51 protein-coding genes and 1 pseudogene (2 of these 52 cut by a window edge) are annotated in these 57,671 nt (G+C 36.7%); 31 read left to right on the top strand and 21 right to left on the bottom strand.

Annotation, left to right across the window (positions count from 1 at the left end; all coding sequences use genetic code 11):
• Positions 1-302, top strand: partial view of a class II fumarate hydratase gene (gene fumC / locus PFY09_RS11970; protein WP_271159853.1) — the 3' portion only. Its footprint begins 1,093 nt before the window's first position; only the last 302 of its 1,395 coding nucleotides appear in the window; its start codon lies beyond the left edge, outside the window; the stop codon is at positions 300-302.
• A gap of 87 nt (positions 303-389) precedes the next feature.
• Here the strand turns inward: fumC and PFY09_RS11975 are convergent, their stop codons facing one another.
• From PFY09_RS11975 to PFY09_RS11985, 3 genes are read right to left on the bottom strand one after another with little or no spacing between them, the layout of a single operon-like run.
• Positions 390-1,427: an outer membrane beta-barrel protein gene (locus tag PFY09_RS11975; RefSeq protein ID WP_271159854.1), complete on the bottom strand. Its 1,038-nt coding sequence runs from the start codon at positions 1,425-1,427 to the stop codon at positions 390-392.
• Positions 1,428-1,460: 33 nt separating this feature from the next.
• Positions 1,461-2,075 carry a hypothetical protein gene (locus PFY09_RS11980; RefSeq protein ID WP_271159855.1) on the bottom strand — a complete coding sequence of 205 codons (615 nt, stop codon included), beginning with the start codon at positions 2,073-2,075 and terminating at the stop codon, positions 1,461-1,463.
• Entirely contained in the window at positions 2,062-2,622 is a 561-nt protein-coding gene (locus PFY09_RS11985; RefSeq protein WP_076393870.1) for an RNA polymerase sigma factor, read from the bottom strand. The genes PFY09_RS11980 and PFY09_RS11985 overlap by 14 nt, the downstream gene beginning before the upstream one ends.
• Before the next feature lie 146 nt (positions 2,623-2,768).
• Here PFY09_RS11985 and PFY09_RS11990 point away from each other — a divergent pair, with 146 nt between their 5' ends.
• Positions 2,769-2,960, top strand: a complete 192-nt coding sequence (locus PFY09_RS11990) for a bacteriocin-like protein (protein ID WP_076393872.1) — start codon at positions 2,769-2,771, stop codon at positions 2,958-2,960.
• Between the two features lie 67 nt (positions 2,961-3,027).
• Here the strand turns inward: PFY09_RS11990 and PFY09_RS11995 are convergent, their stop codons facing one another.
• From PFY09_RS11995 to PFY09_RS12015, 5 genes are all read right to left on the bottom strand, one after another.
• Positions 3,028-4,248, bottom strand: a complete 1,221-nt coding sequence (locus PFY09_RS11995) for an aminotransferase class V-fold PLP-dependent enzyme (RefSeq protein ID WP_271159856.1) — start codon at positions 4,246-4,248, stop codon at positions 3,028-3,030.
• A 206-nt stretch (positions 4,249-4,454) separates the two neighbouring features.
• Positions 4,455-5,099 (bottom strand): 50S ribosomal protein L25/general stress protein Ctc, encoded by a 645-nt coding sequence (locus PFY09_RS12000; protein ID WP_076393876.1) that lies wholly within the window; start codon positions 5,097-5,099, stop codon positions 4,455-4,457.
• A gap of 56 nt (positions 5,100-5,155) precedes the next feature.
• On the bottom strand, positions 5,156-6,094 hold the full coding sequence (locus PFY09_RS12005; RefSeq protein ID WP_076393878.1) for a ribose-phosphate pyrophosphokinase: 939 nt from the start codon (positions 6,092-6,094) through the stop codon (positions 5,156-5,158).
• A gap of 84 nt (positions 6,095-6,178) precedes the next feature.
• A complete protein-coding gene (locus PFY09_RS12010) occupies positions 6,179-7,705 on the bottom strand; it encodes an SGNH/GDSL hydrolase family protein (protein WP_256040304.1) in 1,527 nt (508 codons plus the stop codon).
• A gap of 16 nt (positions 7,706-7,721) precedes the next feature.
• Positions 7,722-8,957, bottom strand: a complete 1,236-nt coding sequence (locus PFY09_RS12015) for an OmpP1/FadL family transporter (protein WP_076393882.1) — start codon at positions 8,955-8,957, stop codon at positions 7,722-7,724.
• Positions 8,958-9,230: 273 nt separating this feature from the next.
• Between PFY09_RS12015 and PFY09_RS12020 the strand changes: the two genes are divergently transcribed.
• The 5 genes from PFY09_RS12020 to PFY09_RS12040 all read left to right on the top strand — a co-directional run bounded on the left by PFY09_RS12020 (position 9,231) and on the right by PFY09_RS12040 (position 16,475).
• Positions 9,231-10,661, top strand: coding sequence for a PSP1 domain-containing protein (locus tag PFY09_RS12020; protein ID WP_271159857.1), 1,431 nt, complete (start codon positions 9,231-9,233; stop codon positions 10,659-10,661).
• Positions 10,654-11,118 carry a gliding motility lipoprotein GldH gene (locus tag PFY09_RS12025; protein ID WP_271159858.1) on the top strand — a complete coding sequence of 155 codons (465 nt, stop codon included), beginning with the start codon at positions 10,654-10,656 and terminating at the stop codon, positions 11,116-11,118. Before PFY09_RS12020 ends, PFY09_RS12025 begins: the two co-directional genes overlap by 8 nt.
• Positions 11,119-11,124: 6 nt before the next feature.
• Positions 11,125-13,503, top strand: a complete 2,379-nt coding sequence (locus tag PFY09_RS12030) for a penicillin-binding protein 1A (RefSeq protein ID WP_271159859.1) — start codon at positions 11,125-11,127, stop codon at positions 13,501-13,503.
• A gap of 74 nt (positions 13,504-13,577) precedes the next feature.
• Positions 13,578-15,119 carry a protein adenylyltransferase SelO gene (locus tag PFY09_RS12035; RefSeq protein ID WP_271159860.1) on the top strand — a complete coding sequence of 514 codons (1,542 nt, stop codon included), beginning with the start codon at positions 13,578-13,580 and terminating at the stop codon, positions 15,117-15,119.
• Between the two features lie 81 nt (positions 15,120-15,200).
• Positions 15,201-16,475, top strand: a complete 1,275-nt coding sequence (locus PFY09_RS12040; RefSeq protein ID WP_271159861.1) for a DUF6080 domain-containing protein — start codon at positions 15,201-15,203, stop codon at positions 16,473-16,475.
• A gap of 101 nt (positions 16,476-16,576) precedes the next feature.
• On the opposite strand, the gene PFY09_RS12045 is transcribed toward PFY09_RS12040, so the two are convergent.
• Positions 16,577-17,116 carry a sporulation protein gene (locus tag PFY09_RS12045; RefSeq protein WP_076393892.1) on the bottom strand — a complete coding sequence of 180 codons (540 nt, stop codon included), beginning with the start codon at positions 17,114-17,116 and terminating at the stop codon, positions 16,577-16,579.
• 184 nt (positions 17,117-17,300) lie between these two features.
• Here PFY09_RS12045 and PFY09_RS12050 point away from each other — a divergent pair, with 184 nt between their 5' ends.
• From PFY09_RS12050 to ypfJ, 13 genes are all read left to right on the top strand, one after another.
• Complete coding sequence (locus tag PFY09_RS12050) at positions 17,301-18,665, top strand: c-type cytochrome (RefSeq protein WP_268052171.1); 1,365 nt, start codon at positions 17,301-17,303, stop codon at positions 18,663-18,665.
• Between the two features lie 23 nt (positions 18,666-18,688).
• Positions 18,689-21,748: a TAT-variant-translocated molybdopterin oxidoreductase gene (locus tag PFY09_RS12055; RefSeq protein ID WP_271159862.1), complete on the top strand. Its 3,060-nt coding sequence runs from the start codon at positions 18,689-18,691 to the stop codon at positions 21,746-21,748.
• A gap of 25 nt (positions 21,749-21,773) precedes the next feature.
• A complete protein-coding gene (gene nrfD, locus PFY09_RS12060) occupies positions 21,774-23,171 on the top strand; it encodes an NrfD/PsrC family molybdoenzyme membrane anchor subunit (protein ID WP_027381049.1) in 1,398 nt (465 codons plus the stop codon).
• Positions 23,158-23,679 (top strand): DUF3341 domain-containing protein, encoded by a 522-nt coding sequence (locus PFY09_RS12065; RefSeq protein ID WP_108410844.1) that lies wholly within the window; start codon positions 23,158-23,160, stop codon positions 23,677-23,679. The genes nrfD and PFY09_RS12065 overlap by 14 nt, the downstream gene beginning before the upstream one ends.
• Positions 23,672-24,391: a c-type cytochrome gene (locus PFY09_RS12070; protein WP_268052173.1), complete on the top strand. Its 720-nt coding sequence runs from the start codon at positions 23,672-23,674 to the stop codon at positions 24,389-24,391. Before PFY09_RS12065 ends, PFY09_RS12070 begins: the two co-directional genes overlap by 8 nt.
• 8 nt (positions 24,392-24,399) lie before the next feature.
• Complete coding sequence (locus PFY09_RS12075; protein WP_271159863.1) at positions 24,400-25,731, top strand: quinol:cytochrome C oxidoreductase; 1,332 nt, start codon at positions 24,400-24,402, stop codon at positions 25,729-25,731.
• A 161-nt stretch (positions 25,732-25,892) separates the two neighbouring features.
• Positions 25,893-26,906 (top strand): hypothetical protein, encoded by a 1,014-nt coding sequence (locus tag PFY09_RS12080; protein ID WP_271159864.1) that lies wholly within the window; start codon positions 25,893-25,895, stop codon positions 26,904-26,906.
• A gap of 50 nt (positions 26,907-26,956) precedes the next feature.
• Positions 26,957-28,156 carry a hypothetical protein gene (locus tag PFY09_RS12085; protein ID WP_271159865.1) on the top strand — a complete coding sequence of 400 codons (1,200 nt, stop codon included), beginning with the start codon at positions 26,957-26,959 and terminating at the stop codon, positions 28,154-28,156.
• Between the two features lie 3 nt (positions 28,157-28,159).
• The gene (locus PFY09_RS12090) at positions 28,160-28,696 is read left to right on the top strand and encodes an adenine phosphoribosyltransferase (RefSeq protein WP_271159866.1); all 537 of its coding nucleotides are present in this window, start codon (positions 28,160-28,162) and stop codon (positions 28,694-28,696) included.
• 241 nt (positions 28,697-28,937) lie between these two features.
• Complete coding sequence (locus PFY09_RS12095) at positions 28,938-29,633, top strand: YfgM family protein (RefSeq protein ID WP_076393910.1); 696 nt, start codon at positions 28,938-28,940, stop codon at positions 29,631-29,633.
• Between the two features lie 3 nt (positions 29,634-29,636).
• Positions 29,637-30,155, top strand: coding sequence for a 6,7-dimethyl-8-ribityllumazine synthase (gene ribH, locus PFY09_RS12100; RefSeq protein ID WP_108411667.1), 519 nt, complete (start codon positions 29,637-29,639; stop codon positions 30,153-30,155).
• 202 nt (positions 30,156-30,357) lie between these two features.
• On the top strand, positions 30,358-32,442 hold the full coding sequence (locus tag PFY09_RS12105) for an LTA synthase family protein (RefSeq protein ID WP_271159867.1): 2,085 nt from the start codon (positions 30,358-30,360) through the stop codon (positions 32,440-32,442).
• Between the two features lie 81 nt (positions 32,443-32,523).
• The gene (ypfJ, locus tag PFY09_RS12110) at positions 32,524-33,375 is read left to right on the top strand and encodes a KPN_02809 family neutral zinc metallopeptidase (RefSeq protein WP_076393916.1); all 852 of its coding nucleotides are present in this window, start codon (positions 32,524-32,526) and stop codon (positions 33,373-33,375) included.
• Positions 33,376-33,430: 55 nt separating this feature from the next.
• Here the strand turns inward: ypfJ and PFY09_RS12115 are convergent, their stop codons facing one another.
• The gene (locus PFY09_RS12115) at positions 33,431-34,285 is read right to left on the bottom strand and encodes a GLPGLI family protein (RefSeq protein WP_271159868.1); all 855 of its coding nucleotides are present in this window, start codon (positions 34,283-34,285) and stop codon (positions 33,431-33,433) included.
• A gap of 273 nt (positions 34,286-34,558) precedes the next feature.
• Between PFY09_RS12115 and PFY09_RS12120 the strand changes: the two genes are divergently transcribed.
• The 4 genes from PFY09_RS12120 to sufD all read left to right on the top strand — a co-directional run bounded on the left by PFY09_RS12120 (position 34,559) and on the right by sufD (position 38,823).
• On the top strand, positions 34,559-34,888 hold the full coding sequence (locus PFY09_RS12120) for a HesB/IscA family protein (protein WP_076393920.1): 330 nt from the start codon (positions 34,559-34,561) through the stop codon (positions 34,886-34,888).
• Between the two features lie 81 nt (positions 34,889-34,969).
• Entirely contained in the window at positions 34,970-36,418 is a 1,449-nt protein-coding gene (sufB, locus tag PFY09_RS12125) for a Fe-S cluster assembly protein SufB (RefSeq protein WP_271159869.1), read from the top strand.
• Positions 36,419-36,666: 248 nt separating this feature from the next.
• The gene (gene sufC, locus PFY09_RS12130) at positions 36,667-37,413 is read left to right on the top strand and encodes a Fe-S cluster assembly ATPase SufC (RefSeq protein ID WP_087711759.1); all 747 of its coding nucleotides are present in this window, start codon (positions 36,667-36,669) and stop codon (positions 37,411-37,413) included.
• 102 nt (positions 37,414-37,515) lie between these two features.
• Positions 37,516-38,823 carry a Fe-S cluster assembly protein SufD gene (gene sufD, locus PFY09_RS12135; RefSeq protein WP_268055485.1) on the top strand — a complete coding sequence of 436 codons (1,308 nt, stop codon included), beginning with the start codon at positions 37,516-37,518 and terminating at the stop codon, positions 38,821-38,823.
• Positions 38,824-38,923: 100 nt separating this feature from the next.
• Here sufD and PFY09_RS12140 read toward each other — a convergent pair whose 3' ends face one another.
• The 8 genes and pseudogenes from PFY09_RS12140 to PFY09_RS12170 form a co-directional block, all read right to left on the bottom strand.
• On the bottom strand, positions 38,924-39,235 hold the full coding sequence (locus tag PFY09_RS12140) for a hypothetical protein (protein ID WP_271159870.1): 312 nt from the start codon (positions 39,233-39,235) through the stop codon (positions 38,924-38,926).
• Positions 39,236-39,594: 359 nt separating this feature from the next.
• Positions 39,595-39,990: an SMI1/KNR4 family protein gene (locus PFY09_RS12145; protein ID WP_408640189.1), complete on the bottom strand. Its 396-nt coding sequence runs from the start codon at positions 39,988-39,990 to the stop codon at positions 39,595-39,597.
• A gap of 76 nt (positions 39,991-40,066) precedes the next feature.
• Positions 40,067-40,243 (bottom strand): annotated as a pseudogene (locus PFY09_RS20860) (SMI1/KNR4 family protein); the annotation flags it as partial.
• A 149-nt stretch (positions 40,244-40,392) separates the two neighbouring features.
• Entirely contained in the window at positions 40,393-40,863 is a 471-nt protein-coding gene (locus tag PFY09_RS12150; protein ID WP_271159872.1) for an SUKH-3 domain-containing protein, read from the bottom strand.
• 43 nt (positions 40,864-40,906) lie between these two features.
• Positions 40,907-41,365 carry an SUKH-3 domain-containing protein gene (locus PFY09_RS12155; protein WP_271159873.1) on the bottom strand — a complete coding sequence of 153 codons (459 nt, stop codon included), beginning with the start codon at positions 41,363-41,365 and terminating at the stop codon, positions 40,907-40,909.
• A 7-nt stretch (positions 41,366-41,372) separates the two neighbouring features.
• On the bottom strand, positions 41,373-43,601 hold the full coding sequence (locus tag PFY09_RS12160; RefSeq protein WP_271159874.1) for a YwqJ-related putative deaminase: 2,229 nt from the start codon (positions 43,599-43,601) through the stop codon (positions 41,373-41,375).
• A complete protein-coding gene (locus PFY09_RS12165; protein ID WP_271159875.1) occupies positions 43,588-43,956 on the bottom strand; it encodes a hypothetical protein in 369 nt (122 codons plus the stop codon). Before PFY09_RS12165 ends, PFY09_RS12160 begins: the two co-directional genes overlap by 14 nt.
• 16 nt (positions 43,957-43,972) lie before the next feature.
• A complete protein-coding gene (locus PFY09_RS12170; RefSeq protein WP_271159876.1) occupies positions 43,973-48,043 on the bottom strand; it encodes a hypothetical protein in 4,071 nt (1,356 codons plus the stop codon).
• Between the two features lie 644 nt (positions 48,044-48,687).
• Between PFY09_RS12170 and PFY09_RS12175 the strand changes: the two genes are divergently transcribed.
• Entirely contained in the window at positions 48,688-50,223 is a 1,536-nt protein-coding gene (locus PFY09_RS12175; protein WP_271159877.1) for a YifB family Mg chelatase-like AAA ATPase, read from the top strand.
• Positions 50,224-50,379: 156 nt separating this feature from the next.
• On the top strand, positions 50,380-50,718 hold the full coding sequence (locus tag PFY09_RS12180) for a hypothetical protein (protein ID WP_271159878.1): 339 nt from the start codon (positions 50,380-50,382) through the stop codon (positions 50,716-50,718).
• A 93-nt stretch (positions 50,719-50,811) separates the two neighbouring features.
• On the opposite strand, the gene PFY09_RS12185 is transcribed toward PFY09_RS12180, so the two are convergent.
• The 3 genes from PFY09_RS12185 to PFY09_RS12195 all read right to left on the bottom strand — a co-directional run bounded on the left by PFY09_RS12185 (position 50,812) and on the right by PFY09_RS12195 (position 54,273).
• Positions 50,812-51,288 carry a YdeI/OmpD-associated family protein gene (locus PFY09_RS12185; RefSeq protein WP_271159879.1) on the bottom strand — a complete coding sequence of 159 codons (477 nt, stop codon included), beginning with the start codon at positions 51,286-51,288 and terminating at the stop codon, positions 50,812-50,814.
• Between the two features lie 10 nt (positions 51,289-51,298).
• On the bottom strand, positions 51,299-51,973 hold the full coding sequence (locus PFY09_RS12190; protein WP_271159880.1) for a hypothetical protein: 675 nt from the start codon (positions 51,971-51,973) through the stop codon (positions 51,299-51,301).
• Between the two features lie 98 nt (positions 51,974-52,071).
• Positions 52,072-54,273, bottom strand: coding sequence for a S46 family peptidase (locus PFY09_RS12195; protein WP_271159881.1), 2,202 nt, complete (start codon positions 54,271-54,273; stop codon positions 52,072-52,074).
• An 88-nt stretch (positions 54,274-54,361) separates the two neighbouring features.
• Here PFY09_RS12195 and PFY09_RS12200 point away from each other — a divergent pair, with 88 nt between their 5' ends.
• From PFY09_RS12200 to PFY09_RS12220, 5 genes are all read left to right on the top strand, one after another.
• Positions 54,362-54,796 (top strand): META domain-containing protein, encoded by a 435-nt coding sequence (locus PFY09_RS12200; RefSeq protein WP_271159882.1) that lies wholly within the window; start codon positions 54,362-54,364, stop codon positions 54,794-54,796.
• 506 nt (positions 54,797-55,302) lie between these two features.
• The gene (hflX, locus tag PFY09_RS12205) at positions 55,303-56,544 is read left to right on the top strand and encodes a GTPase HflX (protein WP_108410217.1); all 1,242 of its coding nucleotides are present in this window, start codon (positions 55,303-55,305) and stop codon (positions 56,542-56,544) included.
• 3 nt (positions 56,545-56,547) lie between these two features.
• Entirely contained in the window at positions 56,548-56,934 is a 387-nt protein-coding gene (locus tag PFY09_RS12210; protein ID WP_271159883.1) for a hypothetical protein, read from the top strand.
• Positions 56,931-57,560 (top strand): DUF4919 domain-containing protein, encoded by a 630-nt coding sequence (locus PFY09_RS12215; RefSeq protein ID WP_271159884.1) that lies wholly within the window; start codon positions 56,931-56,933, stop codon positions 57,558-57,560. Before PFY09_RS12210 ends, PFY09_RS12215 begins: the two co-directional genes overlap by 4 nt.
• Positions 57,561-57,587: 27 nt before the next feature.
• On the top strand, positions 57,588-57,671 hold the start of the coding sequence (locus tag PFY09_RS12220) for a cation:proton antiporter (protein ID WP_271159885.1). The gene runs 1,203 nt beyond the window's last position; only the first 84 of its 1,287 coding nucleotides appear in the window; it begins with the start codon at positions 57,588-57,590; the stop codon falls past the right edge of the window.

A 57,671-nucleotide genomic window follows, 5' to 3' on the forward strand; every position in this document is an offset into this window, starting at 1 on the left:
TGGCTTATAATTTTTTACAGTCTGCCCAACTGATTGCCGATGCCTGTATTTCCTTTAACGATCATTGTGCAGTAGGAATTGAACCGAACTATGAAAGAATTAAAGAACTGGTTGATAAATCTCTGATGCTGGTAACGGCTTTGAACACGCACATCGGCTATGAAAATGCTGCAAAAATTGCCAAAACCGCCCATAAAAACGGAACCACATTAAAAGAAGAAGCGGTGAATCTGGGACTTTTAACCGCCGAACAATTTGACGAGTGGGTAAAACCTGAAGATATGGTGGGAAGCCTGAAATAAACTAAGAATTAAATTGTTAAATATTGTAAAAAACCGCAGGACAAATTTGTCCTGCGGTTTCCTGTTATATATAAATGTTACGTGTTTTTACCATTTGTAAGCAAGACCTATAACCAGAGCTTTATCATTTTCAAATTGATTATCCTTGAAAAAATTACCGAAATCTTTCTTCACGAAAATGCTGAAATCGCTGTATGAAACGGTAAACTGCGCTCCATAAATGAAAGGATTTACCTGATAATTTCCTCTTTCTCTCTGGCTGATTTCTTCGCCTTTAATAATGTTGTTTGTCGACATTCTTACTCCTCCATAAACATTTGCGCCTACTTTAAAGCCTTTCTGATAATCTCTGTACTGGATATCCATTCCTGCACTTTTCAGTTTAGAAAAATTGTACTGCAAACCTAAAGGAACGATGACATAGCCTGTTCGCAATTTGCTTTTGCTTAAATTTTTATCATACGCCGAAAGGTAAATATCCGAATTCATGTCTTTGGCAAAAAACCGGTTATTATCAATATTTAAGGTTCTCCATGAAAATCCAAGCCCGGAAATTAATCCCCAATGACTGGTTCTGCTGAACTGATAATTGAATTTCAGCCCAAATTCAAGATTTCCCGCGTATCCTAAATTTTTATCCAGATCATTATCTGCTTTATTATTGGTGAGAATCATGGCTCCGTAAGAAAAATAGGCGGTGAAGTTCTTGGTCGGACGGAATTTCTTTAGAAGTTTTTCTTTAATTTCTTCGTTGGAAGTTACATCAGAATTCAGAAGAGAATATCTTACCTGCTTTTGAATCACAGAATCCAGATCAAAACCGAGCTCTTCAATTCTCTGATCAATTTTTTCCGAAAAGCGGTCGGCAACAAGCGCCTTTTGTTTGTCGAATTCAGCTTTATCAAGATTCTTAGCCTGAAGAATCAGCAGTTCTGCTTCCATCTGCTTTTTTTCTTCCTGAATAATCGAATCAATTTTTCGGGCATATTCATCTACTTTTTCTTTTACAATCGGGCTTACTTCTGTATCTTCTTTAGACTGAAGATTTAAGGTAAGATTTTTCTGAGAATAGGCTGTACCTGATAAAAGGCACAATAGTCCCATCATGATCATTTTTTTAATCATAGTATTATTTTTTATTTGTTAAAATTTGAAGTATTATTTTCCGTTCAGATCAATGGTTGCCACGTTGCTTTCTTTGGTTTTCATGATAACATCTTTATGCTCTACCGAGAACAGTAATGTAGAAGGATCAACATATCTTTTTCTTTTCCCCTGAGTTTTTGCAGAATCTGACTTTGCCATGATTTTTTCAGGCTCGATTTTAGAAATAGTGCCGATAATTTCCGGAGCATTTTCTTTTGTTAAAGGCATATGTTTTTGCTCAATCATGATCTGCGACTCTATCGCTTCATTCTTTTTCTCACTCGGAATATTTACTATAGCAACAGATTCTGTTTGTTTCTGCTTTACAATTTCAGGAGATGGTACTGTTAGTTCCTGCTCTTTATTTTGAATAACCTGCTTTTTAACCTCAGCAACAATTTCAGATTTTTCAGTTTCCTTATTTTCTTTATTAAAAAACAAAACTGCTCCCAAACTGAACGTTAAAACCAGACAAGCCGCCACCAAATACCAATTTATTTTTGTTTTTGAGTTTTTTCTTTCCGACTGGGTTTCAATTTCAGACCACAAATTTCTAGAAGGAGTAATTTCTCTTTCTGAAATCTGCTTTTTGATATGATGTTCTATATTATTTTTAGTAGTGTTCATTTTTCAGTGCTTTTTGTTGTTGAAAGTAAATTTTTCTCATTTTTTCCTTTGCCCGAAACAGTTGTGTCTTACTTACGGCAACAGAAATCTGCAAAGTATCTGCAATTTCCTGATGCGAATAATCTTCGAGAACATAGAGGTTAAAAACCATCCTGTAAGCATCCGGAAGCTGATCCAAAAGTTCCTGTGCATTGAAATCAAAAGCAATATCCTCTTCATAAATTTCTTCCAGATAAGACTGGTTGATGTCGTCCAGATAAAAAACGGTTTTGCGGCTTTTAATAAAGTTCAGACATTCGTTCACCACAATTCTTCTTGCCCAGCCTTCAAAACTTCCGTCATTTCTAAAGGTCTCAATACTTTTAAAAATTTTACAGAACGCTTTTATTACACAATCTTCAGCCTGATACAAATCTGTAACGTAACTTCTGCCGATGCTCAGAAATTTCTTTACATTCTGATCATAAAAAACTTTCTGCGCTGCCGGTTCCTGCCTTTTGAGGCGGCTCAGCAAATCATCTTTTTTATTTCCAAACAGAAGCTTCATAATTATTTGTTTCTATTAGTAAGACAATTAAAAACGGAAAAGGTTACACCGAAGGAAATTATTTTTTGAAATTTATTAAAAAATATCATTTTAAATATTTTTCATACCTTAGGGACTTATTACAAACTACTATAAAACAAAACATTATGAAAAATCTAAAAAAAATCCAAAGAGAGAACTTAAAACAGGTTTTAGGCGGTCATACCTGTCCTGCCAATACGTACCACATCACATATAACGGATATCATGCGTGCTGTCTTCAGATTCCGAGCGGAAACCCATGTCTTTCTACAAAATGTCTGGTTCCGATGGAAATGTGCGATTCAGAATTAAATTAATAGTACATACAAAAAGAAAACGGTCAGAAATTTCTCTGACCGTTTTGTATTATAAAAAAATCTAAGTCTAACTTAGCATTTTCTGTGCTTTTTTTACGCCTTCTGTCAAAGCATCAATTTCACTGAATGTATTGTACACCGCAAAACTGGCTCTTACGGTTCCTGCAATATTGAAGAAATCCATAATCGGCTGTGTACAATGATGCCCCGTTCTTACGGCGATCCCAAGTTTATCCAGAATCATTCCTACGTCCGAAGCAATTCCGACTCCTTCAAGATTGAAAGAAACAACGCCGGTTCTGTTGGCTTTTTCACCATAAATTTTAATGCCTTCCAATTCCAGAAGCTGTCTCTGCGCATATTCCAGCAAAGCATTTTCATGGTTCTGAATATTTTCCTGCCCTACTTTCAGAATAAAATCCACGGCAGCTCCCAAAGCAATGTTTCCACCTACATTTGGTGTTCCTGCTTCATATTTAAAAGGAAGACCTGCGTAAGTGGTTCCGTCAAAAGAACAGGTGGCAATCATTTCTCCGCCTCCGTGAAATGGTGGCAAGTCTTCAAGAATCTGCTGTTTTCCGTACAAAATTCCCGTTCCCATCGGAGCGTACATTTTGTGTCCCGAGAAAACAAAAAAGTCGCAATCCATTTTCTGAACATCAAGGGTAAAATGAGGCGCAGACTGAGCTCCGTCGATAACGATATAAGCATTGGTATTCTTTCTTGTTTTTGCAATGATTTCTTCAATCGGATTAATAATTCCTAAAGCATTGGAAACCTGATTAACAGAAACAACTTTCGTTTTTTCATTTAAAAATTTTTCAAACTGATCGAGTTGAAGAATTCCGTTTTCATCCATAGGAATGACTTTCAGCTTCGCTCCTGTTCTTTCACAAAGCATCTGCCACGGAACAATATTGGAATGGTGTTCCAGATAAGAGATAATAATTTCATCGTCTTTTTTTAATTTTTGGGTTAAAATATAGGCGATCAAATTGATTCCTTCGGTAGTTCCTTTGGTGAAAATAACCTCAAAATCATGTTCAGCATTGATGAATTTCTGGATTTTTCTTCTGGAAAGCTCCATTTCTTCAGTTGCCAACTGGCTCAGTGTGTGAATTCCACGATGTACATTCGCATTGATTTCTGTGTAATATTTGTTCCAGACCTCCAAAACGGAATCCGGTTTTTGAGAGGTGGCTGCATTATCGAGATAAACCAGTGGTTTACCGTTCACTTTCTGATCTAATATAGAAAACTGACTTCTGATTTCCTGAATGTCAAACATTTATTAAATTTTTAATTAAAACGTTCTTATTTAGAACTCTTCAAATTTACGGCTTTTTTTCTAAAGCAAAGATGATGGATGTCGTCTTGTTGGGCAACAGGCAATAGAAAGATTCAATTACTCAGACAAAGAAAGTTTTATCGGATAGAATAATAAAAAAACCTGCCAAAAAATTGACAGGTTTTCTATATCTCAATAAGAAATTCTTATTCTGCTGCTGCTTCAGTCGCTTCAGGAGCTGCTCCTTCTTCAGTTGCAACTTCTTCTTCATCTTCATCGTCCATTGCTGCTGCACCACCTTTCATTGCATTTCTAGACATCTTAACAGCTACTACCACTGCGTTGTCAGGGTGCATGAAAGAGTATCCTTCAGTTTTGATACTTCCTACATAAAGTTTGTTACCAATTCTTAATGGAGTAACGTCTACAACGATCTCATCCGGTAAGTTTGCAGGGATTGCTTTTACTTTCAGCTTTCTGAAAGACTGACGAAGAACACCACCAGCTACAACACCTTTAGAACGACCAGTGATTCTTACAGGAACTTCCATGATAACTGGCTTATCATCAGATAACTGATAGAAATCTGCGTGAAGAATTTTGTCTGTAATCGGGTGAAACTGAATATCCTGAAGAACAGCCGGAATTGTTTGACCATCAACCTCAATAGATACCGTGTGTGCTTCAGGAGTGTATACTAACCCTTTGAAAGATTTCTCAGTAGCAGAGAAATTCAAAGGAGCTTCACCTCCGTAAACAACACAAGGAACTAATTCAGCATCACGTAAAGCTTTTGTAGACTTTTTGCCCACGCTTTCTCTTTTTGTACCTTGAATTGTAATAGATTTCATTTATAAAAAATTTAAAAAATTGTTTCAAATTAAATTTGCAAACTTCTAAAAATCAGTTAAATAACAAACTTACTGCTAATTGACTGATGCTCATGAACCATCTTCATAACATCCGCAAATAATGGGGCGCAAGATAGCACTTTTATTTTAGATGACAAATTATTTTTAACAGGAATTGAGTCAGTTACAATAACTTCCAATAATTTTGATTTCTCAATATTCTCGTAAGCCTTTCCTGAAAGCACTCCGTGAGTTGCCATTGCTCTTACAGATTTCGCTCCTTTCTCCATTAAGATGTCTGCCGCTTTACAAAGTGTTCCGGCGGTATCGATCATATCATCAATAAGGATAACATTCTTCCCGTCCACATCTCCGATAAGGAACATTTCTTCTACAACGTTTGCTTTTTTTCTTTCCTTATAAGCAATTACTACATCTGCACCCAAGTGACCTGCATAGTTTTTCGCTCTTTTTGCACCTCCCATATCCGGAGAGGCAATCGTAAGATTTTCCAGATTGAGATCTCTGATGTAATCTACGAAAATAGTAGAAGCATACAGATGATCTACCGGAATTTCGAAGAATCCCTGAATCTGATCTGCGTGAAGATCCATTGTCATGATTCTTGTAGCTCCTGCTGCTGTTAAAAGGTTTGCCACCAACTTAGCACCGATTGGCGCTCTGGGCTGGTCTTTTCTGTCCTGCCTTGCAAGTCCGAAATATGGAAGCACTACGGTAATGCTCTTAGCAGAAGCTCTTTTGGCAGCATCAATCATCAGAAGAAGCTCTAATAAATTGTCTGCCGGCGGAAACGTAGATCCAATCAGGAAAACTCTTCCCCCTCTTACGGATTCGTCTAAAACAGGTTCGAATTCTCCGTCGCTGAATGTCTGAAAGTTGATTTTTCCTAATTCTTTCCCATAATTTTGGGCAATTTTCTCTGCCAAGTCCTTACTCGTCCTTGTAGAAAATAGATAACTTAACTGATCGGCCATTTTTACTTTTTAAAGATTTTGCAAATTTAAAAAAAAACCACAAGAATTACTCTTGTGGTTTCTAAGTTTTTATTTATCCAGTTATTATGGGAATTTTACTCCGGAATAATTATTTGGATTTACCTGTGGTAAGGTAGATTTATATTTAGCATTGATTGCTTTAATAAATTCATTGGCAATAATTGCATAGCCTCTTCCTGTAAGGTGAACCCCGTCCAGAGAGAAAGCTCCCCCGGTTACGAATTTTGCAGTGTATCTTATCCCATCATACAAAATTCCGGATTGAGAATTAAGTTCTACCATTTTAGCATTTGCATCTACAAATGCAAGTCCTTTAGCATCTGCAATAGACTTAATTGAAGTATTATAGGCAGTCATAGCTGTTGTGACATTTGCTGCTTCAGTTTTTGAAAGCACATGCTGGTTTTCTAATGGATAAGAAATACCGTATACATTAATGGAAGCCGGAGCATTCGGATTAGTAGATCCGATTACCGCTCTGGTCGTAAGAAGGATATAATCTTCTGCGGTTGCCTGTCTCGCCTGTCCGTAAATCTGTCCGAAAGCAGCAGCTGTAGCAGCTCCTAAAGACGGCGTAAGTGCCGCAGTAAGCTGTGCTGATAAATTCGTTAAAGAAACATCTCTGATCAAAACAGGATTTGAGGCAGTAGAAGATAAAAGATTGATTCTATCCCCCGCTCCAAAAGCTGTAAGCGCCTGTTTAAGCGGACCGTACAGACTTGTGTTTAGCGTATTAAGATTAGCACCTAAAGCAGCCGGAGTTAACGGATTGTAAGGAACCGTTGTAAAGAAAGGAATTGCTGTTACGCTTGGAATATTAGCAATTACTCCTTTCGCACCGTTCGCTGTAAGCGCTGTTACATAAGAATTGATACTTGACGCTACCACGTTAGGATCAGAAATATCATTAGATCCATAAGTTGCAGGATTAATATTTCCTGTCTGAACTACAGCAGGTGTATATGTTGTAACGCCTCCTGTTGTTGTAGAATTTGTTCCTCCACTGGTTGCGTAGCTTAAAATATCGTTATTTCCGATCCATAGAGAGAAGAAAGTAGGATTTTGAGCTACTGCCGCCGCTACAGGACTTACCCCTGTAGAAAATCTTGCATAAAACGGATTAAGAGATCCATAGCTTGCAATACCCAAATGGAAAGATTTCGCTCCCGGAATCCCTAAATTCTGATAAGGTGCACCTGAAGAAATGTTATCTAACGCCGCTGCAGGAGCAGATGGGACCGGTGTAAGTGACCCATTTACTACACTAAGAACCAGCTTTCCTGAAAATCCCGGAAGATTATTAAATCCACCAACGTTATTTGGCATTAAAGGCTGTTTAAAATCACCCCCTCCTGCAAGCTTCATCTGCATTGCAATCATTGAAGGATAAGATTCGTTTTGTCCATCCAAATAAAGAGCTCCGTCTCTATATCCCGAAGTAAGAGAATTTCCTAAAGATACATATTTGGAAAAATTGGCTTCTCCGGAAGTTACTACCACATCCTTTACATCAGTATCGAAGTCTGTATCACAACTTACATTTAACAACAACGCTGAAATAGCGAATGTAGAAATTAATATTTTTTTCATAATTCTTGATTAAAAATTAAAATGCGTTATAAGACAAACCTAACCCAAAGTAAAATGCTTGTGCTTTAGCCTGCCCATAAAGGTTATAAAATGCATTGTTTATATTTCTTGACTTCTGGAAGTTGTAAGCTCCTGAAAGGTCTACTCCTAATTTATTGAGTTTAAATCCAATCCCTCCGGTAATTACATTAGCATCAAAAGATGGTGTTTCCGGACTGAAGTGTGCGTCGTCATAAGGTGATTCGTCATGATAATATCCTAATCTTCCTGCAACTTTATCTGTAATCATATATTGCGTTCCGATTCTGAAAGCTTTAGAATTGTGGAAGTTTTTCGGCGTTACATTTTTGGTAGGATCATCTGCCTGATTTCCTGCCAATGCGTTTTCAAAATCCAATGTAAGTTTATTATACTTCTCCCATCCGTAGTAATTGAAATCTCCGGACACCTGCCATTTCGGTGTTATTTTATAGGTAACCCCAATTGTATATTCATCCACCAAAGGAAGAACAGCCTTAAAATTATCCTGTCCGTTAGCATCTAATCTTACTGAAGAATATAATGCCTGAGAAATATTAAATGTAGCTTTTCCTTTATCTGCATTCATATAAACCGGAGATCTGTAAGCAATACTTACATCCAGTTTTTCTTCAGGTCTGAAATAGAAACCTAAACCAAAACCGTGTCCTGAAGCCTTATCATCTTTTAGATTTAAATTTCCTCCTAATTGAGTAACCGCTTTCGTCCAGTCTACACTTCCTTTAGCATAAATATAGCTCGCTCCGAAAGAGACCCAAGGTGATAATTTCACAGAAACCATCGGCTGAAAATAAAACGCCTTCAGTTCTATATTCTCTACAATTTCTTTTCCAGCCCAGTTATCTGGCCATTCTACCGTACTTCCGTAAGGCGTTGAAAAATTAAAACCTAAAGAAAGATTATCTAAAACTTTGTAAGCTACCGCAGCATAAATAGGAGTTCCCATAGGATTATCCGTAGAATAAGATTCCAAAGTAGTAAGATTCTGATAGGTTACTTTAGAACTTATCCCGAATCCACCCGCAGCAACACTAAGTTTTGAAGGAATGAAAGACATTCCCGCAGGGTTAAAGAACGTAACACTCGCATCTTCAGCATGTGCACTGGTATGCGCCATTGCCAATTGTTTCACCCCTTGCAGAGAAACCCTGAAGCCTCCTGCATAAGATAATACACCTGCCAATAAAGCTGTTGATATCAATATTTTTTTCATAGACTATTATTATATAATCCAAATATAAAATTATTTTAGATACATCTGTTAATAAATCATAAAATTTTAAACATCAACGCAAAAGAAAACTATGTTTAAAATAGCACTTTAAGTAAAATAAGCTTTAAAAACATCATTATTAAATGATTAATTCAAACTATCTTCATAAAATAACATTTTGTTTAGTCTTAAACAAAACGATTCCCGAATATTTGATTATTTTAGACCTCATAAAGATAAAAATCATAAATTTGCAAATTAAATATATAATATATGAGTTGTGGATGTAAAACATCCGGCGATTCTGCACATTCTTGCGGACCCAAGAAGACCGCGAATGGCTGTGAAAATGTAAATACCTGTGGTAATAGTTATAAATTAAGTGTTTTTGACTGGCTTTCTAACATCAACAATCCCGCACCAAACCGATGTGATTTTGTAGAAGTTAGATTTAAAAATGACAGAAAATCGTTTTATAAAAATGTAAACAATATCCCCTTACACATAGGTAGTGTAGTAACAGTAGAATCGAGTCCCGGACACGATGTAGGTGTGGTAAGTCTCACCGGAGAATTGGTAAAGATTCAGATGAAAAAGAAAAAATGTTCTGAAGAATCGGCACTAAAAATATACAGACAGGCCAATCAGAAAGATCTTGAAGTTTGGCAGGAAGCAAGAAAAAAAGAAGACAGCGTAAAAATAGACGCCCGAAAAATAGCACACAGATTAGGTCTTGAAATGAAGATCACCGATGTGGAATATCAGGGAGACGCCTCTAAAGTCACTTTTTATTATACGGCAGATAACCGTGTAGATTTCAGACAGTTGATTAAAGAATACGCCGGAGCTTTCCGTACAAAAATCGATATGAAACAGATCGGTTTCAGACAGGAAGCCGCAAAAGTAGGCGGAATTGGATCTTGCGGAAGAGAGCTTTGCTGTTCAACTTGGTTAACGGATTTCAGATCTGTAAACACCAACGTGGCAAGATATCAGCAACTGAGTATCAATCCTCAGAAACTTGCCGGGCAATGTGGTAAACTTAAATGTTGTCTTAATTATGAATTAGACAGTTATCTGGATGCTTTAAGCAATTTTCCGTCTTCTTCCACCACTCTGGATACCGAGAAAGGAAGAGCTTTCTGCATTAAAATCGACGTTTTCAAAAAGAAAATGTGGTTTGCTTATGTAGAAAATTCAATTGCGTGGTACGATTTTGATATTGATCTGGTTAAAAAACTGATCTCCAAGAATAAACGCGGAGAAAAAACACTTCCACTGGAAGAGCTGAAACAGCCGGAAACACCTTTTGCAAGCATCGACCTGATTCAGGAGAACAACGTAGACCGTTTCGAAAAGAAAAACAGAGGCAACAGAAATAAAAACCAAAACAGACCGAATAGCAACAATCAGAACAGCCAGAATCAGCAGGGTCAGAAGAAAAACAACAACCGACCTGAGAGACAGGAACGTCCTGAAAGAAATGAAAAATCTGTTGAAAAGCCTCAAAGACAGGAAAAACAGCAGCAAAATCCAAAAGCCAATTCTAATAACAACCAACCGAGACCGCAAAAGCCTCAACAGCCAAAACCTCAGTTGGAAAAAGCAGAAGCTGCTGCAGGTACTGAAACTGATAAAAAACCAAGTCCAAACAAAAAGAAATTTAAAAAGAAGTTTCCTCCAAAAAAAGATAACAATGCGTAAAATTTTAGGATTATTTACTCTTATTCTTTTCTTTAGCTGTAATTCTTCCACCGAAGAAGAAGTTTTTATGAATTCCGTTGATAACAAATGGAATAAGAAAAGTGAACAAAAATTTAATCTTGAAATTTCAGATCCGCAAAATCCTAAAAATATTATATTTGTTGTAAGAAATAATAACAATTATCCTTACAGCAATATAAGGTTTATTGTCAATTTTACCGACCTTCAAAGTAAGAAAAAGCAAACGGATACGTTGAATTATGTATTGGCAAAACCTAACGGAGAATGGCTCGGAACAGGATTTGGAGATACGAAGGAAACTTTGTTTCAATATAAACTGAATTATAAATTTCCCGCAAAAGGAAAATATGAAATCGGTCTTACTCAGGCGATGAGAAACGACAACCTTCCGGGAATTGAAGACATTGGAGTAAAAATAGAAACGGCTAAACCGTAATCATCAATGGAAGTGAACAAACAAAATACTGGGAACAAAGGGAAAACCTTCCCTCTTCCTCCTAAAAAGAAAGACACTGCCTGGAAAAGGTGGGTTAAATTTATCTGGATCGGATTCTTTGCTTTGGTTTTAGGAATTTCAGGGCTATTCTTTGCCGTATCGCAAGGTTTCGTAGGAGAAATGCCGGATGTAAAAGAGCTTGAAAATCCAAATATCTATGTTGCCTCACAAATCTACTCTTCAGATGGGGTACTATTAGGTAAATTCGAGAAAGAGAAAACACAACCTATATTGTATAAGGACTTGCCGCCGTATTTAATTTACGCATTGCAAGCGAAAGAAGATGAGCGTTTTAAAGAACACTCTGGAATTGATTTAAAATCAATACTTAGAGCAGTAAGATATGGTGGAGATAGAGGCGGAGGCTCTACAATTACACAGCAGCTGGCTAAGCTTTTATTCACAAAACAGCCATCAAGAAATCCAATAACAAGAACCATTCAAAAATTAAAAGAATGGGTTGTTGCTGTAAGTCTTGAAAAAAGATATACGAAAGAAGAAATTGTTACATTATACTTTAACAAGTTTGACTTTTTGTATAATGCTAACGGAATTGAAATGGCTTCGAAGATTTATTTTAATAAAAAAACTTCTGATCTTACTCTTCCTGAAGCCGCAGTTTTTGTTGCTATGTTGGAAGCTCCAAAAGCTAACAATCCTTTAAGAAACCCTGAAAGAGCAAAAAGAAGAAGAGATGTTGTTCTTTCACAAATGCTAGAAACTGGGTATATTGATCAATCTACTCACGACAAAGCAGTAGCGACACCTATCACAGTTGACTTTCACCCCATCAAGGATATCACAGAAGGCTATTCTGCTTATTATAAGTTTTATCTGAAAAAAGAAATCGACAAATATCTTGACGATTACGAAAAAGAAACCGGTAAAAAATTAAATCTTTACAAAGACGGTTTAAAAATATATGTTACTCTTGATTCCAGAATGCAGAAATATGCAGAAGATGCCATCAGAGAGCATTTAACGGATCTTCAGAAAAGATTTGATGCTGAACAGAGAGGAAGAAAAAACTGGCCATTCTATTATCTGAATGATAAGCAGGTTAACAATTTGATGCTTCAGGCAATGAAAAGAACTGGACGTTATAAACTTCTTAAAGAGGATGGAAAATCTGAAGATGAAATTTTAGCAGAATTCAAAAAACCTGTTAAAACCTCACGATTTACTTGGGCTGGAGAAGAAGAAGTAGAAATGTCTCCTTGGGACTCTATCAGATGGCACAAGAAAGTTGCTCAGGCAGGATTGATGTCTGTAAATCCGGGAACAGGAGAAATTAAAGCCTGGGTTGGAGGAATCGATTGGCAGCATTTCCAATATGACCACATTAAGCAGGGTAAAAGACAGGTAGGTTCAACATTTAAGCCTTTCGTTTACGCAACTGCGATTATGAAACTAGGTTTAACACCTTGTTCTACTATTTCTAATGCAACATTTACAAAAGGAAACTATCGTGTTCCGGGAAGAGGCGGAATGCTTACTTTAAAAGATGCATTGGCACACTCACAAAACCCTGTTGCACTTCGTCTTGCCGAAATGACGGGAACACAAAGCGTAATACAAACCGCGAGAGATTTGGGAGTAACAGAAGAAATCTCCACAAGCTTACCAATGGCTTTAGGAGCTTCGGATATTACCATCTACGAAATGGTAGGAGCTTACAGTACTTTTGCAAACTACGGAAACTACAACAAACCGGAAATGATCTGGAGAATTGAAGATGCCAACAGCCGCGTAATTAAGGAAGTAAATGTAGAACCTAAAGAAGTGATGAATCCGCTGTACGCTTATACCATGATTGAACTGATGAAAGGTGTGGCACAATACGGAACCGCTTCTGGAGAACTGGGAAGAAAAGGAATTTCAAAAGATATCGAAATTGCAGGTAAAACAGGAACAACCCAGAACAACTCAGACGGTTGGTTTATGGGAATCGTACCGAAACTGGCAACCGGAGCATGGGTTGGATGGGAAGACAGAGCCACCCACTTCTACGGAACAGGAGAAGGACAGGGAGCTAAAATGGCATTACCGATCTGGGCAATCTACATGAAGAAAGTATGGGCAGATAAAAGCTTAAAAATCTCTCCGGATGATAAATTCGTCAAACCTTCGGAGTGGAAAGACGGCTGTTCAAATCTTAAAGGATTAGGCGCAGGTTACGGAGATGATGGCGGATTACAGACGCTTGATGAGATCAAAAATCCGAAGCCTGCAGATCCAAGCGGACCCAAAACATCCGGAAAAAAAGAAGAAAATGTAAACGAAAACCTGAATACAGGTGAAGACATAGACTTCAATAATAAATAAATTCTTTTTTAGAAATACACAAGACCTTTCAATCATTTGGAAGGTCTTTTCTTTTTAATTAATACCTTTGAATTATGAATCTTGAAAACATACAACAACCCTTTATAAAAAAATTTCCCGGAGATTTTTCCGGCAATACCCTACAGAGAAATACTCCGAAGGTTTTATTTTCCACTGTTCAGCCGGTTGGTTTTGATCATCCAAAATTAATCGCTTTTAACGAAAAACTTTCAGAAGAAATCGGGCTTGGAGCGCTTGAAGAAAAAGATCTTAATTTTTTGGCAGCAACACATCTTCCCGAAAATATCAAAACCTACTCCACTGCTTATGCGGGACATCAGTTTGGGAACTGGGCTGGACAATTAGGCGACGGAAGAGCCATTCTTGCCGGAGAAATTGAAAACAATTCAGGAAAGAAAAACGAAATACAGTGGAAAGGAGCCGGAGCAACGCCTTATTCCAGACACGCAGATGGAAGAGCGGTTTTAAGATCTTCGGTACGTGAATATCTGATGAGCGAAGCGATGTTTCATTTAGGAGTTCCTACAACCAGAGCATTGAGTTTAGTATTTACCGGAGAAGACGTCGTAAGAGATATTATGTACAGCGGAAATCCGGAACTGGAAAAAGGAGCGGTAGTCATCAGAATCGCAGAAAGCTTCCTACGTTTCGGTCATTTTGAATTGATGTCTGCCCAACAGGAATACAAAACATTGCAGGAACTTGCAGATTATACCATTGATCATTATTTCAAAGAAATTTCTTCGGAAGGAATTCAGAAGTACAAAGATTTCTTCGAAAATGTATGCAGAAGAACAGCAGATCTTATGGTAGAATGGTATCGTGTAGGATTTGTTCATGGGGTGATGAACACAGATAATATGTCGATTTTAGGTTTAACGATCGATTACGGACCTTATTCGATGATGGATGAATACGATTTAAATTTCACCCCGAATACCACCGATCTTCCCGGAAGAAGATATGCTTTCGGAAAACAGGGACAGATTTCTCAATGGAACCTATGGCAATTGGCAAATGCCCTTCATCCTTTAATTAAAGATGAAAAATTCTTGGAAGATGTTTTAAATGATTACGGAAGCTATTTCTGGGAATCGCACGACAGAATGCTGTGCAGAAAATTCGGTTTTGATCAATTGTTAACCAGCGATGAAAAATTCTTTATCACATGGCAAAGTCTGATGCAGGATCTTCAATTAGATTATACCTTATTTTTCAACGAACTCGAAAAATATGATGACCAGAAAGATCTCAGACAGCAATTTGAAAACGTTTCTTACACATTTTTAAATGATGAGAATCTTTCGAAACTGGAGGATTTTATGAAAGCTTATCAGTCAAGACTAGAAAAAAATATTATTTCAAGAGAAAAATCTTTGGAAATCATGCATAAAGCCAATCCTAAATTTATTTTAAGAAATTATCTTCTCTACCAGTGCATTGAGGAAATTAATGAAGGAAAAACAGAAATGCTGAAAAAATTAACCCACGCTTTAGAAAATCCGTACCACACTGTTTATCCGGAATTTTCAGCAAAAAGACCTTCAGATTATGATGATGTATCGGGATGTTCAACTCTTTCGTGCAGTTCGTAATTTTAAAATCATAAAAATCAATACAAAAACTCATCAGATTTGGTGGGTTTTTTATTTTACTTTTGCAGAAAGTTTTTGCAGGTGTCAAAATTCAAAACAAAATTTATCCATTTTTTCAAATTGCTTTTTCCGTCAACGGGAATTGAACTTATTGTTTTTCTTTTCTTTCTCGTCGCTTACGGATATATGGGATCATACATTGCGATTCATCACAAAATTATCTTTGACGGAAGAATTCCCTGGGATGCGTATTTCAGCTTCGATAACAAATCTATTGTAATGACTGGCGGAAGTTTTGAAAGACACCCGCTCTCCTACTATTTTTTTAACTGGATCCGCGAACTGGCTTTACTTTTCTCCAAAGGAAAAATGGATGGAAATTTCCGTTTCGCTTTAGCCTGGATGAGTAATCTTGCGGTAAGCTTAAGCATCCTTCAAGTGTTTAAATATCTTAAAAACATTACCCGTCTTCCTTTAGTTTTAAACCTTTTACTAATTCTGTTTTTCGGAGCATTTTCAACGAATATTCTCCTTTCTTTCACGCCGGAAAACTTTACCTACACTTTATTTTTCCTGACCCTCTTTCATCATTATTCAGCTATAAAATTAAAGAAAGAGGAGAAAATTCCGGCTTTAGCTTTGGCTTTTTCAGGAGTTACCATCGGAGGCTTAACGGTAACGAATATTGTTAAGGTCTTCATTCCCGTCGCTTTTGAAAAGGGAGTTTTCAGAAACTGGAAAAAATTTGGAGATGCGGTTTTCAGAGGACTTTTTACCTGTGTCTGTTTTGTTTTATTATACTTAAACCGAATCGATTTTAAATATCAGAATATATTCAGCAAAACCAATGAACAGTACGAAAAATTCTCCAATGTAAATTCTACTCCTACATGGGATATGATCCTTTCGTACTTTTTCGGGGGAAATATACTTTTTTCAAATTTCCTGATCCGCGATAAACATAACATGAGCGGTTACCACTATAAAGGGATTATAATGACTGTTTATTCATCATGGATTCCTTATATTTTTATTGCCGTTTTATTGATCCTGATTTGTTGGAGTTATTTTAAAAATTTCAGAAATAAACTCGTTCAGGTTCTCATGATTTCTTTTCTGTTTGACATTGTTATCCACTGCGTTATGAGATTCGGACTTCACACGTCATACATCTACGGAGGTCATTTTGTTTTTGTGTATCCACTGTTATTAGGATGGCTATTTCATTACTACAGGCAATCACCAAAAATTCTATCTTTTTTAACGATGATCTTTCTCATTTTATTCGCTTATCTCATCACAAATAATTATTTAAGGATGACTGAATTCTTTTGGTTTTTAAATAAATTTTATTAAAATTTTACTTTTTATTTTGAAAAATTAAAATTCAAAATCAATAAAAAAAAAGCTGAGAAATAATTTTTCCCAGCTTTTTACTTTATGCTAATTAATTTCTACTATTTTGCTTCCGCACAGAAAATTCTGTACTGTACTGCAAGTGCAGATTTAAAATATTCTCTCACTCTGGAAAGATCAGAAGCCGCACTTTGTTTTGTGAAATAACTCCCCGCTAAAATTTTATAATTTGGTCTTAAAGAAGCATCCGTTTCCACTTTCAGGTTAGGAAATCTTTTTCTGAAATAAGCCTTTACCTCATTGGCTTCTTCATTACTTTTTACCGTTGTAATCTGAATTTTATACCCTAAAATTCTTGGATTTTTTCTGCATATCTCAGCGTTGGTAAGTTCCCTGTTCGGAACATAAATTTTAGTTGGTTTTGATGGGCTGTAATCTTCGTCATCTTCCCTTGAAGAAGTTGCCAAAGTTGTTTTGGAACACTTATCCTCTATGCTTTCCAGAGCCGCATTCACCTTAGAATCCATCGTCATGGTAAGTTCCGTTCCCGCCAAAGTATCTTTCCTTACAACTTGTTGTGCATCAACACCATAAAATGCAAGCACAGACAGCATCGAAATTATTTTGATTAAATTTTTCATTTAAACTTGTTTGCGCAAATTTATACAAATTAAAAAATTATACCAAACATGGTTATTTAGAATAATTACAAATTAAACGGAAATGACATTTTCCCCTTTCCATATACCGTTAAATTCCTGTTAAAAATATTATTTTTGCGGGATTGATTGAATGTTCAATATTTACTAACATAAGATAATTTAAATGATTAGTTGGAGAAAGCATTATAGACAGACGTTGATCGCAATAGGCTTATTGCTATCGACCAGTGCTTCAATTTACGGGCAGGACGGCGATCCTAAGAATGGTGAGAAGCTTTTCAAAGCGAATTGTACTGCATGTCACGCACTAGACAAGAAACTGGTAGGTCCTGCTCTTGGAGGAGTAGTTGAAAGACTGAAAAAAGATCAAAATCTAGACATTGACTGGTTTCAAAAATGGATAACCAACAATGAAAAACTTAGAGCTTCCGGAGACAAGTATGCCAATGAAGTATACGAAGCCAACGGAAAAGCGGCAATGCAGGTTTTTGAAGGGAAACTTTCAGAAAAAGATATCAACGATATCTTGGCATACACCTCAAATCCTCCGGCTGAAGAGCCTAAAAAGGATGATGCAAAAGCAACAGCAGCAGCAACTGATCAGGCTGCTCCTGCAAACAACACTACAACAAGCGTAGTAATCATTTCACTTTTAGCAATCGCAGCGCTATTGGTTTGGATTCTGGTAAAATTAAGACAGTTGGTAAAACTGGGTCAGTCTGAGGACTTAGCCGGTCTTAATGAAACAAGAGTAAAATCTTTCAGCGAAATCTATGCAAAATATCACTATGTAGGAAAAGGATTAATCGCAATCCTTGCTCTTCTGGCAACTTACGGAATCTGGAACTGGATCATGTGGATCGGTGTTTACAAAGGATATAAGCCGGAACAGCCTATTTATTTCTCACACAAAATTCACGCTGGAGAACAGAAAATCGACTGTCAGTTGTGTCACTCCAGTGCCAAATACGGAAAAGTATCTGAAATCCCTTCTATGAACGTTTGTATGAACTGCCACAGAACAATTTCTGAATACAACGCAGATCACTACATGGAGCCAGGAAAAGATAAGGCTTTCTATGACGGAGAAATCAAGAAAATCTATGCCGCTACAGGTTGGGATCCTGAAAAACAACAGTACACAGGAAAAACTCAGCCGGTTGAATGGACTAGAATCCACAACATGCCGGACTTCGTATACTTCAACCACGCACAGCACGTAGTAGCAGGTGAGCAGGCGATCATCAATTCTTTCAACAAAAAGAACCCTAACAACAAAATTGATGTTGTATGTAAAGCTTGTCACGGAAAAATCGATACAATGAATGTTGTTCAGATGGCTAACGATTTTACAATGGGATGGTGTATCGAGTGTCACAGAACTACAGAAGTTGACATGAACAACGGTTATAATAAAGAATACTTCAAAAATCTACACGACAAGTTGAAAAAACAATACCCTAAAGATGGTGGTAAGATTACGGTAGATGCTATTGGAGGTCTTGAGTGTGGTAAATGTCATTATTAATAACTAAAAATTAGAAGTATCAAATGGCTTCAAACAAAATACAATTCAGAAGTATTCACGAACTTAAAGATCCGGCTTTAAACAATAAGCTGGCTCAGAAAGAGTTCCAGGAAGAAATTCCGGTAGAAGATTTCCTTGATGATGCGGAAAAAAACGGTTCCGCAACCTCAAGAAGAGATTTCTTAAAACTATTAGGTTTCTCTACTGCAGCAGTAACACTGGCTGCCTGTGAAGCTCCGGTAATCAAAACGATTCCTTATGTGGTAAAGCCGCATGAAATCATTCCGGGGATTCCAAACTATTACGCTTCAACGTATTTCGACGGTTTCGATTTCGCAAGCGTATTGGTAAAAACAAGAGAAGGAAGACCTATCAAAATTGAACCAAACCCGGCAGCAGGAGATTTAGGTAAAACGAATGCAAGAGCTCAGGCAAGTGTACTTTCTCTTTATGATAATGATAAAGTAAAGCAGCCTAAATTTGAAGGGAAAGACGAAACTTTCGACAAAGTAGACAGCTTCGTTATCAAAGGACTGGATGAGGCTAAAGCAGCAGGTAAAAGAATTGTTTTACTATCTCATTCTTTTGCATCCCCTACTTTCAAAAAATTATTTGCTGAATTTAAAGCTAAATATCCTACAGCAGAATTAGTAACATATGATGCTTATCCTTATGCTGCAGCATTAGACGCGGCTCAGGAAGTTTTCGGAACAAGAGCATTACCAATTTACGATCTTAAAGGAACTGAATTGGTGGTTGCATTCCAGGCTGACTTCTTAGGAGATTACAATGCGGGAGGTTTAGAATCTTCTTACGCAGTGGCAAGAACTCCGGGAAAAAATATGTTGAGACACGTTCAGGTTGAATCCAATATGTCTTTAACAGGAGCAAACGCAGATTCAAGAATCAGACTAAAACCAAGCCAGGTAAACAAAACTTTAGTTGAAGTTTACAACGCAATCGTTGGTGGTGGTACTTCTGACAAAGCTGCATCTGAAATCGCAAAAGAATTATTGGCAAAAGGAAGCAAAGCAGTTGTTTTCGCTGATGGTTCTAAAGGAGCTCAGGTTTTAGCTCACTTAATTAACCAAAAATTAGGATCAGTAGCTTTCACCGGGAAAGCAAACTTCTTAAAAGATTTTGACAAAGCAAGATTCGAGGAATTCCTTGGATGGGTGAACGGAGGACAGGTTGGTGTATTGATCGCTAACAATGTAGATCCTATTTACTCTTACCACAAAGGAGAAGATTTCAAAAAATCGTTATCTAAAGTTCCTTATGTAATCGCTGTTGCAGATAAGAAAAATGAAATGTACAAAGCAGCGAAAGCTGTAATTCCTGTAGCCAACTGGCTGGAATCTTGGGGAGATATCGAACCACAGACAGGAGTATATTCATTAATGCAGCCTACGATCCAGAAAATCTACAAATCAAGACAGATTGAAGAATCTTTATTGGTTTGGAAAAACGGTAAAAACAATGCTGCTAATAATTATTATGATTATTTAAAAGCAAATGCTACTTCTATCTTAGGAGCAACTTCTTTCAACAAAGCTTTATATAACGGTATCAATGCTTCCTCAAATGCGACAACATTATCGTACGCAGGAGGAAACGGTGCACAGGCTGTTGCTGAATTAAGCGGCTTCAAACCTTCAGATTTAGAATTGGTATTGTATACGAAGACAGCAATGGGAGACGGAACTCAGGCAAACAACCCTTGGTTGCAGGAATTACCGGATCCAATCACAAGAATGTCTTGGGATAACTACTTAACAATGTCTCCGAAAGACGCAGAAAGATTGGGTATTGATAACGATCTTAACGCGAGAATGCAGTTAGACGGTTCTCTTGTAAACCTTACTGTAAACGGAGTAACAATAAAAGACGTTCCTGTATTCGTACAACCGGGACAAGCAGACGGATCAGTAGGTCTTGCGCTTGGATATGGTAAGAAAGACTCAGGAGCGACAGCAGATACCGGTGTAAATGCTTATCCTTTATTCGATGGTTCTAACTTAGTTGTTTCTAATGTTAAAATCGAAAAAACAGGAGAAGATCACGAATTCGCAGGTATCCAGCTTCAGAATACATTAATGGGACGTTACGAAATTGCTAAAGAAGTACCTTTGGCTGATTTCTTAAACGTAGCATTTGATGATGAACACGACGGATGGAACAAACCTTTGGAGTATCACACCATCAGCGGAGCTCTTCCAGCAAGAAAAATTGACCTTTGGGATGCTTTTGATGATACAGACGGACCTCACTTTAACTTATCAATTGACCTGAACTCTTGTACTGGTTGTGGAGCATGTATCATTGCTTGTCAGGCAGAAAACAACGTTCCGGTTGTAGGGAAAGAAGAAATGAGAATGTCGAGAGATATGTACTGGTTAAGAATTGACCGTTACTATTCATCAAGACAGAAGGTAGAAGTTTATGAAGGATTAAAAGAAGGAATGGCTGTACCGGAATTGTATGGTACTGCGTTCGGAGACGGTGGAGCATTGAACCATCCTGCGGATAATCCTGATGTAATCTTCCAGCCGGTAATGTGTCAGCATTGTAACCATGCTCCTTGTGAAACAGTATGTCCGGTAGCGGCAACTTCACACGGTAAGCAGGGACAAAACCACATGGCTTACAACAGATGTATTGGTACAAGATATTGTGCAAACAACTGTCCTTATAAAGTAAGACGTTTCAACTGGTTTACTTATAACCTTAATGACAAGTTCGACTTCAACATGAATAACGATCTTGGAAGAATGGTTCTAAACCCGGATGTTGTGGTAAGAACGAGAGGGGTTATGGAGAAATGCTCTATGTGTATCCAGATGACTCAGACTACTATTCTTGAAGCTAAAAAAGAGAATAGAATCGTGAAGGACGGAGAGTTCCAGACAGCTTGTTCTAAAGCTTGTTCTACAGGTTCAATCAAGTTCGGAGATATGAATGACAAAGAATCTGAAGTTAGAAAGCAGTACGCTTCAAACAGAAGATATTATTTACTAGAGGAGATCGGAACAAAACCAAATGTGTTCTATCACACTAAAGTAAGAAACAGAGTAGAAAAATAAAGTTTAAATAATAAATAGGTAAAAAATGTCAGGACATTACGAAGCTCCGATAAGGGAACCTCTAATTATTGGTCACAAAACTTATCACGATATCACGGAAGATATTGCACGACCTATCGAAGAAAGAGCAGGTAAATTATGGTGGATTTCATTATATGCAGCCTTAGTTCTATTCATCTATGGATTCGGATGTATCGCTTACACTATCGGAACAGGTATTGGAGCATGGGGACTAAACAGAACTATTAACTGGGGATGGGATATTACTAACTTCGTATGGTGGGTTGGTATCGGTCACGCCGGAACCCTAATCTCAGCGGTATTATTATTATTTAGACAGAGATGGAGAATGTCTGTAAACAGATCTGCAGAGGCGATGACGATCTTTGCGGTTGTACAGGCGGCAATCTTCCCGGTTATCCACATGGGTAGAGTTTGGGTAGGATATTGGGTATTCCCTTTACCAAACCAGTTCGGTTCTCTTTGGGGGAACTTCAACTCTCCTCTACTTTGGGACGTATTTGCGATCTCTACGTATTTCTCGGTATCAACAGTATTCTGGTTCATGGGATTGATCCCTGACTTTGCAATGATCAGAGACAGAGCGAAAACGCCTTGGACTAAGAAAATTTATACTTTCCTTGCATTCGGTTGGGGTGGTAAAGCAAAACACTGGCAAAGATTCGAAGAACTATCTTTGGTTCTTGCAGGTTTGGCAACTCCGCTTGTATTCTCTGTACACACTACCGTATCTTTTGACTTCGCGACTTCGGTTATTAAAGGATGGCACTCTACAATCTACCCTCCTTACTTCGTTGCCGGTGCGATCTTCTCAGGATTCGCAATGGTACAGACGCTATTGTTAGTTGCAAGAAAAGTATGTCACCTTGAAGATTACATCACTATGTATCATATCGAAATTATGAACATTGTAATCATCTTAACAGGTGGTATGGTAACTGTAGCTTACGCCACTGAATATTTCATCGGATGGTATTCCGGATCAAGATTTGAAGATTTCACATATCTTTCTCCTGGTGCTGCTGTTGGACCTTACTGGTGGGCTTTCTGGTCACTAATTATCTGTAACCTTGTTGTTCCTGCTTCTTTCTGGTTCAAGAGACTAAGAACGAACATTATCTGGACATTCATCGTTGCATTAATCATCAACATCGGTATGTGGTTTGAGCGTTTTGACATCATCGTAATCAACCTTTCAAGAGATTACTTGCCTGGTTCTTGGACGATGTTTAAGCCAACAATCATTGATGTGGGAGTATATTTAGGAACAATCGGATTCTTCTCTGTATTATTCTTATTATACGCAAGAACATTCCCTGTAATTGCACAGGCTGAATTAAAATCGATTTTGAAAATCTCAGGTGAAACTTATAAAGCAAAAGAAGGAGATGAGCACCACTAAAATTGTATACGGACTTTATGCGGACGACGACGATTTAATGAACGGCGTTAAAGCATTCAACGATAAAGGAATCAAAATAAACGAAGTGTATACTCCGTTTCCGGTTCACGGACTAGATAAAGCTTTAGGGTTAAAGAAAACAAGAATTTCTGATGCCGCTTTTATCTACGCTTGTTATGGAGTTACAATCGGTGCTACTCTTACATGGTATGTAATGAACCACGACTGGCCTCAGAACATTGGGGGTAAACCAGCTTTCGACTGGGCTCACAATATGCCGGCTTTCGTAGTACCTATGTTCGAGCTTATGGTATTCTGCGCAGCGCACATGATGTCATTAACTTTCTTGGTAAGAAACAAAATGTATCCCGGAGCGCCTGCACAAAACCCAGATCCAAGAACAACGGATGATAAATTCATGATGGAATTTGTAACTGAAGATGTAGAATCTGTAAAGCAGTTGCTTATTGAAACTGGAGTTGAAGAAATAACTGTTAAAGATGCTTAAAATGAAAAAGAATGTATTAAAAATTACAGCAGTTTTAGGTTTAACAACAGTTTTACTTAACTCTTGCGGACCAAAAGAGAATACTCCGCTGGTATATTTCCCGGATATGTATTTTCCGGTAGCTTACGATCCATTGATGAAAGCTCAGGATGCTTATTCAGATCATGAAAATGAAATTCCTGCTTTTGTAAAAAATAACGGTGCGACAGGTCTTTCTCCGGTAGAAGGATCAGTAGCTCAGAATAAAGACGGTATTTTCGAAGAAGGATTACTTCCAAAAACACCGGATGAATACAATGCTGGTTATGATGCTTCTAAAACAGTAACTGCTTCTCCTTTAAATCCTGCCAATGCAGCAAAAGATCTTGAAAGAGGAAAAAGTCTTTTCGAGAAAACATGTTCAGCTTGTCATGGTGTCGGAGGAGACGGACAGGGGCCAATCGTTCAGTCCGGAGCATTCTCTGGTGTACCCAACTATGCAGACAGAGATATTACTGTAGGATCTGTTCATTATGTAATAACCAACGGTAGAAACGCAATGGGATCTTATGCCGGGCAACTTAACGCTGGAGACAGATGGAGAGTAGCCATGTATGTGATGAATGCTTTCAAAAAAGGAGCTGCAGCACCCGCTACAGCTACAGCGGCAACAGCTACGACAGCAGCTGCTCCTGCTAAATCTGAAACGATGACTACCGAAACTAAAAAATAAGAAAAGAAATGTATAGTTTTTCACCAAAATTAAAATCAACTTCTATAATCCTTCTTGTTGTAGGTTTAGTTCTTTTTGCTGTTGGTTTCTTTATGAATAAAGGAATCACTACTGAGAAAATAGAACATATGATGGAGACGGTTCATGCTTCTGGTCATACAGCTCCTACGCATTCTAGTGAAATGGTAGGACCTCAGGATCATGCAGCTCACCTTGAGCATGCTACTCTTCAGGTTCACAACCAGCCTTTAGCGGCAATACATTTTGTAGCTGTATTTTTCTTTGGAGTAAGCTGCTGCGTATTATTCTTCTATTCTATTCAGCACGCTGCACACGCAGGTTGGCCAATTATCATTACAAGAGTAATGGAAGCTATTGCTTCTTATATTCCTTACGGTGGTGCTATTTTAATTATCTTAATGATTTTAAACATCACTCACCAAGGTCACCTTTTCCATTGGATGGATCCGGAATTGACAGACCCAAATTCTGCTCATTTCGATGTGATCTTATTTGAAAAAAGAATTTTCTTAAATATCCCTTTCTATGCAGTAAGAACTTTCATCTATGTATTAGGTGCTTCTTTCTTCGCTTGGAAACTGAAAGCTCAGTCTAAAAAAGTAGACGAAACAAAATCAAGAGTAGAATATCAAATGCTTTACAGATGGGCAGTAGGATATATCGCATTCTTCGGTTTTGCTTCTGCAGCTTGGGCTTGGGACTGGTTGATGTCTATTGATCCTCACTGGTATTCTACTATGTATATTTGGTATTCAATGGTAAGCTGCCTTTCAAGTGGTATTGCGGTAATCATTCTTCTAAGTGTTTATTTAAAGAAAAACGGATTCCTTCCGCAGTTCAATGATAACCACTTACACGATTTAGGAGTATTCCTATTTGCAACAAGTATGCTTTGGACGTATACCTGGTTTGCACAGTTCATGTTATACTGGTACGCAAACATTCCGGAAGAGGTTAACTATTTCTTCGGAAGATTCCAGCACTACTCTCCTACTTTCTTGCCAATGCTTATTGTAAACTTCTTATTACCTTTATTGGTATTAGTAAGCAGCAGCATCAAGAGAAACTACAAAGTGGTTACAACAATGGCAGTAGTCGTAATTTGTGGTCACATCTTAGATTACTTCAACATGGTAATGCCGGGAACTGTAGGACCATACTGGAAAACTCCTGAAGTATTTATCTTAATCTTAGGAGCAATCTTATTCGTAGTTGGATTATTTATGTTCACAGTGCTTTCAGCATTATCTAAACTTAAACTGATCCCTACAGGTAACCCTTACCTTCACGAATCTGAAATTTATGAATATCCTTTCTAAGGAATTTGTAACAAGATAAAAACAAAAAAGACTGATTGTAATGATCAGTCTTTTTTTTGCTTTTTTGTGCAGAAATAAAAAAAACAATGCAACCTTTTTAAGTTTTCGTTGTCATATAACCAAAGAATGATTTAACTAAAAAAACATTAATTGTATCAATCATGAAAAAAAATCTCCTGTTATTATTTTTAACAATCCTCGTAAACTTCATCAATGCACAAAGTATCACTTTCGTTTCAGAAAAAACCAATAAGCCCCTTCCTAAGGTTTCTGTGTTTGGGAAAGACGGGAGCATTTTAGCTTATTCGGATATCGACGGAAAAATCGACAGGCAGTCCATAAAACCGGATCAGGAAAAGTTTCAGCTCATCTACGATAATATGTCTGTTGCTACTTTGTCCTATGCAGATTTCGACAAAGAAATTATTAAAGTGGATGACAGGGTAAAAGATATCGAACGTGTTGTCATAAAAAATAACAAACCCGCAAAATACATTTTTGTAAAAGGAAACTTTAACACTTACGTTACCGTAAACAATAAACTAAACTGTTACACAGACGGAATCATTACTTACATTTTTGATAATAAAACAAAAAAACTGAAAAGTGCCAATGTAGAACAATACAGAGCATTCAGGATTGAAGACAAAAATGTTGATAAAAAACTGACAGCTTCCTTTGATTATGGTAAAATGATGAATGTTCCTGAGATGAAAGATGTCGGAAATATTCAGGAATATAAAAAAAAGAATGCCGTCATTAAAGAACTGAAAGGAGACCGGAAAGATCAGATCGAAATTGCTCACAGTGCTTTACAGGAAAAAGAAGTAAATTTTTTAGGATACCGTTTTTACGATGTAAGAGTAATCTCAAATGCTTCTTACGAAAAAGAAAGCAGTAAGACCTTAAGAGAGCTTCTGGAATTTAACGACATTCGATTTATCAAATTAAAACACAAAAGTGAACCGGACTACAATCAGTTGATTTACTACAGCAATTTTTATCCCGCAGAAATAGAATTCAGAGACGATAATGATATCGAAAGTGTAAATTTGAATACCAATAAAAGCAGCTATACAACAAAATACTGGGAAGATTCATCTTTTCCGAATATGCAGACTGTTTTCAGCTCGTTTTTCAGAGATCAGCTCAAAGAGCAACAAAATAAAAAATAAAACCCGCTATTAATAAAGGTTTTATTATTTTTGTGGTAAACCGAAAAAAAATGAAAAAGTTTTCTTTTCTACTAATTTTCAGCCTGTTTCTTTTCACAGCATGCAAGAAAGATCATGTAGATGCTACCAATACTAAAACTTTGCAGTCGAGTATCAATGATATGACGGCAAGTTTACCTACCATTAAACAGATTAAATTTAACGAAGCGCTTTACATCCTAAAAACTTTCGGAGTGGAAGCCGATGGCGATGTTGCCGAACTGAAAGCTTTAGGACAATTGATTGACGGTAAAAAAGTGCCCGAAATTATGGCAATGGCAGATCAGGTAGCCCAGAAAAACGGAATTGAATGGGCAAGTACAGCACCGCCTTCATTAGGAGAAATGAATATCTTCGGAAACGAAACAGCTAAAGAAAGCGACCCGAATGACGTAAAAGCCAATTCATTAAGCATTACAACAAGACCGACTGGAGATGACGGAACAGGTGCGCCTACTGCGCTTCAGATCGTTCCGAGATTAGTTGATAACGCAGGAAATCCTGTATCCTTTACAGGAGCAGGTCTGGAAGCAACGCTGGAAGTTTTCAGCAATGGAGTAAAGCTTTCTACGGCTAAAAATTTAATGCAGGATAACAATTTCAAAGGATTTAATTTAAAATTCTCTTCACTTCCTGCAGCTCAGGTTGTTGATAATAAAATCGACATCACGGTTTCTGTAAAAACCACTGCGAAAACTTTCAAAATGACAAAAATCGGATTAGACGTAAATCCTCTTTTACTGAAAGTTCCGGCTGCACCGAAAGTAGATTCAACAGCAGTTATTCAGGATCCCGCTGTAATCGATCCTAATAATCCGAATGCAACGGTTCCTTCCACAACAGATCCAAATGCAGCCACGCCAACAACTCCTGCAGCGCCAAAACAGCCAGCTTCAGATCCGAAAAGTACTGTTTCAGGATTTTTAAATAACGTAAGCGCTCAAAACCTAAAAGCTGCGTACAACTCTGCAAGCAACCCGAGTTGGGGAAGCTATGAGTCATTCTCAAACCCGACTTCAGGATTTGGTTCGGTGAAAAACGTAAGCGTAAAAAACATCACCACCAATGCTTCCAATGCAACTTCTGCAAGTGTGAGTGCAACGTATGATGTAACGGATAAAAGTGGAAAAACAACTTCGCTGAGAGCAACTTTCGGACTTAAAAATGTAAACGGAGACTGGAAAATTTCCAGCTACAAAATCAATCCATAAAAAATGGCATCGCAGCAGCTCATCACGAAACTGGAAGAAACCATTGAAAATATACCTGATTTTCCGATTCCGGGAATTCAGTTTAAGGACATCTCTCCTATTTTCCTGAACCCGAAACTGTATGAAGAGGTGATTGCAGATCTGGTACAATTCAGCAAAGGAAAAGTTGATGCAGTATGCGGAATTGAAAGCAGAGGTTATCTTTTCGGGATTGCCATCGCTGTTGCATTAGAAGTTCCTTTTATTTTAATCCGAAAAGCAGGAAAACTTCCGCCACCCGTCATTTCAGAAAAATATGATCTGGAATATGGAAGTGCTGTTATTGAAACCCGTGAAGGACAGTTAAAATCCGGACAAAGAGTCCTGATTCATGATGATCTTTTAGCAACGGGAGGAACAACGGAAGCCGCCGCTAAATTGGTTGAAAAACAAGGCGCAACCGTTTCCCAATTCAGTTTCCTAATTGGATTAAAAGATTTAAAAGGCGAAGAAAAACTTAAGAAATTTAATGCGGAAGTATATCATATTTTAGAATATTAAACTGAATTAAATATAGATGCTTCGACAAGCTCAGCATGACATCTCTAATACTATATGTATTGATGTAACGTTAAATTATTAGCGTTGTCATGCTGAGCTTGTCGAAGCATCTTTTTAGTAAATTCACGATTCATAATTAACAATTCTACTTGATTAGTTCAAATAAAATCAACAATACGCACAAAGTATTTTGTAAATCATTCAGAAACAATTAAATTTGCATTTCAATTTTTAATAATTTATGGCAAAAATTACAAACGAGCAGGAAGGTAAAGAAACAGTTGAGTTTTTTAAAGATCTTGACAGAGAAGCTTTAAACACAGAAAGGTTCCTTGAAAAATATTCAAAACCTTTGGGAATTGTTTTCGGACTACTTATTTTAGGGGTTCTGGGTTTCTTCGGTTACAAACAATTTGTTGTAGCTCCTAAAAATGCAGAAGCTGTAAAAAGTTTCCTGGCTGCTCAGAAAAATCTTGCTGACGGTAAAGATAAAGAGGCTTTAGGCGGAAAATCTGCTGCAAATCCGGGTTTCTTAGGAACTTATAACGAATATTCTGCAACCAACGTAGGAAAGCTTTCCGCTTACAACGCTGGATTGGTGAAATTCAAGGAAGGAAAATTTCAGGAAGCTTACGATCTTTTAGACAGTTTTTCATCCGACAACAAAACGTTGATGGCAATGAAATACGGAGCTATGGCAGATGCAAAATCCGGTCTTAACAAAAATGATGAAGCACTTCAGTTATTAGACAAGGCTGCTTCAGCTTCAGACGATCCTTACACAACGTATTATTTTACAAGAAAAGCAGGTATTTTAGCTTTAGGATTAAAGAAAAATGCAGAAGCTAAAAAGTATTTTGCAACAATCGACGAAAAATATCAGGACTACGACAACGGAATGTCTGATTCTTATATTGAAATGACTAAATATTACTAAACAATGGCAACAGTTAATCTTTCTGATTACAAGCCACTTAACATAACCAATGCCGATGATTTTTCTATCGGCATTGTTTTTTCTGAGTGGAATGATTTTGTAACCTACAATCTTCGTGATGCAGCTCTGGAAATCCTTCAAAAAGAGGGAGTAAAATCTGAAAAAATTTCTCTTTTTCCGGTTCCGGGAGCGTTTGAGTTAAGCTACGCAAGTATGCAGCTTTGTAAAGAAAGAACCTTTGATGCAGTAATTGCGATCGGATGTGTGATCCGTGGTGAAACGCCGCATTTCGACTATGTCTGTTCGGCGGTTGCACAGGGAATTAAAGATTGTAATATTTTGACGGATACTCCGACGATTTTCTGTGTTTTAACAGACGATACAAAAGAGCAGTCGATTGCGAGAAGCGGCGGCGATCTTGGGAACAAAGGAGTTGAAGCGGCTGTTACGGCTCTGCAAATGATTGATTTTAAAAAGAATCTTTCAGGCAGAAAAGGAAATATCGGATTTGGAAATTCGTAATTTTCAAAATAAAAAATATTTGAAAGAACTATTGAAGAATAGTTCTTTTTTTGTCCCCGAACAGTTACCTCCTGAATATTATATTGTTAAAATAATTTTAAATATTTATAAACTTTCTAATTATTGTGGTATTTTAAAAAAATATACGTTCAGATAATATTCAATACTTATTTTTGTAAGAATTCATATTCAAATCATAACAATGTTTGTTCAGAAAACAAAACCATTCCTTTATTTAGGAATCTTTTACCTTATCATTTCTTTAATCATAAGGATTGTATTTTTCTTCCATCCCATTACCACAGCAAGTTTTGGAGTGTTTGAAGTTTTAAAAATAATTTTGGTGGGTGTTCTCAATGATGCTTTGGTTTTTGTTTTAGCCAGCACTTTTTTAGCCCTCTATTTTTTATTTCTCTCCAATTCAAAATATCAGAAACCTTACGGACAGATTATTTTGGGAATTTTAGTGCTCTTTTTCCTGTACATCCTTCTGATTCCGAACAATATTTTCAAACAATACGGTGGCTCAGTTGCAGAAATTACTCTGGCTTTTATCGGGTTAAAAATTATATGCTTCGCATTAATGCTTTTCCTCCCGAAACAACGTTTGAAAATAAGAAACATACTTTATTTCATAACGCTTTTTCTGTACGTTCTACTTATCGTATTCAACGCAGTAAGTGAATATTTCTTCTATAACGAATTCGGATTGAGGTACAATTTCATCGCGGTAGATTATCTCATCTATACCAACGAAGTGATTGGAAACATCATGGAAAGCTATCCCGTTGTTCCTCTTTTCTCGGCAATTTTTATCGTAACACTTTCCATTACATTCTTCATTTTTAAGAAAACCAAAAAAGAACTTTCAGATCTTCCGAATCTGAAGCAGAAATTTATTTTACTGGGATCGTTTATTCTTCTTGTAGGAGTAAGCTTGTTCGGATTAAATTTCACAACAAAAATGAAAGGAAACAGCGTTTTTGAAGAAGAGATTCAGGCAAACGGTCTTCCTAAATTCTATTGGGCATTTACCCACAACGAGCTGGATTATTTCCAGTTTTACCCTGAAATCAATCAAAGTCAGGCAGAAAAAAACTTTTTAAGCCAGTTTGCTCCACCTGTCCTGAAAAGAAACATTGTACCTGCGGAACCGGAACTGAAAAAAAATGTGGTCTTAATTTCTATTGAAAGTTTATCGGCAGACTTTTTAGCACATTATGGAAATACACAGAAAATTACTCCTTTTTTAGACAGTTTAGCCGATAAATCATTAATGTTCACCAATCTTTACGCTACCGGAAACAGAACCGTTCGTGGTCTGGAAGCATTAACACTCTGTATTCCGCCTACAGCCGGAGAAAGCATTATTAAAAGAGAGAACAACAAAAATAAATTTACCACAGGAAGCGTTTTCAAATCAAAAGGATATGATGTAAAATTTTTGTACGGAGGATACAGTTATTTCGATAATATGCAGGATTTCTACGCCGGAAACGGTTATGACATTGTCGACAGAAATAATTTCAAGCCGGAAGAAATCACGTTTGCAAACGTTTGGGGCGTTGCCGATGAAGACATGGCAAAAAAAGCCATCCAAACCATGAACGCCGAAGCAAAATCCGGAAAGCCGTTCTTCAATCACTGGATGACGGTTTCCAACCACAGACCTTTTACCTATCCTGAAGGAAAAATTGATATCCCCGGAAATGCAAAATCCCGTGAAGGCGGTGTAAAATACACAGATTATGCTTTGAAAAAATTCTTCGAAATGGCTAAAAAACAGGATTGGTATAAAAATACGGTCTTTGTGGTCATTGCAGATCATTGCGCTTCCAGTGCAGGAGATACAGAACTTCCAATGGATAAATACCGAATTCCTGCGATGGTTTTCTCGGAAGGATTTATCCAGCCGCAGAAATTTACCCAAACCATGTCTCAGATCGATGTGATGCCGACTGTTTTAGGTTTGCTGAATTTCAGTTATCAGTCGAAATTTTTAGGTCAGGACGTTTTCAGCAAAGAATTTCAGCCGAAAGCTTATGTAGCAACGTATCAGGATTTAGGATTTGTAAAAGATAATTATTTAACAGTTATTTCTCCTTTAAGAAAAATTAAGCAATACGCTTTGGTTCAGCAGAAAAACAATCTCGCTCCGGAATTTAATATTTATTTTGATGAAAATCCTTTAAAAGAAAAGGAACAGAATAAGCCGATGGTGGATGCAACGATTTCAGCATATCAGTCGACTTCTTTCTGGCTGAAAAAAAATCAGCTGAATCGATAAATATTTTGAAAATATCATAATCCGCACAAAAATTGTATGGTTTAAATTTTTAAATTTACCAACAAATAAAAAATACAAACTATGAGATGGACGGACGACAGAGGCGGTAATGTGGAAGACAGACGCGGACTTGGCGGCGGAGCCGTTGTAGGAGGCGGACTGGGAACGCTTATTATTGCTGCAATTATATTCTTTTTGGGAGGTGATCCTTCCTCGATTCTTTCTTCGGGAGCGGGTTCCGGATCTCCGAGAACGGAACAGCGAGAACTGACTGCGGAAGACAAAAAAATCGGAGAAATGGTAGACATGATGGGAAAATGGAACATCACGACATGGGATCAGGTTTTTCAGGAAAACGGAATGCAGTATACTCCACCGAAAATTATCCTTTTTTCGGAAACTACACAGTCCGGCTGTGGCGTGGCACAGTCTGCAATGGGACCGTTTTACTGTCCTGCAGATCAGTCTGTTTACATGGACATGAGCTTTTTTAATGAACTTCAGCAGAGATTCGGAGCTAAAGTAACGGAATTTACGGTAGCGTATGTTTTGGCGCATGAAGTGGGACATCATGTTCAGACGCTTTTAGGAACAACGCAAAAAGTAGATCAGCTAAGAAGAAGCGGAAAATATTCTGAAGCAGAAATGAACAGGGTTTCTGTAGCCACAGAACTTCAGGCAGATTTTTATGCCGGAGTATGGGCAAGAAGAACAGATGCAGAAAAGCACATTCTTGAACCCGGAGATATTCAGTCGGCTATTGAAGCGGCTGAAGCGGTAGGTGATGATAATATCCAGAGAAGATCACAGGGATACGTTAATCAGGAAAGTTTTACGCACGGATCCTCTGCGCAGCGTAAAGAATGGTTTATGAAAGGATACAACACAGGAGACATCCGACAGGGAGATACTTTCAACCAGCTTTTGAAATAATTATTTAAATCAGCCAAATAAAAAACCCTGAAGAACCAATCTTCAGGGTTAATTTTTATTGTAATTCTATCGGGTTGCTGTTTCTTTTCGCTTCCTCTTTTACTCTTTCTTCCATCCTTTTTCTGAAATCTCCGGAATTTCCTCCTCCGAATCCACCACCGCCACGGTTTCCTCCACCGCCGTCAATTCTCATAAGCGCACCCATTCCGCCACCCTGCGTCATAAATGACATCGGATCTTCCATGAATTTTTTCTGCTGTTTTACATAATCGCCTCTTTTTACTTTAATGGTATTTCCGAACTGATTCATTGTTGGGAAATCTGCGATTTTATAATTTTTCATTAAATCGAAAGAATATTCTCCTTTATCATCTTCCACTTTTACAATCAGTCCCGGAAGTCCACCAAATTTATATGGTCCGTCCTGATAAGGCAGATCTGTGGTAAACCATGCCGTCCATTTTCTTCCTCCAAAATCTGTTTCTGCTTTCTGAACTTTATAATCTCCTATTTTCGTGGTTTCCGAAGAAATTTTCCAGTTGATCGGTCGGTCTTCTTCGTAAGTATACATATCTCTTCCGATTCTGTCTTTGAACGTCATTTTCTGGCTTTTCTTATCTTTTTCAACAGAATAATTGATGTTGGATCGTAAAGCTTCCATCTGATCCCTGTTGAAACCTCTCGCTCCTCCACTTTGCATTGCTGCCTGAATTACAGAATCTCTTTTAATTCTGTTTTCGGAATAAAAAACAGATTTTTCCGGAGAAATGTCCAGATACGCATTTTCTGTTTTCGTATCTGTTTTATTGGACGCATCGGGTTTCATCGTAACCTGATATACAAATCTGTTGGTCTGTGCAAAAGCCGTCTGCATGAACAAAGCCAAAACAAGAATGCCTAATTTTTTCATTTATAGTATATTTTTATTGTAAACTGTAATTTTAAAGACTACACAAAAAAACAGTGAAATCTTTGTTTTATTTATAGATTTAAAATCCCGATCAAAGTTAAATCAAAAACAGGCTTTACGACGTCTATTAAGAAAATTTAAATATTTTTAACAGTAAATTCATCACTGAAATACATCTATTAAGAACAGAATCATCAAAATAGATATCTTCGATTTGAGATTGCGGAAATTAGTTCGTATTTTTGCATCATTAAATCATTCTAAATAAATACAATGATAAAAGTATCAGATCAAGCAAAAGCAAAAGCCATTCAGCTGATGACAGAGGACGGTTTTAAGCCTTTTGAAGACTATATAAGAGTTGGGGTGAAAAGCGGAGGATGCTCTGGTTTAGAATATGTTCTTAAGTTTGACAACGAAAAAACAGATACCGACCAGATTTTTGAAGACAATGATATCAAAATTATTGTAGATAAAAAATCAATCCTCTATTTAGCAGGAACCATTCTTGAGTATTCGGGAGGTTTAAACGGAAAAGGATTTGTTTTTAACAATCCGAATGCATCCAGAACCTGCGGATGCGGTGAGAGTTTTTCTTTGTAAAAAAAGACATTGGATGCAGATTTCAGATTTTGATAAAAAATCAGATCTGAAATCTGTCTTCTAAAATCTTAAAAAAAAATAATGAATAAATATACTGAAGACGATCTAAGAGTCGATCTGGAAAATAAAAAATACGAATTCGGCTGGGAAACAAAAATCGATTACGAAGATTTCCCAACGGGTTTAAATGAAGACATTGTCCGTGCAATTTCTGCTAAAAAGGAAGAGCCGGAATGGATGACGGAATGGCGTCTGGAATCTTTCAGAATCTGGCAGAAAATGACGGAGCCGGACTGGGCAAATATTAAATATGAAAAGCCGGATTTTCAGGCGATTAAATATTATGCTGCGCCAAAAGTAAAACCTGAGCTGGAAAGTCTGGACGAAGTAGATCCTGAATTGCTAAAAACTTTCGAAAAATTAGGAATCAATATCGAAGAACAGAAAAGACTTTCAGGTGTTGCGGTAGACATCGTAATGGATTCCGTTTCTGTAAAAACTACTTTTCAGGATACTTTGATGGAAAAAGGAATTATTTTCTGCTCCATTTCCGAAGCAATAAAAAACCATCCTGATTTAGTAAAAAAATATCTTGGAAAAGTAGTTCCAAGAGGAGATAATTTCTATGCAGCTTTAAATTCTGCTGTATTTTCTGACGGAAGTTTCTGCTACATTCCTAAAGGCGTAAGATGTCCGATGGAATTGTCTACGTATTTCAGAATCAATCAGGCAGGAACAGGTCAGTTTGAAAGAACACTTGTGATTGCAGATGAAGGAAGTTATGTTTCTTATCTGGAAGGTTGTACAGCACCGTCAAGAGATGAAAACCAGCTTCACGCAGCGGTTGTTGAGCTGATTGCAATGGATGATGCTGAAATTAAATATTCCACTGTACAAAACTGGTATCCGGGAAATGAAGAAGGAAAAGGAGGGGTTTTCAATTTCGTAACGAAAAGAGGACTTTGCGAAAGAAATGCAAAAATCTCATGGACTCAGGTTGAAACCGGTTCTGCGGTAACATGGAAATATCCTTCATGCATTCTGAAAGGAGATCATTCCATCGGTGAATTCTACTCTATCGCCGTAACGAATAATCACCAATATGCAGATACAGGAACTAAAATGATTCACATCGGTAAGAATACCAAATCCACCATCATTTCCAAAGGTATTTCCGCAGGAAAATCCAATAATTCCTACAGAGGTCTGGTAAAAGTAATGCCTTCTGCAAAAGGAGCTAGAAATTTCTCTCAGTGCGATTCTTTACTGATGGGGAATGAATGCGGAGCTCATACTTTCCCGTATATTGAAATTAAAGATCCAACTGCACAACTGGAGCACGAAGCAACGACTTCAAAAATCGGGGAAGACCAGATTTTTTACTGTAACCAGAGAGGAATTGATACAGAAAGAGCTATTGCTCTGATTGTAAATGGTTTCAGCAAAGAAGTTTTAAATAAACTGCCAATGGAATTTGCCATTGAAGCCCAGAAATTACTGGAGATTTCTCTGGAAGGTTCTGTAGGATAATGTCTGTTCTCAGGTTTGACACATTGTTTGTCATTCTGAAAGAAGCAAAGCGGAGTGAAGAATCTAAGTTAAAATAGATTTCTCCTTCGTCGAAATGACAAAACAACGCATTAAAGATTTGTTTAAATTCTTAATGTTTAAAATAAATAAAAATAGTATTTCATTTGCAAGTGTAAGTACTTTTATAATCAATGGTTTAGGATTATAAAAGATAAATGTTAGTCTGCCCTTGCGATAAATTTGAAAATATGTTAGAGATAAAAAACTTGCACGCCAAAATTGAAGACGGCGACAAAGAAATTTTAAAAGGAATTAATCTTGAAATAAAGCCGGGTGAAGTTCACGCTATTATGGGACCGAACGGAGCCGGAAAATCTACGCTTTCTTCTGTTATCGCAGGAAAAGAAGATTATGAAGTTACAGACGGAGAAATTATTTTCGGAGGTGAAAACATCATCGAAGATGCTCCTGAAGAAAGAGCCCACAAAGGAATTTTCCTTTCTTTCCAGTATCCGGTAGAAATTCCGGGAGTTTCTGTAACCAACTTCATCAAAGCAGCGATGAACGAAAACAGAAAAGCTAACGGATTGGGAGAAATGCCGGCAAAAGAGATGTTGGCAATGATTCGTGAGAAATCTGAAAAATTAGGCATTAAAAAAGATTTCCTTTCAAGATCTTTAAACGAAGGTTTTTCCGGAGGTGAGAAGAAAAGAAACGAAATTTTCCAGATGATGATGCTGGATCCTAAACTGGCTATTTTGGATGAAACCGATTCAGGATTGGACATTGATGCGTTAAGAATTGTTGCAGATGGTGTAAATGCTTTCAAAAACGAAGGAAATGCAGTTCTTCTGATTACCCACTATCAGAGATTGCTGAACTATATTCAGCCTGATTTTGTTCACGTTTTAGCCAACGGAAAAATCATCAAAACCGGTGATAAATCTCTTGCGTTGGAGCTTGAAGAAAAAGGGTACGACTGGCTTTTAAATTAATTAAAAGATTAAAAAATTCAGAGATTTTATCTGATCTCTTAGTTTAACAATTTCAGCCAAACAAAAAAAGAAAAAATGGTGCAAACCACAGATATACCAGTAATGGCATTAAAAGAACAGATCATACAAAACCATAATGAATTTTTGGAGAGCCTTCGTCACAGATTTCTGGATGAAGATCGTAAAGCAGCTCTTCAGAGGTTCGAAAAAGCTGGTTTTCCTACAAAAAAGGACGAAGAATACAAATATACCAACCTAAAGGAAATTACCGAGAAAAACTACAACTTTTTCCCGAAAGAAAGTCACAACATCACCAAAGAGCAGTTGGATCAGCTTCATTTAGGTGAAGAGAATTTCGACTGGATTACTTTCGTGAACGGTAAACTTCATAAAGAGTTATCTAAAGTTTCCATTGAAAATGTTGAGTTTCTTTCATTCAATTATGCATTGAATGATGAGAAACACAGAGATGTTTTCGAGAAATATTTCAACACGATTGCTGAAGATCAATCTGCTTTCACGAATTTAAATCAGGCATACTGCAAATACGGTTTCTTTCTTAAAGTTCCGAAAAATGTAGTGATTGAAAAACCGATTCATGTTTTTTACATTTCTCAGAATCAGGAAGAAAATACGTTCTACAATACGAGAAACCTTTTAATTGTAGAAGAGGGCGCCAAAGTGGAAATTATTGAAAGTCATCATAATTTTGACAGCACGTATGTGTTAACAAATTCTGTTACGGAAATTTTCACCTATCCGAACGCAAAAGCGGACTGGCATAAAGTTCAGAACGATAATGATACTTCTTATCTGATTGACAATACTTTCGCAAAACAGGAAAAAGACAGCTTAACGACTGTAAATACATTCTCTTTCGGAGGTAAGCTGGTAAGAAATAATTTAGATTTTATTCAGAACGGATCGAATATCAATTCATTCATGAACGGAATTACCATTATCGGAAAAGATCAGTTGGTAGATCATCACACGGCGGTTCACCACAATCAACCGAATTGCGAAAGTTACCAGAATTATAAAGGTATTTTCGACGGAAAATCTCACGGGGTTTTCAACGGAAAGGTTTTCGTAGATAAAATTGCCCAGAAAACGAATGCTTATCAGCAAAACAACAATGTTTTACTCAGCGAAGGAGCAACGATTGATACCAAACCTCAGCTTGAAATTTTTGCAGATGATGTAAAATGTTCTCACGGCTGTACAGTAGGACAATTGAATGAAGATGCGTTATTTTATCTGAGAGCAAGAGGGATTTCTAAAAAGGAAGCTCAGGCGTTATTGTTATACGCTTTTGCGAACGATGCCATGCAGAACATTGACATCGAGCCATTAAAAGAAAAAATTTCAAAACTTCTGGCAGAGAAGCTTCAGGTTGATATAGAGTTTTAACAATATATAATTGATCAATACGAAGGCTGTTTCATTTTTGAAGCAGCTTTTATTTTTTTTTACTCTTAAAAATTGTAATCGTAAAGAATATTTTTTAAAATCAATTTCTGTGTTCAAAGAAAATCAATGAGGTTGGATCGTAGTTTTCAATAAAAACTTCTACAAAATCTGAAAATGTATTGGTCGTTTTACAATAAAACTCATCCCTCATATCGGGAAATTCTGTATAACCTTCCATATCTAACCCATAAACTGGTGGATTATCTCCCTCATCCAAAAATATGTAATTGATAAATATCGAACCATCCATCTCGGAAACAACCCAAAAGTCTTTAGAAATCAGTTTTTCTAATCCAAAATCTTTTAGATTGGCTTTTGCCATTTTAGTTTTGTCATTAACAAACTCAAACATAGAACTTAGTCCCGTTGAACTAATTGGTTTAAAATACTTTCCTGTTAAGGTTAAATCATCATCAATATACTTATGAATAGTTTAAACAAAATGAATATCAATGTATTACAATTTTTGTCATGTACTTAAAATTTATTATTTAAATATTTAAAATATAGGAAATGTAGTTCCTATCTCTCCAGTTGTATTGTTAATATAAAAAGTAACTTCTATATTATTTGTAGTTGTTCCAATAAACTTATCAGTACTATTAGGATCTACAATTTTATTCTTTCTTCAAATTTAAGACAAAAAAATACGGCAACTTTTGGCTGCCGTTAAAATTGTATCTTTCATTATATGCTCCGAACTTCTATTTTTTAAAAAAAATCAGTAAAAGAATTAGCAATCTTCTTGGATTCTTCATCAGAAAAATAAATATAAATTTGCCCAAAATTATTTGATTGATAACCCATTGCTATATACCCTCCGACTAAAGTACCAATTGATAATAAGTTTGGATATAAGAATTCATGCTTACTTTGATAATAACGTTCAATATTACCTGTTCTATATTTTATTGGAAAAAAACTACCAAGTAAAACTTCGCTATCTCCAAAATCAATTACATATTCTTTTTCGACAGGAACGAAACCTCCATTATACTTTAACATATGTTCTTTATAATCATCAGGTAGTGAGTTGCCTATTAAGATTTCTAAATTATGGACATCTGTCTGATGAATCGAATCGTATATTTTAATAAACTCTAATATGTTCTTTTAAAGGCATCGATTTGTGTGTTTGTCTTGTGAGAAACAAAAATACGGCAACTTATGGTTGCCATTAAAATTATAAATCATCAATAGACTTTATTTCTAAAAATTCCTCTAAAGTATTGTTGTAAAAAATTGGCTCCATTTCATCATGACGGAAAAGATAAATTTGTCCATTTTTACTACCATTTCCTACATAAATGCATACTATGTGACCAACTCCTGTATTGGCAAAAGGCAAATACTCATAAAGAGGTGCTTTTTCTTCTACCTTTTGTTCCGCTTCTTTTACAGCCTGTTCTGTTGCTTCTTTGGTTTTGCCAGATTCTAAAGCTTGGCGGTTTTGGAGATTTGTTTGGCTTCATCTATAAAAACAAAAGGGCTATTTCTAGCCCTTAAAAATTAATAATCTTTCTCCCACATCTGGGTTTCAGGATTCCAGCCAAAAGTATCGGAGTAATCTTCCATGATTACTTTTTCTATCCCTGTTTTAAAATCGTCGGAAACTAAACATGGAAAATCTCCAGACATGTAGACTTTGCCATCAGCATCACATTCTAATCCTGCATTATCCAATAGATAGTAAGCAATTGGGAAAGTAAAAGTATTACCATAATATCTAGGATTTTTTAGAAAGCCTTCAATTTTATAAATACCTTTTGTTAATGCTTTAAAATTCATAATTCCAGTGACATCATTTTTATTGTATTTATGTGTTTCGACCTCTAAATCTCCATATTCATATAAAAAATCTTTTAAGAATTGTGGAAAATTTTCAAATCCTTTTATCTTATCAAATTTTGATTTTACATTTCGACCTTCAAACCAGCCTGCTTTTTTAAATTGCTTTTGTACTTCTTTTTTGAATTCCATGGTATATTTAATTATAAAAAGGGCTATTTCTAGCCCTTAAAAATTAATATTCATCTACCCATTGTTTAATCTCTGGATTCCACTGTAAAGTATCGGAATAATCTTCCATAATTACTTTTTCTATTCCTGTTTTAAAATCATCAGACACTAAAACTGGAAAATCTCCCGACATATAAATTTTGCCGTCTGCATCACACTCTAATGTGGCATTATCTAAATCATAATATGCAATAGGAAAGGTAAATTTCCCACCATAATATGCTGGTTCTATAAGATATTTATTTACTAAAAAATATCCTTTTGCAAGAGCATTAAAATCTAAGCTTCCATCTGCATATTTTGTTAAAGTTTTTAATTTTAAACCTCCATACTCATATAAAAAATCTTTTAAAAACTGTGGAAATTTTTCAAATCCTTTTATTTTATTGAAAGTTGTTTGGACGTTTCGCCCAGAACTCCATCCTGCTTTTTTAAACTGTTCTTGTACTTCTTTTCTAAACATAATAATACTATTTAATTTCTGTAATTTTAAAATATTTCAACATTGGATTACATGATTCACACGCTTTTTTCGTAAGTCCGTGTATTAATTTATCATTTTTTCCATTGGGAATCGCAACAGCTCTACTCCTTGTTTTGCTTAAAATTTCCCTTGCTTGTTCTATTTTCATACTGTTCTTAGGCATTCCAAGTCTTTTCTCTGCTTCAAACAAAAACTCTGAAATACAGACGGGTTCTCCACACATTCCATGAGGTCCTCTTAACCGTAATTTTTCATCAGCTATTTTGGTTAACCATTCTTCTACTAACTTATGTCTTCTGGTAGACATACTGGCTTTTCTTATTCCTTTAGAAGAATAGCTTACTGCCTGATAGGTTGTATCTTTAATTTCACCTTCTAATACTGCTACGGCTCCTGGCCGTAAATCAGGATTTTTCCATTTAGTAAGAGCATCATCTGCATATTGCCGAAGCAGAACATTCATATCTATTTTTTTAAGAAAAACTTTTTTCTCTTTAGAAAGTTTCTTTCTTTTACTAGTTACTGTTACCTCCTCAATCTCCTCATAAATAGGAGCTTTTTCTTCTAACTTCTGCTCTGCTTCTTTTACAGCTTTTTCTGTTGCTTCTTTGGTTTTGCCTGTTTCCAGAGCTTCTTTAGCAGATTGGGAGATGTGTTTTCCTTCTTCTTCTGTTAATTCCTCTACCGTTTCTTTCACCAACTTTTCTTCGGTTTCTTCTATGATTTCCTCTACCGCTTCTTTTTCTACTACTGTACCTATTCTTGCTGCTTTAGAACCTTTTAAAACAGGAACAAGAAACATTATAATGTCCGGAACCAGTTCTCCTAATTCTTTCAGCAAAAAGTAACTTTTCCCTTCATACGTCAAATACCATTTCCCAAAATCCAACAATATTTTGTAAAACTTTTTGCAAATTTTATCCAGTAATTCAAAAGTATTATAAAAAAGGTCATTAACAAAATTTTCAAATTTTTCGGTAAGCTTATCCGTCATTCTGAAGCCGAGTTCATCTCTTAATATCAGTATGACTATCGCAACCAAATCACACAACCCAGCCACAAATTCTAATATTCCGTTGTAAAGCCCTACATAAAAAGCATGATAATGTTTTATAATGGTTTGAAAACTTCCGTCAGGAATATAAATTTTAGCAAGATTTTCAAGATATCCATCTGTTATTTTTTGGCATTCGTCTATATTTTGTACAAGCCATTTTTTTACCACTTTGGAAACGGGATCGTCATGAGTAATTTTCTTATCAATCTCTGATTTCAAAGCGTCATAAGGTTTATGAAAATATTCTTTCAACGATTTCACTCGGTCTTCCTGCTTGTCATAAAAAAAAGAATTAGGTAAAAAAGCGGGAGTGTATTCTTTTTCGGGCAAATCGCCATTCCAATATTTATCTTCTTTGTATTTTTTGGTTCTTAGCCAATGTCCAATTCCAAAAGCCCAATTTGGTAAACTAAAATCTAAATATTCTCCCCCTTTCACAATGAGCATAAACCAAGAAAAATCATCAAATTTGTGATTATCATATTCATACTGAATAGCTTTAATCATTAGATCTTTAAAATCTGGTGTATTCTGTTCTTGTTCCACCGCTTGTACTGTTTGTGCTGATACACTAGCTTTCCATGCTCTTTTAATAAATTCTTCTGCAATATCTTTAGGATCATTATCATTCCATGGCAGCTCTCTAAAATACTTATCCTTTAAATCGTCTAATACAGCTGGTCCAAATTTTACCCTTACAATTTTCCCAAAATCAAATTTACCATCGTCTGTTTCTATGAAAACTAAGACTTCAAAAGGTCTATCAGAATTAGGTATATTCTGTGGGTCTTCATACATTTTTATGACTTCTTCTCCATCAGGATGAGCATATACTATAAAATTATACTTAGATGTATCTGAAAAAGCACCATAAGCATCTGCTTGGCTATATGACACCCTTTTTGAAATATCAGCAATGGTAAGATTTCTTTTTTCTATTATTTTTGAAGCTCCAAAAATATCTTTTGCCCATTCATGAATTTTTTTTTCCCAATATTGCCCAAAAAGACTATTCTTGAAAGCACTCATTTCCTCAAAAGACTTACTAGCAATACCCTGCAATGGATTTTTATTTCCTTCAAACCCTTGTGTTACTTCTTCAAAAGACAGTATTTTGTATCCGGATAAATCTCCGAATTCGTCATCAAATTTTTCCATTTTCTTCGTTTTTAGTTGTTAGACATTCTAATTCATTCAAAGGAAAAAGTTCTTTGGTTTTCATATTCTGGATAAATCTTTCGGTTTGGCTTTCGTCCAACACCAAAAGATCTAAGTGATAATCTTCATCTAACAGAACTCTTGCATTTTTCAGCTTGCACCTGGTTTGCACCAAAATATCCCAATCTTTTCCTTCCAGTTCGCTCCAGCGTTCCAAAGGAAGCCTTCCTCTGCTCCCAAAAAGTAGAATCTTTTCTACCGCAGTAATCTCGCTAATCTTGTCTTTAAGACGCGTGAGGATATAAGGCAGCACTTTATCGTGCTGCCAAATAGCCTCGGGTTTTACCCGACTCATTTCTAGAAATTTTAGATTACACCAAGAATTTGCTTAAAGGAACTTTATCCAAATATTCCGCTTTTGGAATAACCTGACCGTCTTTATCCAAAATTCTTTCAAAGCCATACTTGTCGTATTCAGGGGATGCTATTTTCAACGTTGAATTTTGCAAATCCACAGAGAATTTTAATAACTCATGTCCTCCTACAGAATCATCTCCACCCGGTTTTGTGAACGTAAAGTTTTTAATTTTACTTATGTTGATTTTGAAAGTGATTCCATTGTTGCCAGTAGAACGCGCTTCCACGCCTTCAATTTGAGAAATTTCTTCAGCCAAAGTCTTTAATACAATTTCTGACGATTGAGTTCCTAACCAAGATGCATCCCTGTCAATGTTAATGATATTACCTAAACATTCGTATTTTCTCGGAAACACCTGGTAATTATCCATATCTTTTATGGTATTAAGATAATTATTCAATCCTCCCTGAAAACTAATCTCCATCCATTTGTCTCCGGATTGTCCGATTTGGTTTTCGTTCAGTTCAAAATTGCTTCCGCACATTTCACCCAGATTATCATCAAACTTCACTCCTGGTTCGCAATTGCAAGGCAATGCTTTTTCAACTCTTAAGCCGATGGAATCTGCCTGAAGAATGGTAAGTGATGTAGGAATTTTCTCTCTCCATGGTTCTCCTTCTTTGGTAGCTTTCGGAGATCTCATTTCGTCTACAATAGACAAGAACAACGGATCATCGATTACAGGAACTTCACCGCCATTCCAGATTTGTCCTGTTGCCAGGAAGTGTCTTACGGCTTCTTCAAAGCCTGGGCGTACTGTTACAATCACTCTTGCCATCCCGGACTGCATAAATGCTCTGAATGTAGGATCATTATCATCAAACTGATACAAATCTGCCCACGATTTTCTCTCTCCCCAATAATATGGATAGAAATAGTAGCTCATGATTTCCCACTCAAAGGCTTGTTCCATAAATTTCACAAACGCAGCATACTGATCCAGTTTTCCGTCTACTTTAATATCTGTATTCAGGAAGGTTTCTTCTCCGGAAGAATATCCGTTGTTGTAATACTTCCCTCTACCGAATGTAAGATCTACACTAGGATTTTGTTCCAGCATATACGAAATACAGTTTCTTCTTAAGATCGTGTTTTCTATTTTTCTGTAGAAGCCCGGATTTGAGCCTTTGATCTGTACTCCCATTGCTTTTGCGTCTGCTAATGCTTGTTCGTACTTAGATAACTCTGCCTGATAGGCTTCAATAATTTTGTTGAAGGCTTTTTGTAACCAGGCATTTTTAAATTCCAGCGTAGGAGTACATTCAGCAATTACAGTTAATGCAAATGTTCCACAGTCGAATGCTTTATAGGAAACTGCCATATTCTCTCTGATTCCCCCCAATCCGCTAAAAGCAATATCCTGCTGATTAAAGTGTCTTTCCCATTGTCTGTTATAGTATTTATTACCAATACAAACAGAAACTCCGGATCCTTCCATTCCATCAGGGTGGAAATCGAAAGCAACACTTGCTCTTGCTGTATGAACTTCATATCCTTCAGGTACTACAATATTATCACTTCCTGTTGTAAAATATCCCGGACTTGTATAATTTCCATGAAAACCTTTCGAAACATTAAATTTTGCAGATGGTTTCTCATCTATTTCTACATTATAACGCCCTAACCAATACTTTAGAATAGTTTCTCCTGAAGTCCCATCCAAAGACATGAAGTTTTCCATTTTATGGATGGTTGATTCTCTTGGATCTACCGGCTTTATTAATTGGTTTTCCGTATTTTTGGAAATCTTCATTCCTAAACTGTGAAGTTTCGCCGGTTCGGGAATCATAAATTCGAACATCATACGTTTGCCATAGTTATAGATCTGGTTTTTCACTACCTTATCTACCCAACGGTAAACTCCCACTACGTGATTGCTCCCTTTGGTATTGTCAAATCCGTGCTTGTTGTTTTCTTCATATTCTTCCAGAATTTTGTCAATTCGCTCTTCTTTTACCTTGGTAACAATTCTGTCCAACGCTCTTGCAGTGATATCCTTGGCTTCAGTCACCGCCTGTCTGTTACTTTCTTCTTTCGAATTATGAGTAGCAAAGTTTGCTCCCACGTTTAATCCGTATTCTCCCGTTGTGGATTTACTTCCCCATTTTGCACTAAATCCTGCCTGTACTCCAAAGTCTCTCGATTCCTGTAATATTTTGGCAACTTCACTCTGCATTTCATGTCTTTCAGTAGAGGTAGTATCTGTCAGTTTTTCTTTTTCTGATTCTGAAGATTTTGTAGTTTGAGATTCGTTACGTTTTAATCTTCTTGTCGCTCTTTCTTTATATTCCCTTGCCATGATGTTTTCAATGTGCGCCACATCTCCTTCCACATAGCAATAGGTAGATTGTTCTACTTTTTTGTAATCGGTAATTCCGATATTTTTCATCCCAAATCCTGATGGAATAAATGCTCCCGCAGGAGTAACTGTAGGATTTTCCGGGTTCTCAGGATTTTCCGGGTCGACAGGTTTCTGTACAGGAGTAAATGCTGCACTTCCTTTGAAAACACCTTGCTTAAGCACTCTGTCAATATCAGAATTATCTCTGATCAAAGTAACATCAAGGTTGTAGGTTTTACCATCATCTAAAACCACTTCCCCCTTTAGGATAAACCCATTTGTATTAGCCGTTTGTGAAGCAGGGATTCCCGTTCCGTTATAAAAAAGGAAATTGACTCCGTTTACTGCCTGAAATATATTGGTGGAGGTAATCTCCGGTCCGTTAATGGTTACTTTATAAGATCCGGAAACAATATTATGGGTATAATTATCTACCGTAAGCATGATAAACCATTCTGAAGTTCCTCTGCTATATGTTTTTACACTGTACGGAATCCACCCATTGGTATTGGCAGAATTGGTTACCGGAATAACTACACCTCCTACCATTGTAGAAACCTGCTGATTAAGCATCGTATTGTCTAAAATGGTTTGCTGTAATAGCTGATTATTTTGTGTAATACTTTGGGAAAGATCAGCAAAAGAAGAGATATCGGACAAAGCTGAACCCGGCTCTGAAGTTCCTAAAACTCTGCTTAATGCAGAAATATGTTCTTCATTTAAGTTTCTTAATAATTCTTCTGCCTGTATTTCAGGTCTGAATTGAAAATCAAATTCAGGAAGCTCAGGAGCTGGAACATAAGGAAGTTTTGTCAATTCTTCTTTATTTCCCGCCTCAAGAATTAACTTCTTTTGATATTCTAATTCTGCTAAACGGGCTTGATATTCTTTTCTCACAGGTTTTACTTCTCTTTCGTAAGAACTTAAAGCCTCTTTATGAGCCGTCTGGTATTCTTTTTTGTAAGTTTTTTCCAGTTTTTCTAAAGCAGCAGATAAATTTTGATTTTCCTGAAGCTGAATTTTAGCTTCTGCAAACTTCATGCTTTTATCATTATATGCTACCTTTGGAGTGCTTTGTGCTATTTTAGAAGCTGTTCCGGATAACGCTGAAGATCCCTTTACTACTTTGAAAAGCTCTTTTGGAAGTACTACTTTGGCTTTGATGACATCATTATATATATCTTCATTTCCGTCAGTATATACAGTAAGAATGTGGTTAAGGTGCAGAAACTGCATCAGCGTTTCCTTAGCATAGAAATCTTTTTGTGTGGTTACCTGATAAACCAAATTATCCCAAAGACCTGAATCTATTACAAGCATTGCTTTTTTAGTTGTTATCAGGTAATTTCTGTATTCCGAAATTTTTGCATCAAATTCAACTTTAGATGCTGTTGCTTTATTTCTCGCTACCCACACCGCCAAATCATAAAATACAGTATCTTTTGCTTTTAGGGTTTGTTCTGTTTCTATTGTTAACGGAAGAGAAGATGGAGACTCACAAAGTTTTTGCAAGGAAGTAGATGCGTTCAGCTTTTGGTCAAATACTCCTTTCTGAGTATCTTTTCTAAAGATAAATCTTCTTTCTAAATTTTTAGGGTCAGATAACTCCGCATTTCTACTGGTCGCGAATCTAAAAAGCGTCTGCGATGCGTTATTATTAGTATTTAAATTGTTTGTTGACATTTTTTTGTAAATTTGTTTTGGTTTTTATAAAGGTTAAGATTTGAAGCCTCTTTTTAGTAGAGTTACTTCAGGTTTTAGCCTTATTTTTTTAGGTGGTCTTCAGGCTAAATTATATCCACCTTGAGTTTTAAAGTCTAATTTCATTTCTGTGTTGTTTCTATAATGCAAATATCCATCAGGGAAGCGACAAAACTTGACGTATTAAATTCATTTTCAGATGTTTTTGTTATTTTTTTACAGTTTTCTGATAATCAGTAAGAAAGATTTACAGAATGTTTTTTGGAAAGGTTGAGAAAGAATTTTTAAACTTTAAAGTAAACTTTACTTGTGTTATTTAAAGCATATAAGCTACCTATCTTCTGATTTTTTTATATCTATTTATATTGATTATTAAAACTTTATTAGAAAACCTAAACTGTAAATCATTAATTTAATTGCCGGAAATCAGACTTGATTTTTTTTCATTCTTAAAAATTTTAATTACAAAAAATATTTTTTTCAGCTGATTGATCTATTGAAAGAAAAGTCTGATCAAAAACTGAATATTAAGGGAATTATATTTTTACTTTTAAATATTCAGGTAAATTCTTTTAAGAAAATCATTATTTAAAAATTTTTCTACATTTACGGCAAACACATAAAAAATGCTGATTAAAGTCTATGGAAGTGCCATTCACGGTGTGGCGGCACAAACCATTACGATAGAAGTAAATGTAGATACAGGCGGAGTTGGTTATCATCTTGTCGGGCTTCCGGATAACGCCATCAAAGAAAGCAGTTACAGAATTTCTGCTGCTCTGAAAAACGTCGGCTTTAAGATTCCCGGAAAGAAAATTACAATCAATATGGCTCCTGCAGACCTCAGAAAGGAAGGCGCCGCTTATGACCTGAGTATTGCCATCGGAATTCTTGCCGCTTCAGATCAGATTGTTGCCGAAAATATTCAGGAGTATGTGATTATGGGGGAACTTTCCCTTGACGGAACTTTACAGCCCATAAAAGGGGTTCTTCCCATTGCGATTCAGGCTCGTGAAGAAGGTTTTAAAGGAATCATTCTGCCCAAACAGAACACCCGCGAAGCAGCAATTGTTAACAGTCTTGATGTTTTTGCCGCCGAAAATATCAAAGAAGTTATTGACTTTTTTAATGAAGGAAAACCACTCCCAAAAATCGAAGTAGATACACGTAAAGAATTTCAGGAAAAGATTAACGATTTTCCTTTTGATTTTTCTGAAGTGAAAGGACAGGAGGCTGCAAAAAGAGCGATGGAAGTTGCGGCAGCAGGAGGACACAATATCATCCTGATCGGACCACCCGGAAGCGGAAAAACAATGCTTGCCAAAAGAGTTCCGAGTATTTTGCCGCCTTTAACTTTAAAAGAAGCGCTGGAAACAACCAAGATTCATTCCGTAGCCGGAAAGATGGGTACGGAAACGTCACTCATGACGGTTCGTCCTTTTCGATCTCCACATCATACGATATCGGATGTGGCATTAGTTGGCGGCGGCGGTTATCCGCAACCGGGGGAAATTTCACTGGCTCACAACGGGGTTTTGTTTCTGGATGAAATGCCGGAATTTAAAAGAACGGTTCTTGAAGTGATGAGACAGCCTTTGGAAGATCGTGAAGTTACTATTTCAAGAGCCCGATTTACGGTAAATTATCCTGCCAGTTTTATGCTCGTTGCTTCGATGAATCCGAGTCCGAGCGGATTTTTTCCCGACGACCCGAACAATACTTCCTCAACCTACGAAATGCAGCGATACATGAATAAGCTTTCCGGACCGCTTCTGGACAGAATTGATATTCATATTGAGGTTCAGAAAGTGGAATTTGAACAGTTGGCGGAACGCAGAAAAGGTGAAAAAAGTGAAGACATACGAAAACGGGTTCTCATTGCCCGCGAAACTCAAAGAGAGCGATATAAAGATTTAAAAATCAGCTATAACGCTCAAATAGGACCAAAAGAAATTGAAAAATTCTGCGAACTGGATGCCGCATCTTTCAACCTCATCAAAATGGCTATGGAAAAGCTTAATCTTTCCGCACGAGCTTACGACAGGATTTTAAAAGTATCCCGCACCATCGCAGATCTTGAAGAATCTGAAAATATTCTTTCTCATCATGTTTCGGAAGCCATCCAATACAGGAGTTTAGACCGTGAATTCTGGAGTGCCTGATCATAAAATATCTCTTTGTTTTAATTATAATTTTTTGTGGTTTCGGGGCAGCAAAGCTGCCCCGAAACTTTTATTAAAATATTTTTTAATACGACAAGTTTTGTCGTTATAAAGATTCTTTTTTGCATAAAGATCAAGTAAAACTCAAAATAAAAAATGAAAACTGCTGTAGAAATTTCCGAAACAGATGCTCAGGAACATCATTTCAAATCTGTCATTCTTCTGTCAAAAGATTTTGCTGCGCATGAAAGTTCGGTAGCAGAGATCGACACGGCCATCCTCAAAAATGATTTCGGAATCTTAATCATTAAAAACAATCAGGATCAGACGGCAGAATTTTCATGGCAGAAAAATATTATTTCTTCCAATACGGAAAGTGGCTATTTTAAGGAAATAATGAATGATCTGGGAGTAACCGTTCATCATAATGAAGATTCTATTGCCATAATTAATGGTGGAGTGAAACAGTTTCTGACGATTCATTTTATGATTTAATTGTAAAAAATTAAGCTAAATAAAAAAGTCCGCCAAAATAATGAGCGGACTTGTTCTTTATGATAAAACCTGTTCAAGGGAGAACTGCATTTTTTAAATTCCTTTCTTTCCATACAAGATCATTCTTATCATTTTTACTTTTCTGTTTTCTCTTGTTTCCGGCTTTTTCGCTTCTTCAATCCAGCGGATATATTCCTTTCTGTGGGTATAGCTCATCTTGTCGAATAATACTTTCGCATCAGGATTTTCATTAAAAAGCAATACAATATCTTCCGCAATCTCCACTATCCTTTCTTCTTTGTCTTCCGTTAAAGAAACGGAAACCTCATCTCCGAAAGATTTTCCGATCTGTTTCCTGATTTCCTGAGTTAAGCCTAAAATATGACACTCCGATTTCATTTTGGCAAGGCTTCCCCGATATTCAACTTTATCGTCAAAAACAGCTTTTATTTTTACCTGACCTTTTTTACCAAATACCTCTTCCGTGGAAAAAGGAAATTCTACAAAAGCCGCATTCATTTCGCCGTTTTGCTTAATAACTGCTTTAAATTGTACAGAATCTGTTTTCATACATTTACATTTAGCACAATAACCACCACAGATTAAAATTATCCAGTTTTCCGTCTTTAAAATAGAACATAAAGGAATCTTCTATCTCCTTTCCCACCGGAATGCTGAAACGTTGAATATTCTTCTGATCGGTATTTTCGATTTTCAGTTTGGGAAATAGCTTTTGGAAATCTTCAACAGTGGTTTCCTGTGTAAGAATAATATGATGCGACTTGATCTCAAAACGGTTGTTTTCTGATTTCGCACTGCTGAAAATGACGGTATGATTGTTTGAAATAAATTCAGCATTGTTGGTATAGAAAGTGGTTATTTTCCCATCAAAGCTTATAAGATCCTTTCCGTATGTTTTTTCCATCCACGTTTTATCAAGCCATTCAAAAGGGCTTCCGCAGTCCCATGGTTCAGTTTTTACAGAATCATGCTTTGGATAAAGTTTTTGGAATTGTTCTTGGGATAAAATAATATCATTTCCATTCACCTGAACGTTTTCAATTTTCAGGAAATCATCTGTAAATGCTTTAGGTGTTTCATTTCCCGATATCGTTTCATTATGTAAACTGTCTTGTTTGATAATCGTTTGTAAAGAATTGTTGCCTTGTAAAGATTTTAAATTCTCCTTTTCTTTTTTCTGACAGCTCCATAATGCTAAAAACATCAGCAAGGCAGCGAAAATTTTACTTTTCATTTTTAATAATATATTTTTTGATCGGGTTAAAATAGTAAAATTTCAGCATAAAAAAACCGCGAAAGTAAACTTTCGCGGCTCCCATATCTGTTCAAAGATTATTTTTTCTTTCCTTTTGCAGGAGTTGCTTTTGGCATTTTTGTTTTGGTGTCTGCAGGAGTGCTCTCGTCTTTTACCAATTGTAATTCGTCGATAAGTCTTCTTGCACCCGCATATTTGTCGATCGTCCAAAGAACGAAACGAACGTCTACGTTAATGGTTTTCTGCCATTCCTGTTCGAAAACGATATCACCGCTTAATGCTTCACTGTTTCCGTCGAATGCAATACCAATTAAGTTTCCGTCTGCATCGATCACCGGAGAACCGGAGTTTCCTCCTGTAATATCATTGTTGGAAAGGAAGTTTACCGGCATATATCCTTTTGCATCTGCATACTGTCCGAAATCTTTCAGGTTATAAAGATCGATCACTCTCTGTGGAAGATCAAACTCTTCGTCCCCTTTCTTATATTTCCCTACAAGACCTGTCATATCAGTATAATAGTTATCGGTAATCCCGAAGTAGTTTCTGTCTGATCGGATTGGCAGTTTATCTACCGTTCCGTACGTTAATCTCATGGTAGAGTTTGCATCCGGATAGAATTTTTTCTCAGGCATTGCCTTCATTAATCCTGCTAAGAATAATCTGTTGTTTTTAGCAAAATTATCATCAATTTTTACGAATCTTTCTGCAGAAGCTTTTTGGTCTGCCATAATTCCGTTTGCAATTTTCCAAAGCGGATCTGCATCCAGTTTCAACGGATCCGGATTCAGCATAAAGTTCGTTGCAGAAGTTTTGTTGGCGAAGATGGAAGAATACGCTACATTCGAAAGATTTTTAGCATCCAGTCCCATAATGGTTTCAGAAGCTACATCTTTGTTTACTCTTGTCTGGTAAAGGTTTACCATAGAGTTCATCATTTCTCCTTCAAGCTTGATATTGATGTTTTCGTAGGCTGATTTCAATGCCGCCTCTACTTTTGGTTTCATTGCCAGTCTTCCTGCCATATCCTGTTTTGCATATGCCTGCAGAACGCTTCCTACCTGCAATGCAAGTGCAAAATATTTAGAATTTCTGGAAAGCTGCGTCATGTACATTCTCTCCACATTTCTGTCTGAAGTCTGCTTGTAATAAAGTCCGATATCTTCTAAAACTGTTTCGTACTCAACCACGTTTTCAGGTTGTACCGCCCAGGTTTTAAATCTTTCTTCAATCTTTTGCTTGTCTGTAATGGTTCCGTTTTTAATAACGGCATCAATGGTACCCTGTCTGTTTTTCCAGTAGTTCGCAACAGAAGCATATTGGGAAGCATAGTTCAGCTGAGTTCCTTTGTCTTTATCCATGTATTTTTTCATTACATCCATGGCTAATTTAGAAGCTTCAACCCAAGCCGGATAGTCTTTGTTTACCATCTGCTGAATTCCGTAAGAAGTCAGGTAACGGTTGGTTCTTCCCGGATATCCCAAGATCATAGAGAAATCTCCGGGCTTTACTCCTTTCAGAGAAACCGGTAAGAAATGTTTTGGTTTTAAAGGAACGTTGCTTGGAGAAAATTCTGCTGGATTTCCCGCCGCATCAGCATACACTCTGAAAACAGTAAAGTCTGCGGTGTGTCTTGGCCACTCCCAGTTATCGGTATCACCTCCAAATTTTCCCAGTGCAGAAGGCGGAGCTCCCACTAATCTGATATCTTTATAATCCTGATAAACGAAATAGTAGAATTCGTTTCCGTTGAAGAAATCTCTTACGACTACCGTGTATTTTCCGTTCTCAGAGTTTTCAGACTGGATCGCTTTTGTTTCAGCGTCAATCACAGCTTTTCTCTCTGCAGCGGACATATTGTTGTTTAGTTTAGCGTTGATTCTTTGGGTAGCATCATCCATTCTTACCAAAAATCTTACGTAAAGATCTTTTGCATTGAATTCATCCTTCTGCTTCATTGCCCAGAATCCGTTCTTCAGATAATCTTTCTCCGGTGTAGAAGCGGCAGCTACAGCACCATATCCACAGTGGTGATTGGTAAAAATAAGACCCTGATTGGAAACAATTTCTCCTGTACAGAATCCTCCAAAGCTTACGATTGCATCTTTTAAGCTTGAATTATTGACAGAATAAATTTCTTCCGGTGTAAGATGCAATCCTTCTTTTTGCATGTCTACCCCATTCAGTCTTTTCACGAGCATTAACAGCCACATTCCCTCGTCTGCCCTCATCTGGACAAAACTTAAAAGGAAAGTGAATAGTAGTAATATTCTTTTCATTTTATAAAATAATTTTTGTGTCGCTAATTTAGTAATTTTTTTACTGTCTGATGTCTGAGAATGGTATGAAAATGGATTCCGGTGGCTTATGAAAAAGATATTCACTGCAATTTTAACAGTTTTGTGCCTGAGTTTTGTTTTAAACTGCTCTTCCGCAGCCGTAAAAAATCCACAGATCCAGAGAGAATGGATGCTGGTTTCTTTTGGCAGTTACTCTAAAGAAGAATTAATAAAAAGCAATGCTAAAATTGATCTTACTTCTCCTGCTGACAACGGGAAAATAAAAACTTCCGCCTTTATGGGATGCAATAAACTGTTTTTTACATCTGAATTTAAAAAGAAGAGTCAATTAAAAATTTCGCAAGTTGTCTCAACAGAAATGGCGTGCCCGAATATGAAACTGGAAAACGATTTCTCCCGGAATATCAAAACAATGAATCATTACAAAGTGGAAGGACATTTTCTGACTTTAAGTGATGATCAGGGAAATAGGATGAAGTTTATTGCGTCTGACTGGGATTGATTTCTTTGTTCTTACTTAATTTCTTCGTCTTCATTTTATCTTGCTAAAAAATTTTTATCATTTTTTATCATTTTGCTTTACCCGCTTTTTTCGGTTAGCTGACTTAAAATTACCACAAAAATGTCCATTTTCCACCACCATAAAAAATTCTGATAGGTTTTGAACGGTTTTGACTGCTTTTGACCGGTTTGAAAACCCATTTCTTCGGATCATGTTCGGGTCTTCTTCGGATCGGCTTCGGAAAAATAGGATTTTTTCCGAAGGATGACCGAACAACAGTCGAAGGATTTCGGGAGAATTTTGATTACCGTATTTCTTTAATTGTACGCTTCGGCTCCGCTCAGCGTACTTTAGTGCGATTCCATTTAAACAAATTATTGTAAATAAAACCCGCCACCGTGCGCTGAGCGGAGCCGAAGCGTACACTATCCTCCCCAAAAAATTCGTTTTGGATTTTTTCCTGAAAAATGGTATCTTGTAAATCTCACAAATACAGACAGAATTTAATGCTAGAAAAGAAAGAACATAATTACGAAAAGGCAGTTTTGGTAGGGGTTGTTACACAACATCAGGATGAGGATAAACTTCAGGAATATATGGATGAGCTGGAGTTTTTAGCCTTTACAGCCGGAGCAACGGTAGATAAACGTTTTACACAGAAACTCACACAGCCCGATTCCAAAACCTTCATCGGAAGCGGTAAAGCTCAGGAAATTAAAGAATACGTAAAAGAAAACAACATAGGAACCGTCATTTTTGACGACGAATTATCTCCTTCACAGCTTAAAAACCTGGAAAGAGAAATGGAAGTCAAAATCTTAGACCGAACCAACCTTATCCTTGATATTTTTGCACAGAGAGCAACAACCTCCTATGCAAGAACTCAGGTGGAGTTAGCTCAATATCAATATCTTTTACCCCGACTAACAAGAATGTGGACCCACCTTGAACGCCAGAAAGGGGGAATTGGGATGAGAGGTCCCGGTGAAACGGAAATTGAAACCGACAGACGTATCATCCGCGACAGAATTTCATTGTTAAAAGACAAACTGAAAACCATCGATAAACAGATGGCAACCCAGAGAAACAACCGTGGAAAAGTAGTTCGTGCCGCTTTGGTAGGATACACCAACGTCGGGAAATCCACTTTGATGAATGCATTGTCCAAATCTGAAGTTTTCGCTGAAAATAAACTATTTGCGACATTGGATACGACAGTAAGAAAAGTAGTGATCGGAAATTTACCTTTCCTTTTAACGGATACGGTTGGATTTATCCGAAAATTACCTACCCAATTGGTTGAATCGTTTAAATCTACGTTGGATGAGGTTCGGGAAGCCGATTTGCTGATTCACGTAGTGGATATTTCGCATGAAAGCTTTGAAGACCATATTGATTCTGTCAATCAGATCTTAATGGAAATCAATGCGCATCAGAAGCCGATGATCATGGTTTTCAATAAGATTGATGATTTCAGCTATGAGAAAAAAGACGAGGACGATTTAACGCCTTCCACAAAAAAGAATATTTCTCTGGAAGAATGGAAAAAAACATGGATGGCAAAATCCAAATATCCGACGGTTTTCATTTCGGCGCTTACGAAAGAAAATTTCCCGGAAATGAAAAAGCTGATCTATGACGAAGTGATGAAGATCCATATTTCCAGATTCCCGTACAACGATTTCCTTTTCGAATATTTCGATAACGATGAGGAAGAAAGTGCAGAAAAAGATCATGAAGAGCAATAATTCATGAACAGGATGTTTTCCAACAACACATTCTATTACTTTTTTCTGATCGTGGTAGGAATTAATTTTTTGGGAAGCATCGGAGGAATCAGCAAAGAAACGGATATTCTGATATTAAAGATTTTAGGAATGATAACAGTCGCAGTTTGCCTGTTGGCTCTGTTATCATTCTTTACAGATCTTAAATTTAATCATCTTTTCTTTAAAATTTATCTCTACGGTAAAGGTTTGCTTTCTCCTTTTTGTTTATTGATTTATTTTCTTTACGAAAAAATAACCAACGACCTATATGTTTCCGGAACCTATTTTATGCCCGCTTTGTTCCGGCTGGTTTTAGGATTTGTCATGCTCGTTTTATACAACAAATACAAAATAGAAAAGAACCGATGAAACATCACTTTTTCCTCTTGTTCCTGCTGATCTCAGTTCTTGGTTTTGCCCAGAAATCAAAAATAGATTTCAAAGCTATTGAGAAAGATCTTAAAAGCGAAAAGTCTCAATACAACTACAACAAGCTGATTTTTAAATACAAAGCCTATCCGAAATCTTTAGATACGCTTGAAGCACAGCATCTTTACTACGGAAGAAATTTCAGGGAAGACCTGCTCTTTACAACGGATGAAGCGTTTAAAAGTTTAGCCGATGCTTTCAAGAGCAATAATTTTCAGGACTGCATCAGACAGGGAAAAGCTTTGTACGATAAAGATCCTACCAATCTGGATATTCTGCTGATTCTTCTGAAAGCATATGACAGCATTAAAGACGGAGAAAATTTTCTGTATCATCTCAGTCAGTTCCGTGCGTTAACCGACGGAATGAAGGCTTCCGGAGACGGAAAAACAGAAAAGACACCCTATCTCGTGAATTCAGTAGGCGACGAATACATTCTGCTGAACATTCTGAATCTCGGAAAGGAATATACACGAGGATCAAAATCCGCAAAAGACGGAATTCTTGATATCTGGGAAAAAGACAGCAACAAAGTTTACATCAAAGTATTATATATCGATTATTAATCACAAAAAATTTTAAACACCAAATTAGTGGAATTATACTATTCATTTTCAGCCTTAATTGTTTTAGCATCCATATTTTCATACCTTAATTACAGATTTCTGAAGCTTCCG

The organism is Chryseobacterium gambrini (assembly GCF_027920505.1).
Lineage (GTDB): Bacteria > Bacteroidota > Bacteroidia > Flavobacteriales > Weeksellaceae > Chryseobacterium > Chryseobacterium gambrini.

What these genes read in the sequence shown, in the direction of transcription:
- PFY09_RS11975 (WP_271159854.1), bottom strand. Translation starts at nt 1,427, where the DNA reads ATGATTAAAAAAATGATCATGATGGGACTATTGTGCCTTTTATCAGGT.
- PFY09_RS11980 (WP_271159855.1), bottom strand. Translation starts at nt 2,075, where the DNA reads ATGAACACTACTAAAAATAATATAGAACATCATATCAAAAAGCAGATT.
- PFY09_RS11985 (WP_076393870.1), bottom strand. Translation starts at nt 2,622, where the DNA reads ATGAAGCTTCTGTTTGGAAATAAAAAAGATGATTTGCTGAGCCGCCTC.
- PFY09_RS11990 (WP_076393872.1), top strand. Translation starts at nt 2,769, where the DNA reads ATGAAAAATCTAAAAAAAATCCAAAGAGAGAACTTAAAACAGGTTTTA.
- PFY09_RS11995 (WP_271159856.1), bottom strand. Translation starts at nt 4,248, where the DNA reads ATGTTTGACATTCAGGAAATCAGAAGTCAGTTTTCTATATTAGATCAG.
- PFY09_RS12000 (WP_076393876.1), bottom strand. Translation starts at nt 5,099, where the DNA reads ATGAAATCTATTACAATTCAAGGTACAAAAAGAGAAAGCGTGGGCAAA.
- PFY09_RS12005 (WP_076393878.1), bottom strand. Translation starts at nt 6,094, where the DNA reads ATGGCCGATCAGTTAAGTTATCTATTTTCTACAAGGACGAGTAAGGAC.
- PFY09_RS12010 (WP_256040304.1), bottom strand. Translation starts at nt 7,705, where the DNA reads ATGAAAAAAATATTAATTTCTACATTCGCTATTTCAGCGTTGTTGTTA.
- PFY09_RS12015 (WP_076393882.1), bottom strand. Translation starts at nt 8,957, where the DNA reads ATGAAAAAAATATTGATATCAACAGCTTTATTGGCAGGTGTATTATCT.
- PFY09_RS12020 (WP_271159857.1), top strand. Translation starts at nt 9,231, where the DNA reads ATGAGTTGTGGATGTAAAACATCCGGCGATTCTGCACATTCTTGCGGA.
- PFY09_RS12025 (WP_271159858.1), top strand. Translation starts at nt 10,654, where the DNA reads ATGCGTAAAATTTTAGGATTATTTACTCTTATTCTTTTCTTTAGCTGT.
- PFY09_RS12030 (WP_271159859.1), top strand. Translation starts at nt 11,125, where the DNA reads ATGGAAGTGAACAAACAAAATACTGGGAACAAAGGGAAAACCTTCCCT.
- PFY09_RS12035 (WP_271159860.1), top strand. Translation starts at nt 13,578, where the DNA reads ATGAATCTTGAAAACATACAACAACCCTTTATAAAAAAATTTCCCGGA.
- PFY09_RS12045 (WP_076393892.1), bottom strand. Translation starts at nt 17,116, where the DNA reads ATGAAAAATTTAATCAAAATAATTTCGATGCTGTCTGTGCTTGCATTT.
- PFY09_RS12050 (WP_268052171.1), top strand. Translation starts at nt 17,301, where the DNA reads ATGATTAGTTGGAGAAAGCATTATAGACAGACGTTGATCGCAATAGGC.
- PFY09_RS12055 (WP_271159862.1), top strand. Translation starts at nt 18,689, where the DNA reads ATGGCTTCAAACAAAATACAATTCAGAAGTATTCACGAACTTAAAGAT.
- nrfD (WP_027381049.1), top strand. Translation starts at nt 21,774, where the DNA reads ATGTCAGGACATTACGAAGCTCCGATAAGGGAACCTCTAATTATTGGT.
- PFY09_RS12065 (WP_108410844.1), top strand. Translation starts at nt 23,158, where the DNA reads ATGAGCACCACTAAAATTGTATACGGACTTTATGCGGACGACGACGAT.
- PFY09_RS12070 (WP_268052173.1), top strand. Translation starts at nt 23,672, where the DNA reads ATGCTTAAAATGAAAAAGAATGTATTAAAAATTACAGCAGTTTTAGGT.
- PFY09_RS12075 (WP_271159863.1), top strand. Translation starts at nt 24,400, where the DNA reads ATGTATAGTTTTTCACCAAAATTAAAATCAACTTCTATAATCCTTCTT.
- PFY09_RS12080 (WP_271159864.1), top strand. Translation starts at nt 25,893, where the DNA reads ATGAAAAAAAATCTCCTGTTATTATTTTTAACAATCCTCGTAAACTTC.
- PFY09_RS12085 (WP_271159865.1), top strand. Translation starts at nt 26,957, where the DNA reads ATGAAAAAGTTTTCTTTTCTACTAATTTTCAGCCTGTTTCTTTTCACA.
- PFY09_RS12090 (WP_271159866.1), top strand. Translation starts at nt 28,160, where the DNA reads ATGGCATCGCAGCAGCTCATCACGAAACTGGAAGAAACCATTGAAAAT.
- PFY09_RS12095 (WP_076393910.1), top strand. Translation starts at nt 28,938, where the DNA reads ATGGCAAAAATTACAAACGAGCAGGAAGGTAAAGAAACAGTTGAGTTT.
- ribH (WP_108411667.1), top strand. Translation starts at nt 29,637, where the DNA reads ATGGCAACAGTTAATCTTTCTGATTACAAGCCACTTAACATAACCAAT.
- PFY09_RS12105 (WP_271159867.1), top strand. Translation starts at nt 30,358, where the DNA reads ATGTTTGTTCAGAAAACAAAACCATTCCTTTATTTAGGAATCTTTTAC.
- ypfJ (WP_076393916.1), top strand. Translation starts at nt 32,524, where the DNA reads ATGAGATGGACGGACGACAGAGGCGGTAATGTGGAAGACAGACGCGGA.
- PFY09_RS12115 (WP_271159868.1), bottom strand. Translation starts at nt 34,285, where the DNA reads ATGAAAAAATTAGGCATTCTTGTTTTGGCTTTGTTCATGCAGACGGCT.
- PFY09_RS12120 (WP_076393920.1), top strand. Translation starts at nt 34,559, where the DNA reads ATGATAAAAGTATCAGATCAAGCAAAAGCAAAAGCCATTCAGCTGATG.
- sufB (WP_271159869.1), top strand. Translation starts at nt 34,970, where the DNA reads ATGAATAAATATACTGAAGACGATCTAAGAGTCGATCTGGAAAATAAA.
- sufC (WP_087711759.1), top strand. Translation starts at nt 36,667, where the DNA reads ATGTTAGAGATAAAAAACTTGCACGCCAAAATTGAAGACGGCGACAAA.
- sufD (WP_268055485.1), top strand. Translation starts at nt 37,516, where the DNA reads ATGGCATTAAAAGAACAGATCATACAAAACCATAATGAATTTTTGGAG.
- PFY09_RS12140 (WP_271159870.1), bottom strand. Translation starts at nt 39,235, where the DNA reads ATGTTTGAGTTTGTTAATGACAAAACTAAAATGGCAAAAGCCAATCTA.
- PFY09_RS12150 (WP_271159872.1), bottom strand. Translation starts at nt 40,863, where the DNA reads ATGGAATTCAAAAAAGAAGTACAAAAGCAATTTAAAAAAGCAGGCTGG.
- PFY09_RS12155 (WP_271159873.1), bottom strand. Translation starts at nt 41,365, where the DNA reads ATGTTTAGAAAAGAAGTACAAGAACAGTTTAAAAAAGCAGGATGGAGT.
- PFY09_RS12160 (WP_271159874.1), bottom strand. Translation starts at nt 43,601, where the DNA reads ATGGAAAAATTTGATGACGAATTCGGAGATTTATCCGGATACAAAATA.
- PFY09_RS12165 (WP_271159875.1), bottom strand. Translation starts at nt 43,956, where the DNA reads ATGAGTCGGGTAAAACCCGAGGCTATTTGGCAGCACGATAAAGTGCTG.
- PFY09_RS12170 (WP_271159876.1), bottom strand. Translation starts at nt 48,043, where the DNA reads ATGTCAACAAACAATTTAAATACTAATAATAACGCATCGCAGACGCTT.
- PFY09_RS12175 (WP_271159877.1), top strand. Translation starts at nt 48,688, where the DNA reads ATGCTGATTAAAGTCTATGGAAGTGCCATTCACGGTGTGGCGGCACAA.
- PFY09_RS12180 (WP_271159878.1), top strand. Translation starts at nt 50,380, where the DNA reads ATGAAAACTGCTGTAGAAATTTCCGAAACAGATGCTCAGGAACATCAT.
- PFY09_RS12185 (WP_271159879.1), bottom strand. Translation starts at nt 51,288, where the DNA reads ATGAAAACAGATTCTGTACAATTTAAAGCAGTTATTAAGCAAAACGGC.
- PFY09_RS12190 (WP_271159880.1), bottom strand. Translation starts at nt 51,973, where the DNA reads ATGAAAAGTAAAATTTTCGCTGCCTTGCTGATGTTTTTAGCATTATGG.
- PFY09_RS12195 (WP_271159881.1), bottom strand. Translation starts at nt 54,273, where the DNA reads ATGAAAAGAATATTACTACTATTCACTTTCCTTTTAAGTTTTGTCCAG.
- PFY09_RS12200 (WP_271159882.1), top strand. Translation starts at nt 54,362, where the DNA reads ATGAAAAAGATATTCACTGCAATTTTAACAGTTTTGTGCCTGAGTTTT.
- hflX (WP_108410217.1), top strand. Translation starts at nt 55,303, where the DNA reads ATGCTAGAAAAGAAAGAACATAATTACGAAAAGGCAGTTTTGGTAGGG.
- PFY09_RS12210 (WP_271159883.1), top strand. Translation starts at nt 56,548, where the DNA reads ATGAACAGGATGTTTTCCAACAACACATTCTATTACTTTTTTCTGATC.
- PFY09_RS12215 (WP_271159884.1), top strand. Translation starts at nt 56,931, where the DNA reads ATGAAACATCACTTTTTCCTCTTGTTCCTGCTGATCTCAGTTCTTGGT.